General features: G+C 70.5%; 47 protein-coding genes (1 of these 47 only partly in view). 29 read left to right on the top strand and 18 right to left on the bottom strand.

What is annotated here, in order from left to right:
- Positions 1-590: 590 nt before the first annotated feature.
- From ACTMVF_RS02540 to ACTMVF_RS02510, 7 genes are all read left to right on the top strand, one after another.
- Entirely contained in the window at positions 591-3,596 is a 3,006-nt protein-coding gene (locus ACTMVF_RS02540) for a S8 family serine peptidase (protein WP_441269286.1), read from the top strand.
- Positions 3,597-4,006: 410 nt separating this feature from the next.
- Positions 4,007-4,657 (top strand): 2Fe-2S iron-sulfur cluster-binding protein, encoded by a 651-nt coding sequence (locus ACTMVF_RS02535; RefSeq protein ID WP_441269285.1) that lies wholly within the window; start codon positions 4,007-4,009, stop codon positions 4,655-4,657.
- 12 nt (positions 4,658-4,669) lie between these two features.
- Positions 4,670-5,650 (top strand): FAD binding domain-containing protein, encoded by a 981-nt coding sequence (locus ACTMVF_RS02530; protein WP_441269284.1) that lies wholly within the window; start codon positions 4,670-4,672, stop codon positions 5,648-5,650.
- A complete protein-coding gene (locus tag ACTMVF_RS02525; protein WP_441269283.1) occupies positions 5,647-7,845 on the top strand; it encodes a xanthine dehydrogenase family protein molybdopterin-binding subunit in 2,199 nt (732 codons plus the stop codon). Before ACTMVF_RS02530 ends, ACTMVF_RS02525 begins: the two co-directional genes overlap by 4 nt.
- Positions 7,846-7,988: 143 nt before the next feature.
- Positions 7,989-9,143, top strand: coding sequence for an XdhC family protein (locus tag ACTMVF_RS02520; RefSeq protein WP_441269282.1), 1,155 nt, complete (start codon positions 7,989-7,991; stop codon positions 9,141-9,143).
- An 8-nt stretch (positions 9,144-9,151) separates the two neighbouring features.
- Positions 9,152-10,141 (top strand): GTP 3',8-cyclase MoaA, encoded by a 990-nt coding sequence (moaA, locus tag ACTMVF_RS02515; RefSeq protein ID WP_441269281.1) that lies wholly within the window; start codon positions 9,152-9,154, stop codon positions 10,139-10,141.
- A gap of 34 nt (positions 10,142-10,175) precedes the next feature.
- Complete coding sequence (locus ACTMVF_RS02510; protein WP_048587354.1) at positions 10,176-10,640, top strand: molybdenum cofactor biosynthesis protein MoaE; 465 nt, start codon at positions 10,176-10,178, stop codon at positions 10,638-10,640.
- Between the two features lie 31 nt (positions 10,641-10,671).
- Here ACTMVF_RS02510 and ACTMVF_RS02505 read toward each other — a convergent pair whose 3' ends face one another.
- Positions 10,672-11,559 carry a helix-turn-helix domain-containing protein gene (locus ACTMVF_RS02505; protein WP_441269280.1) on the bottom strand — a complete coding sequence of 296 codons (888 nt, stop codon included), beginning with the start codon at positions 11,557-11,559 and terminating at the stop codon, positions 10,672-10,674.
- 138 nt (positions 11,560-11,697) lie between these two features.
- Here ACTMVF_RS02505 and ACTMVF_RS02500 point away from each other — a divergent pair, with 138 nt between their 5' ends.
- Together ACTMVF_RS02500 and ACTMVF_RS02495 are read left to right on the top strand one after the other, a co-directional pair.
- Positions 11,698-12,522 carry an SDR family oxidoreductase gene (locus ACTMVF_RS02500; RefSeq protein WP_441269279.1) on the top strand — a complete coding sequence of 275 codons (825 nt, stop codon included), beginning with the start codon at positions 11,698-11,700 and terminating at the stop codon, positions 12,520-12,522.
- A gap of 359 nt (positions 12,523-12,881) precedes the next feature.
- Positions 12,882-13,505: a TetR family transcriptional regulator gene (locus ACTMVF_RS02495; protein ID WP_441269278.1), complete on the top strand. Its 624-nt coding sequence runs from the start codon at positions 12,882-12,884 to the stop codon at positions 13,503-13,505.
- 249 nt (positions 13,506-13,754) lie between these two features.
- On the opposite strand, the gene ACTMVF_RS02490 is transcribed toward ACTMVF_RS02495, so the two are convergent.
- Entirely contained in the window at positions 13,755-16,697 is a 2,943-nt protein-coding gene (locus ACTMVF_RS02490) for a hypothetical protein (protein WP_441269277.1), read from the bottom strand.
- A 394-nt stretch (positions 16,698-17,091) separates the two neighbouring features.
- On the opposite strand from ACTMVF_RS02490, the gene ACTMVF_RS02485 reads away from it, so the two are divergent.
- Complete coding sequence (locus ACTMVF_RS02485) at positions 17,092-18,300, top strand: serine hydrolase domain-containing protein (RefSeq protein WP_441269276.1); 1,209 nt, start codon at positions 17,092-17,094, stop codon at positions 18,298-18,300.
- Complete coding sequence (locus ACTMVF_RS02480) at positions 18,297-20,003, top strand: alpha/beta hydrolase (RefSeq protein ID WP_441269275.1); 1,707 nt, start codon at positions 18,297-18,299, stop codon at positions 20,001-20,003. Before ACTMVF_RS02485 ends, ACTMVF_RS02480 begins: the two co-directional genes overlap by 4 nt.
- A gap of 116 nt (positions 20,004-20,119) precedes the next feature.
- Here ACTMVF_RS02480 and ACTMVF_RS02475 read toward each other — a convergent pair whose 3' ends face one another.
- The 3 genes from ACTMVF_RS02475 to ACTMVF_RS02465 form a co-directional block, all read right to left on the bottom strand.
- On the bottom strand, positions 20,120-21,181 hold the full coding sequence (locus ACTMVF_RS02475; RefSeq protein WP_441269274.1) for an ABC transporter ATP-binding protein: 1,062 nt from the start codon (positions 21,179-21,181) through the stop codon (positions 20,120-20,122).
- Positions 21,178-22,713, bottom strand: a complete 1,536-nt coding sequence (locus ACTMVF_RS02470) for an ABC transporter permease (protein ID WP_441269535.1) — start codon at positions 22,711-22,713, stop codon at positions 21,178-21,180. The genes ACTMVF_RS02475 and ACTMVF_RS02470 overlap by 4 nt, the downstream gene beginning before the upstream one ends.
- A 147-nt stretch (positions 22,714-22,860) precedes the next feature.
- Positions 22,861-23,907 carry an iron ABC transporter substrate-binding protein gene (locus ACTMVF_RS02465; RefSeq protein ID WP_441269273.1) on the bottom strand — a complete coding sequence of 349 codons (1,047 nt, stop codon included), beginning with the start codon at positions 23,905-23,907 and terminating at the stop codon, positions 22,861-22,863.
- A gap of 256 nt (positions 23,908-24,163) precedes the next feature.
- On the opposite strand from ACTMVF_RS02465, the gene ACTMVF_RS02460 reads away from it, so the two are divergent.
- The 3 genes from ACTMVF_RS02460 (at position 24,164) to secD (ending at position 30,018) form a co-directional block, all read left to right on the top strand.
- Positions 24,164-26,755: an AMP-binding protein gene (locus tag ACTMVF_RS02460; RefSeq protein ID WP_441269272.1), complete on the top strand. Its 2,592-nt coding sequence runs from the start codon at positions 24,164-24,166 to the stop codon at positions 26,753-26,755.
- Positions 26,756-27,199: 444 nt separating this feature from the next.
- Entirely contained in the window at positions 27,200-27,604 is a 405-nt protein-coding gene (locus ACTMVF_RS02455; RefSeq protein ID WP_441269271.1) for a hypothetical protein, read from the top strand.
- A 62-nt stretch (positions 27,605-27,666) separates the two neighbouring features.
- Positions 27,667-30,018, top strand: a complete 2,352-nt coding sequence (gene secD / locus ACTMVF_RS02450; RefSeq protein WP_441269270.1) for a protein translocase subunit SecD — start codon at positions 27,667-27,669, stop codon at positions 30,016-30,018.
- A gap of 381 nt (positions 30,019-30,399) precedes the next feature.
- Here the strand turns inward: secD and ACTMVF_RS02445 are convergent, their stop codons facing one another.
- Together ACTMVF_RS02445 and ACTMVF_RS02440 are read right to left on the bottom strand one after the other, a co-directional pair.
- Complete coding sequence (locus ACTMVF_RS02445) at positions 30,400-31,491, bottom strand: GDSL-type esterase/lipase family protein (protein ID WP_441269269.1); 1,092 nt, start codon at positions 31,489-31,491, stop codon at positions 30,400-30,402.
- 481 nt (positions 31,492-31,972) lie between these two features.
- Complete coding sequence (locus ACTMVF_RS02440; protein WP_441269268.1) at positions 31,973-32,740, bottom strand: hypothetical protein; 768 nt, start codon at positions 32,738-32,740, stop codon at positions 31,973-31,975.
- Between the two features lie 282 nt (positions 32,741-33,022).
- Here ACTMVF_RS02440 and ACTMVF_RS02435 point away from each other — a divergent pair, with 282 nt between their 5' ends.
- Positions 33,023-35,695: an RICIN domain-containing protein gene (locus ACTMVF_RS02435; RefSeq protein WP_441269267.1), complete on the top strand. Its 2,673-nt coding sequence runs from the start codon at positions 33,023-33,025 to the stop codon at positions 35,693-35,695.
- A gap of 293 nt (positions 35,696-35,988) precedes the next feature.
- On the opposite strand, the gene ACTMVF_RS02430 is transcribed toward ACTMVF_RS02435, so the two are convergent.
- The 5 genes from ACTMVF_RS02430 to ACTMVF_RS02410 all read right to left on the bottom strand — a co-directional run bounded on the left by ACTMVF_RS02430 (position 35,989) and on the right by ACTMVF_RS02410 (position 38,554).
- The gene (locus ACTMVF_RS02430) at positions 35,989-36,318 is read right to left on the bottom strand and encodes a transcriptional regulator (RefSeq protein WP_441269266.1); all 330 of its coding nucleotides are present in this window, start codon (positions 36,316-36,318) and stop codon (positions 35,989-35,991) included.
- Positions 36,315-36,806: a hypothetical protein gene (locus ACTMVF_RS02425; RefSeq protein WP_441269265.1), complete on the bottom strand. Its 492-nt coding sequence runs from the start codon at positions 36,804-36,806 to the stop codon at positions 36,315-36,317. Before ACTMVF_RS02425 ends, ACTMVF_RS02430 begins: the two co-directional genes overlap by 4 nt.
- Complete coding sequence (locus tag ACTMVF_RS02420; protein WP_441269534.1) at positions 36,782-37,075, bottom strand: hypothetical protein; 294 nt, start codon at positions 37,073-37,075, stop codon at positions 36,782-36,784. Before ACTMVF_RS02420 ends, ACTMVF_RS02425 begins: the two co-directional genes overlap by 25 nt.
- A 100-nt stretch (positions 37,076-37,175) precedes the next feature.
- Positions 37,176-37,640: an ABA4-like family protein gene (locus tag ACTMVF_RS02415; protein ID WP_441269264.1), complete on the bottom strand. Its 465-nt coding sequence runs from the start codon at positions 37,638-37,640 to the stop codon at positions 37,176-37,178.
- Positions 37,637-38,554: a hypothetical protein gene (locus ACTMVF_RS02410; protein ID WP_441269533.1), complete on the bottom strand. Its 918-nt coding sequence runs from the start codon at positions 38,552-38,554 to the stop codon at positions 37,637-37,639. The genes ACTMVF_RS02415 and ACTMVF_RS02410 overlap by 4 nt, the downstream gene beginning before the upstream one ends.
- Positions 38,555-38,779: 225 nt before the next feature.
- Between ACTMVF_RS02410 and ACTMVF_RS02405 the strand changes: the two genes are divergently transcribed.
- The 3 genes from ACTMVF_RS02405 (at position 38,780) to ACTMVF_RS02395 (ending at position 42,218) form a co-directional block, all read left to right on the top strand.
- Positions 38,780-39,433 carry a MerR family transcriptional regulator gene (locus ACTMVF_RS02405; RefSeq protein WP_441269263.1) on the top strand — a complete coding sequence of 218 codons (654 nt, stop codon included), beginning with the start codon at positions 38,780-38,782 and terminating at the stop codon, positions 39,431-39,433.
- Positions 39,434-39,758: 325 nt separating this feature from the next.
- A complete protein-coding gene (locus ACTMVF_RS02400; protein ID WP_441269262.1) occupies positions 39,759-40,943 on the top strand; it encodes a macrolide family glycosyltransferase in 1,185 nt (394 codons plus the stop codon).
- 480 nt (positions 40,944-41,423) lie between these two features.
- Entirely contained in the window at positions 41,424-42,218 is a 795-nt protein-coding gene (locus tag ACTMVF_RS02395; protein WP_441269261.1) for a calcium-binding protein, read from the top strand.
- 267 nt (positions 42,219-42,485) lie between these two features.
- Here the strand turns inward: ACTMVF_RS02395 and ACTMVF_RS02390 are convergent, their stop codons facing one another.
- Positions 42,486-43,262, bottom strand: a complete 777-nt coding sequence (locus ACTMVF_RS02390; protein ID WP_441269260.1) for an Fpg/Nei family DNA glycosylase — start codon at positions 43,260-43,262, stop codon at positions 42,486-42,488.
- A gap of 267 nt (positions 43,263-43,529) precedes the next feature.
- Positions 43,530-43,976 carry a hypothetical protein gene (locus tag ACTMVF_RS02385; protein WP_441269259.1) on the bottom strand — a complete coding sequence of 149 codons (447 nt, stop codon included), beginning with the start codon at positions 43,974-43,976 and terminating at the stop codon, positions 43,530-43,532.
- Between the two features lie 348 nt (positions 43,977-44,324).
- On the opposite strand from ACTMVF_RS02385, the gene ACTMVF_RS02380 reads away from it, so the two are divergent.
- The 4 genes from ACTMVF_RS02380 to ACTMVF_RS02365 are packed head-to-tail and all read left to right on the top strand — an operon-like array spanning position 44,325 to position 47,267.
- A complete protein-coding gene (locus ACTMVF_RS02380; RefSeq protein WP_441269258.1) occupies positions 44,325-44,651 on the top strand; it encodes a hypothetical protein in 327 nt (108 codons plus the stop codon).
- The gene (locus ACTMVF_RS02375) at positions 44,651-45,934 is read left to right on the top strand and encodes a putative T7SS-secreted protein (protein ID WP_441269257.1); all 1,284 of its coding nucleotides are present in this window, start codon (positions 44,651-44,653) and stop codon (positions 45,932-45,934) included. The genes ACTMVF_RS02380 and ACTMVF_RS02375 overlap by 1 nt, the downstream gene beginning before the upstream one ends.
- Positions 45,931-46,644 carry a hypothetical protein gene (locus tag ACTMVF_RS02370; protein WP_441269256.1) on the top strand — a complete coding sequence of 238 codons (714 nt, stop codon included), beginning with the start codon at positions 45,931-45,933 and terminating at the stop codon, positions 46,642-46,644. The genes ACTMVF_RS02375 and ACTMVF_RS02370 overlap by 4 nt, the downstream gene beginning before the upstream one ends.
- 26 nt (positions 46,645-46,670) lie before the next feature.
- Positions 46,671-47,267, top strand: coding sequence for a hypothetical protein (locus ACTMVF_RS02365; protein WP_441269255.1), 597 nt, complete (start codon positions 46,671-46,673; stop codon positions 47,265-47,267).
- Here the strand turns inward: ACTMVF_RS02365 and ACTMVF_RS02360 are convergent.
- On the bottom strand, positions 47,246-47,536 hold the full coding sequence (locus tag ACTMVF_RS02360) for a hypothetical protein (protein ID WP_441269532.1): 291 nt from the start codon (positions 47,534-47,536) through the stop codon (positions 47,246-47,248). The two genes, ACTMVF_RS02365 and ACTMVF_RS02360, sit on opposite strands and share 22 nt — an antisense overlap.
- Before the next feature lie 365 nt (positions 47,537-47,901).
- Here ACTMVF_RS02360 and ACTMVF_RS02355 point away from each other — a divergent pair, with 365 nt between their 5' ends.
- The 6 genes from ACTMVF_RS02355 (at position 47,902) to ACTMVF_RS02330 (ending at position 52,979) form a co-directional block, all read left to right on the top strand.
- On the top strand, positions 47,902-48,675 hold the full coding sequence (locus ACTMVF_RS02355; RefSeq protein WP_441269254.1) for a polysaccharide deacetylase family protein: 774 nt from the start codon (positions 47,902-47,904) through the stop codon (positions 48,673-48,675).
- A gap of 399 nt (positions 48,676-49,074) precedes the next feature.
- Positions 49,075-49,278, top strand: coding sequence for a cold-shock protein (locus ACTMVF_RS02350; protein WP_441269253.1), 204 nt, complete (start codon positions 49,075-49,077; stop codon positions 49,276-49,278).
- Positions 49,279-49,466: 188 nt separating this feature from the next.
- A complete protein-coding gene (locus ACTMVF_RS02345) occupies positions 49,467-50,993 on the top strand; it encodes a DEAD/DEAH box helicase (RefSeq protein WP_441269252.1) in 1,527 nt (508 codons plus the stop codon).
- Between the two features lie 79 nt (positions 50,994-51,072).
- Positions 51,073-51,420, top strand: a complete 348-nt coding sequence (locus ACTMVF_RS02340; RefSeq protein ID WP_441269251.1) for a CBS domain-containing protein — start codon at positions 51,073-51,075, stop codon at positions 51,418-51,420.
- Between the two features lie 47 nt (positions 51,421-51,467).
- Entirely contained in the window at positions 51,468-51,782 is a 315-nt protein-coding gene (locus ACTMVF_RS02335; protein WP_441269250.1) for an SCO5918 family protein, read from the top strand.
- An 846-nt stretch (positions 51,783-52,628) separates the two neighbouring features.
- Positions 52,629-52,979 carry a helix-turn-helix domain-containing protein gene (locus ACTMVF_RS02330; RefSeq protein ID WP_441269249.1) on the top strand — a complete coding sequence of 117 codons (351 nt, stop codon included), beginning with the start codon at positions 52,629-52,631 and terminating at the stop codon, positions 52,977-52,979.
- Between the two features lie 233 nt (positions 52,980-53,212).
- Here ACTMVF_RS02330 and ACTMVF_RS02325 read toward each other — a convergent pair whose 3' ends face one another.
- The 3 genes from ACTMVF_RS02325 to ACTMVF_RS02315 are packed head-to-tail and all read right to left on the bottom strand — an operon-like array spanning position 53,213 to position 57,188.
- Entirely contained in the window at positions 53,213-55,111 is a 1,899-nt protein-coding gene (locus tag ACTMVF_RS02325) for an acyl-CoA synthetase (RefSeq protein ID WP_441269248.1), read from the bottom strand.
- Entirely contained in the window at positions 55,108-56,067 is a 960-nt protein-coding gene (locus ACTMVF_RS02320) for a fumarylacetoacetate hydrolase family protein (RefSeq protein WP_441269247.1), read from the bottom strand. Before ACTMVF_RS02320 ends, ACTMVF_RS02325 begins: the two co-directional genes overlap by 4 nt.
- Complete coding sequence (locus tag ACTMVF_RS02315) at positions 56,064-57,188, bottom strand: VOC family protein (protein ID WP_441269246.1); 1,125 nt, start codon at positions 57,186-57,188, stop codon at positions 56,064-56,066. The genes ACTMVF_RS02320 and ACTMVF_RS02315 overlap by 4 nt, the downstream gene beginning before the upstream one ends.
- Positions 57,189-57,334: 146 nt before the next feature.
- On the opposite strand from ACTMVF_RS02315, the gene ACTMVF_RS02310 reads away from it, so the two are divergent.
- Positions 57,335-57,671, top strand: partial view of a TetR/AcrR family transcriptional regulator gene (locus ACTMVF_RS02310; RefSeq protein WP_441269245.1) — the 5' portion only. Its footprint extends 314 nt past the window's final position; only the first 337 of its 651 coding nucleotides appear in the window; its start codon is at positions 57,335-57,337; its stop codon lies off the right edge, out of view.

Below are 57,671 nucleotides of genomic sequence, written 5' to 3'. Positions count from 1 at the left end.
GTGTCGGCGGCCTGATTGACGTGACGCGGGCTGGGGGGATGCGGGAAGAGGGGGGCATGACCGGGGCGGACGCCGTCGCGTGCGCGCTGGCACCCGCGTCGCCGCTACGGGTCGACCGCTCTGGCTGCTACTGCCGGACGTACCAACGGCAGTTGTACTCACCCGAGTCGTACCAACACCGCCCGCTCGTTGGATCGTCCCGCGTACCTCACAGTGAATGCCGTGCCGCGCCGAAGACCTGGTGAGCCGACTGCCGACCGAATGCAGCCAGGACGCCACGCTCCTGGGCCGACGGCTCGTCCGCCCAGTCCCGCGGATCCAACTGCTCCAGCCGCCGTCGCAGGAGCAGCGCCGCACATCAGCTATGCCATGCAGTCCGCGAACGGTGCCGGTGAGAAGCAACACCTTTCCCCCAACCCCCCACAGCAGGAAGAAGCATGAAAGTGCCTAGAAAAGGCAGAAGCCATGGCTCCGGCCACAGAGCAGTCGCCTCCCTGTTGGTCCCGGCGCTCGTCGGAGGCCTGACCCTCGCCTACGGCGGGTCCGCGCAGGCCGCTCCCGCCGCCTCGCCACCAGAGCAGCCTGCCGGCGTGGCTCGGCAGACCTACTCCGCCGGCACCTACCTCGTCCAGCTCTCCGGCGACCCCGTCGCCGCGCAGCCCGAGACCGCGCCGGAGCCCGGAAAGAGGCTGAACACGCGGTCCGAGGCCGTACGCGACCACGTCCGCCGCCTGGAGCGGGCGCGCGACCAGGTGCTGGCCGAGGTGCCGGATGTCCGGCCGCTGTACAGCTATCAGTACGTACTCAACGGATTCGCCGCTGAACTGACGGCTGGTCAGGCCACGAAGCTCGCTCGCACCCCCGGCGTCGCCTCGCTGGTGCGCAACGAGGTGATCCGGCCGACCGGCACGGCTGAAGCCGTTGGTGCCGGCAGTGGTGGCGCGACCGCTGCCCGTGCCGCCGTCGCCGGCCCCAGGGGGTCGTCGGGTGCGACCGGCGCGCTTCCCGCCCCCGACACCGCCAAGTTCCTGGGCCTGAAGGAGCGCGGGGGCCTGTACTCCAAGTTCCGCGGTGGGCAGCGGAACGCGGGGGCAGGCGTGATCATCGGAGTCGTCGACTACGGGATCGACAACACCAACCCGTCCCTGCGGGCCCTCCCGGAGCCCCGCCCCGACGCGGAGGCCATCGCCAGGAAATGGAAGGGCGTCTGCGACCCCGGTGAGGACCGTGCGCACCCGTACACCTGCAACAACAAGCTGATCGGCGCCCGGTACTTCAACAAGGCCGTACCCGAGCTCACGGAAGACGACACGCCGTCCCCGGTCGACGACGAGGGGCATGGCACCCACACCTCGACCACCGCGGCCGGCAACTACCGTGTGCCCGCGTCCGTGCCCGGCACCGGCATTTCCCGCACCCGGATATCCGGGATCGCCCCGGCCGCCCGCGTCGCCGCCTACAAGGCCTGCTGGAAGGGATCCGGCTGCTGGACGGCGGACGTCGCCGCGGCCATCGACCAGGCTGTGGCGGACGGCGTGGACATCATCAACATCTCCCTCGGCACGGGTGGCGATCCCGCCGACCTCACCCGTCCCACCTACACGGCCATGTTCAACGCCGCCAAGGCCGGCGTCTTCGTCTCCGGCTCGGCGGGCAACGACGGGCCGTCCAGGGTCGGCAACAACGCTCCGTGGATCAGCGCCGCGGCCGCTTCCACCCACGATCTCGGCTACCGCACGAGGGTCGTCCTGGGCGACGGCACCTCGTACACCGGAACCGGCCTGAACGCATCGCCCGTTGCCTCCGCACGGTTCGTCGACGCGGCCGGGGCGGCCCGCAGCGGCGTGGACGCCGCCCAAGCGGGGCTGTGCCGGCCCGGCACCCTGGACCCGGCGAAGGTCAAGGGCGCCATCGTGCTGTGCGAGACGAACGGCGACGGCACGGGCGCCCGCGCCGCCAAGAGCGCGCAGGTCGAGGCGGCCGGCGGAGTCGGCATGGTGCTGTACAACTCCCGGGCGCTGCTGGACACACGGGGCGACGTCCACTCCGTCCCCACCGTCCACGTCGACAACGTCACCGGCCAGGCGGTGAAGGCGTACATCGACCGGGCCGGCGACCGCGCCACGGCCCGGCTCGACGCGGCGCGCGCCGTACGCCAGGAGGCACCGGCGATCGCGGCCTTCTCCTCGGGCGGCCCGGACGTGGCCAGCGGCGGCGACCTGCTCAAGCCCGACATCGCGGCCCCTGGCGTGGACGTCGTCGCCGGTGCCGTCCCCGGCGGAAACGGCGGCACCTTCACGGGCCCGCAGGGCATCGCGTCCGGCACCTCGATGGCCGCCCCGCACATCACGGGACTGGCCGCGCTCCTGCGCTCCCTGCACCCGGACTGGTCACCCATGGAGGTCAAGTCGGCCCTGATGACCACCGCGGCGACCAAGACCGACGAGGGCAAGGAGATCCGGCGCATCGGCGCCGACGGACCCGCCACCCCGCTCGACTACGGCGCCGGGCAGGTCGCCCCGAACGCCGCCGACGACCCCGGCCTGGTCTACGACTCCACCTCCGCCGACTGGACCGCGTACGTGTGTGCCCTCGGTCAGCGCCCGGTGACCGGCGACGGGGATGACGCCTGCGCCACCGCCCGGAAGATCGATCCGAGCGACCTCAACTACCCGACGATCTCCATCGGTGACCTGGCAGGCAAGCAGACCGTGACCCGCACCGTCACCAACGTCGGCGACACCACCGGCGTCTACACCGCCACGCTGCGGGCACCGCGCGGCTACCGGGCGACGGTCTCACCGAAGCGGCTGATCGTGCCGCCCGGCCGGTCGGCCACGTACCGGGTGACCTTCACCCGCACGGACGCGGGCTACGGCAAGTGGGCCTTCGGATCGGTGAGTTGGGGCGACAGGGACGGACACCGGGTGCGCAGCACCGTCGCCCTGCGTGCCACGCAGATCGGCGTCCCCTCGAAGGCCGACGGCACGGGCGCCACGGGATCCCTCACCCTCCAGGCGAAGTCGGGCTGGGACGGCAACCTCACCACGACCCTGAACGGCCTGTACTCGGGCACGGTCAGGACCGGGACCCTGACGGGCACCACGACCGACAGCTTCGAAGCACCGCCGTCAACGCTCCCGGCTTCCGCGGCCCGGACCGAAGTCACCGTTCCCGAGGGCACCGCGCTGGCCCGGGTCGCGATCCGCTCGTCCGACTTCCTCGCCGGCAGCGACATCGACCTGTGGGTGTTCGACGAGGACGGCAACCGGATCTCCTCCCCCACCGGCAGCAGCGACGAGTACCTCGACCTCACCGAGCCGGGCACGTACGAGGTGTACGTGAACCAGTTCGCCCTGCCGGAGGGCGCCACCAGTCAGACGTACACCCTCCACACCTGGCTGATCGGCCCGGACTCCCGTCCCGACCGGCCGGCCACCGTCACCCCGGCCGAACAGCGGGTGGCCCTGGGCGGCACCGCGGACGTCACCGTCTCCTGGCATGACCTCCCGACCGGCCGTACCTATCTCGGCCTGGTCGGCTACGACGACGGCACCGAAACCGTCGGCACCACCCTCCTGACCGTCACTTCGTAGTTTCCCGTTCCGCCACTCGATTCCGGACCACGGCGGCCGTACGCGAACCGTACGGCCGCCGTGTCGGCATGCCCGGCTGTCGGCGATGACGTCGTCAAGACCACCGCCGTCGGTCGGACCGCTCTGCCTGCTACTGCCAGACGTACCAACGGCAGTCGTAGCTACCGGAGTCGTCCCAAAACTGCTTGCTCGTTGTATCGCGCCGCATGCAGCACAGTGGATGCCATGCCGCACCGAAGGCCTGGTGAGGCGGCTGCCGACCCGTGTTTCGACCCCGGTCGCCGCCATCCTCGCGGGCAGGGCCCGGCTCGTCCACCGCGGCGTGAACCGTCTTTCCGTACTCACACCGATCCGTGCACATGACGGTGGTCGGTACCGCCCTCCGTCTTCCGTCGACCAAGAGAGTGGGCATGTCCATCGAACCCCCCGAGTCAACTGTTGCTCCCTCCGAGGGATTTCCCGAGGAAGCCGCGTCCGCCCCTTCCCGGCGCACGTTCATCGCGACCACCGCCGTCGGCGGTGCGGTCGTGGCAGGCGGTCTCATAGCGGGGCCGACCGTGTTCGGCGTCGAGCCCGCGAACGCGGCCGAGGCGCCACCGGGCAGCCGGGTCTCCCTGACCGTCAACGGCAAGCGGTACACCGTGACGGTCGACAACCGGACCTCGCTGCTGGACCTGCTGCGCGAACACCTCGGCCTGACCGGCTCGAAGAAGGGCTGCAACGCCGGTGCCTGCGGGGCCTGCACCGTCCTGGTCGACGGCCGCCGGGTCAACTCCTGCCTGACACTGGCGGTCCGGCTGGACGGCGCCGAGGTCACCACCATCGAGGGCCTGGCCAAGGGCGAACGGCTGCACCCGCTGCAGCAGGCGTTCATCGACCAGGACGCCTTCCAGTGCGGCTACTGCACCTCCGGCCAGATCATGTCCGGCGTCGGCTGCATCAAGGAGGGGCACACCGGCTCGCCGGAGGAGATCCGGGAGTTCATGAGCGGCAACATCTGCCGCTGCGGCTGCTACGTGAAGATCGTGCGGGCGGTCGAGCAGACCGCGCACGGGAAATGAGGCACGCTCCCCATGCATCCCTTCTCCTACACCAGGGCCGCCAACACCCGTGAGGCTCTCAACGCGGGCCGCGGCGGCGGCCGTTACATCGCCGGCGGCACCACGCTGGTCGACCTGATGCGCGAGACCGTCGAACGCCCCCGCACGCTGGTCGACATCAGCGCCCTGCCGCTGCGCGACATCATGGTCACCCGGCGCGGGGGTCTGCGCATCGGCGCACTGGTCCGTATGTCCGAGGCCGCCGCCCACCGGGGGGTGCGCGCCCTGTACCCGGTGATCTCGCAGGCGCTGGAGCTGAGCGCGTCGGCGCAGCTGCGGAACATGGCGACCATCGGCGGCAACATCATGCAGCGCACCCGCTGCACGTACTTCCGTGATGTGACGGCCGCCTGCAACAAGCGTGCGCCGGGTTCGGGTTGCGCGGCTCTGCACGGCGTCAACCGCACCCACGCGATCCTCGGCACCTCCGACGACTGCGTGGCCACCCACCCCTCCGACGTGGCCGTGGCCTTCGCCGCCCTGGAAGCAACCGTGCACCTGATGGGGCCGGACGGCGAGCGCACCGTGCCCTTCGCCGACTTCCACCTGAAGCCCGGAAGCACCCCGAATCGCGAACAGGCCCTGCGCCAGGGTGAGTTGATCACCGCCGTCGAGCTTCCGGCCCTTCCGCGCCCGCTGAAGTCGGGCTATCTGAAGGTGCGCGACCGGCAGTCCTACGAGTTCGCGCTCACCTCGGCGGCCGTCGCCCTGTACATCCGCGGTGGCGTGATCCGCGAGGCGAAGGTGGCCGCAGGAGGCGTGGGCACCGTGCCCTGGAAGCTCACCGCCGTCGAGCGGCAGTTGATCGGGCGGCGGCCGTCCGACGCGCTGTGGACCAAGGCCGCCGAGCGGGCGGCGGACGGGGCCCGGCCCCTCCAGCACAACCGTTTCAAAGTCGAGTTGCTCAAACGGACCGTCGAGCGCCAGCTGCGCGTCGTAGGAGGTGTCAAGTGAGCCAGCAGCCGCAGGCAGCCGTCGGAGCGCCGCTGTCCCGGGTGGACGGGCGGCTGAAGGTCACCGGCCAGGCCAAGTACGCCGCCGACCACGACATCGACGGCGTCGTCCACGCCGTCGTCGTCGACAGCAGCGTCGGCCGCGGACGTATCACCGGCATCGACACCCGCGCCGCCAATGCCCTGCACGGAGTCCTGGGCGTCATCAGCCACCTCGACAAGCCCAGGCTGGCCTACCGCGACAACCCGGGCCCGTTCCCGGGCCAGCGGCTGCGCGTCTTCCAGGACGACGCGGTCCGGTTCTTCGGCCAGCCGGTCGCCGTCGTGGTGGCCACCACGCTGGAGGCCGCACAGCACGCCGCCGACCTGGTGAAGATCTCCTACGACGCCGAGAAGCCGTCGACCGACCTGACCCGCAGCCCGGCCGTGGACGGGCCGCCCTTCACGCGGCCCTATGCGCGGGGCAATGCCCAGGAAGCGCTGGGTTCCGCGGACGTCCGGTTGGACATGACCTACCGGCTCTCCCGCAACCACCACAATCCGATGGAGACTCAGGCCACCATCGCCCGCTGGGACGGCGACAAGCTCACCGTGTGGGACAAGACCCAGTGGGTGATCGGCACGCGGAATGAGCTCGCGGCCGTGTTCGGCATCCCGCAGGAGAACGTGCGCGTCCTCTCGCCGTTCATCGGCGGTGCCTTCGGCAACGGCCTGCGGACCTGGCCGCACGTCACCATCGCGGCGCTCGTCGCACGCGAGATCGGCCGCCCGGTGAAACTCGCGCTGACCCGCAGGCAGATGTACTTCACGGTGGGCTACCGGCCCGCGTACGAGTACAAGTTGAGCCTGGGCAGCACCCGGCGCGGGCGACTGACCGCGATGACGCACGAGTACAAGTACGAGACCTCCCGCTACGAGCAGTTCTGGGAGGCCAACCAGGCGCTCGGGCAGATGCTCTACGCCGTGCCCAACGTCAGCCAGAACGTCCAGATCGTGCCGCTCGATGTCAGCACCCCGATGTGGATGCGCGGCCCCGGCTACGGCAGCTCCGCCTTCGTCATCGAGACCGCGGTGGACGAACTCGCCCACAAGCTCGGCATCGATCCGATCGAGCTGCGGCTGCGCAACGAACCCGGCGAGGACCCGTCCACGCAGCAGCCCTTCTCCACCCGGCGGCTGCGCGAGTGCTTCCGCGTCGGCGCCCGTGCCTTCGGCTGGCACCGGCGCAACCCCCGGCCGCGTGCCACGCGTGACGGCGACTGGCTCATCGGCACCGGCGTGGCCACCGGCTGCTACGACGTGTTCCGCGGACATGCCGAGGCCCACGCCAGGCTCGGCGCGGACGGCACCGCGGTGGTCCAGTCCGCGACCCACGACACGGGCACGGGCACGTACACCTCCATGACCCAGGTCGCCGCCGACGCCCTCGGCCTGGCCGTACGCAACGTCGAATTCCGGCTCGGCGACTCCGCCATGCCGCCGGCCCCGCCCCAGGGCGCCTCGCAGACCATGCTCAGCGTGGGCTCCGCCGTTCAGGACACCTGCGACAAGCTGCGGCAGCAGGCCATCACCCTCGCGGTGCAGGATGCGCGCTCACCGCTGCACGGCGTCGCCCCCGACGACGTCGTGGTCCGCGGTGGCCGGCTGCACGTGAAGGGCAACACCGCACGCGGGGAGACCTACCGGCAGCTCCTGGCCCGCAACAACCGCACCCACCTGGAGGCACGCGGGTCGTACACCCCGGAGGAGGAGAGCCGGTACTCGATGTACGGCTACGCCGCGATGTTCGCCGAGGTCGCGGTCGACGCCCGGCTCGGTCTGGTCCGGGTGCGGCGGATGCTCGGTGTGTACGACGCGGGGCGCATCATCAGCCCCAAGCTCGCCGAGAGCCAGGCCATCGGCGGCATGGTGGGCGGCATCGGCGCGGCCCTGCTGGAGCACACGGTCACCGACCACCGCGACGGCCGGATCGTCAACGCCAACCTCGCCGACTACCTGGTCCCGGTCAACGCCGACATCCCCGACCTCAAGGCCGTCTACCTCGACGGGGAGGACTACCGGGCCGACCCCATCGGCGTGAAGAGCCTCGGCGAGCTCGTACAGATCGGCGTGGCACCCGCCATCGCCAACGCGGTCTTCCACGCCACCGGACGCCGCGTCCGCGAACTGCCCATCACCGCCGAAGCCCTGCTCTGAAACCCGGGTGGCGGCAGGGGCCCCTCCCGCCACCCGGGCGGGCCCTGAGAGCCGTCCCACTGATCGGCCCGCCGCCGTGCCTCCGATCCCCCCATGCCGGCGCGGCGGCGGGCTTCCCAACCACCCACCGAAGGACACCTCTCATGCTGAACATCGCGGACACGCTGTACCGCTGGTGCCGCGAGGACCGCCCCTTCGCCCTCGCCACCGTCGTCCAGATCAGCGGCAGCGCACCGCTGCCACCCGGCACAGCACTGGCCGTGGACACCGACGGCGAGGCGGTCGGCAGCATCTCCGGAGGATGTGTGGAAGGCGCCGTCTACGAGCTGTGCCGACAGGTGCTGGATACGGGCGAACCCCCGATACGGGCCTCGTTCGGCTACGCCGACGACGACGCCTTCGCCGTGGGCCTGACCTGCGGCGGCGAGATCGAGGTCCTGGTCCAGCGGGTCGACCCCGCCGACCAGTCCCACCTCACCACCGCCCTGGAACACGTGTCGGCCGGTGTGCCCGTCGCCGTGGCACAGGTGATCGACGGGCCGCAGCGCCTTCTCGGCCGCACCCTGTCCGTTCTCGGGGGCGGCAGCGCGTACGACGGGACCCTGGGGAACCGACAGCAGGACCGTACGGTGGCCACCCAGGTCCGCGCGCTGCTGCGGGCAGGCCGGACCGCCCGCGTCGAAGTCGGCGGGGACGCCGACACCTGTCCGGAGAAGCTGACACTCCTGGTCCACACCCACGCAGCGCCGCCCCGCATGCTGATCTTCGGCGCCGTCGACTTCGCCGCCGCCCTCAGCCAGGCCGGACGCTTCCTCGGCTACCGGGTCACCGTCTGCGACGCCCGCCCCGTCTTCGCCACCCCGGCCCGCTTTCCGTACGCCGACGAGGTCGTCGCCGACTGGCCGCACCGCTACCTGGAGCGCGCCGAGGTCGACGCCCGTACCGCGATCTGCGTCCTCACCCACGACGCCAAGTTCGACATCCCCCTGCTCCGCGTGGCCCTCGACCTTCCGGTCGGCTACATCGGCGCGATGGGCTCCCGCCGCACCCACGAACACCGCCTGGAACGTCTGCGTGAGACCGGCGTGCCCGAGGAACACCTCGCCCGCCTGCGCTCACCGATCGGGCTCGACCTCGGCGCCCACACCCCCGAAGAGACGGCGATCTCCATCACCGCCGAGATCATCGCCCACATCAACGCCGGCACCGGCCTGCCCCTGTCCCACATCTCCGGCCCCATCCACCGTTCCGGCCCCATGGCCCAGGTGTCGTCGCCGGCCGAACTCCTGGCCGTATGAGGCCCCACGTGCTCATCGACACCTACGGCCGAGTGGCCACCGACCTGCGGGTCTCGCTGACCGACCGCTGCAATCTGCGGTGCACGTACTGCATGCCCGAGGAGGGCCTGCAGTGGCTGGCCAAGCCCGACCTGCTCACGGACCACGAGATCGTCCGCCTGATCGACATCGCCGTGACCTCCCTCGGCATCGAGGAAGTCCGCTTCACCGGTGGTGAGCCCCTGCTACGCCCCGGCCTGGTCGGCATAGTGGAGCGGGTCGCGGCCCTGGAGCCCCGCCCCCAGATGTCCCTCACGACGAACGGCATCGACCTCAAGCGCACCGCGTCCGCCCTGAAGGCGGCGGGCCTGGACCGGGTCAACGTCTCCCTGGACACCCTGCGCCCCGACGTCTTCAAGACCCTCACCCGCCGCGACCGCCACAAGGACGTCATCGAGGGCCTGTACGCCGCCCGTGACGCCGGCCTGACCCCGGTCAAGGTCAACTCCGTCCTGATGCCGGGCCTGAACGACGACGAGGCCCCCGACCTCCTCGCCTGGGCCGTCGAGCACGACTACGAACTGCGCTTCATCGAGCAGATGCCCCTGGACGCCCAGCACGGCTGGAAGCGCGACGGCATGATCACCGCAGGGGACATCCTGACCTCCCTGCGCACCCGCTTCGAGCTGACCGCAGAGGGTGAGGAGAAGCGCGGCTCGGCCCCGGCGGAACGCTGGATCGTCGACGGCGGTCCGCACGTGGTGGGCGTCATCGCCTCCGTCACCCGCCCGTTCTGCGCGGCCTGCGACCGCACCCGCCTGACGGCCGACGGCCAGGTACGCACCTGCCTCTTCGCCACAGAGGAGACGGACCTGCGAGCGGCCCTGCGCTCGGGCGCCCCCGACGAGGAGATCGCCCGTATCTGGCGCCTGGCGATGTGGGGCAAGAAGGCGGGAGCGGGCCTGGACGACCCGTCCTTCGTGCAGCCGGACAGGCCGATGTCGGCGATCGGAGGCTGACGCTGTGACAGGCAGGTCAGGAAGGTATGGAGGCGTGGCAGCTGACCGAGCCCGCGAGCACCCCGGTGAGCGGGCGCATCCGCAGCCGGTCAGGCTGCTCGCGATACGGCGGACACCGCTCTCCCTGGAGGAGGTCTTCCAGGCCGTCGGCGACGAAGCGGCAGGCGGGATCGCGCTGTTCGTCGGCACGGTGCGCAACCATGACGCGGGCGCGGACGTGAACGGACTGGGGTATTCGTGCCACCCGACAGCCGAGGCCGAGCTGCGGCGGATCGCGCAGAAGGTCGTGGCGAACCACCCGGTGCGCGCCCTCGCCGCGGTGCACCGGGTCGGAGAACTGGCGGTGGGCGACACAGCGGTCGTGGTCGCCGTGGCATGTCCCCACCGGGGAGATGCCTTCGCAGCCTGCAGGCAACTGATCGACGACCTCAAGCACGAAGTGCCCATCTGGAAACACCAGAAGTTCTCGGACGGGACCGATGAATGGGTCGGCGCGTGATGCCGTCACAGGCCCTGGCCGGACCCACGTCTCAGCGCTGCGGCTCCAGCTCCCAACTGGCCAGCATCCGCAGGGCCTCCTCCGACCGGGAGCCCGGCTCGGCGTGGTAGGTGACCAGCCGCATCGGGGCGCCCCCGCGCAACGCCATGGGCTCGTGGACGAGGTCGAACTCTCCCACCAGCGGGTGCCGCATCCGCACGATGTCGCCAACGGTCCCGCAGCTCACCTCATGCCGTGCCCACAACCGCCGGAACTCCTCGCTCTTCTGCGACAACTCCTCGATCAGCGAAGAGAGGTAGGAATCCTCGGGGCTCTTACCGGCGTTCATGCGCAGAGCGCCGACGGCTGTCAGAGCCGTCCGTTCCGGGTCGGCGAACCGGTCGCGTGTCTCAGGCGAGAGGAAGATCAGCCGGGCGGTGTTGCGCTCCTCGGGCGTCAGTTGGGCCCAGTCCCCGAAGACGGTGGCGGCGAGCCGGTTCCACCCCAGGATGTCCAGGCGCCGGCTGACAACGTAGGCGGGCACGCCGAGCCCGTCGAGCAGATGCTGGACGCTGGGCCGCAGCCGCTGCGGCGGAGGCGCGGCCTGCGGGGTGCCCTGCCGTTCGGGCTGGGCCAGCCGGACCAGATGCTCCCGCTCCTCCTCGCTCAGGCGCAGGGCGTGGGCGACGGCGTCGAGTACCTCGGCCGACATCGTCTCGCCGTATCCCTGCTCCAGGCGCGCGTAGTACGCGTACGACACCCCCGCAAGCTGCGCCAGCTCCTCGCGCCGCAGTCCGGGAACCCGCCGCCGCCCGTACGACGGCAGGCCCACGTCCTCGGGCCTGAGCCGGGCCCTGCGAGAACGCAGGAACTCCCTCAGTTCGCTACGCCGGTCAAGTCCGGACGTCGCTTGGTCATCGGGCGCCACATGTGAAGACATCTCTGTCCTCCAGTTGTCCAACGTGCCTCGCCGTTGCAGGGCAGCGTACAGCATCGACCCCATGGCTCATCTTGATACTGAGTCTCACATCGATGTAGAGTCTCTTCATAAGACTTCACCTCGAACGGGAGTGTTCTCGTGAGCAAGATCTGGTTCATCACCGGCGCATCCCGCGGCTTCGGCCGCCAGTTCGCCGAGGCGGCCCTGGAGCGCGGCGACAAGGTCGCGGCGACCGCCCGCGACACCGACTCCCTCGCGGACCTGGTGGCCGCCCACGGCGAGGCGATCCTTCCCCTCACCCTGGATGTCACCGACAAGGCCGCCGCCACCGAGGCTGTCAAGCGGGCGCACGAGCACTTCGGCCGCCTGGACGTCGTCGTCAACAACGCCGGCTACGGCCTGTTCGGTACAGTCGAGGAGCTGACGGAACAGCAGGTCCGCGACCAGATGGAGACCAACTTCTTCGGCGCCCTGTGGGTCACCCAGGCCGCCCTGCCCCTTCTGCGGGCCCAGGGCAGCGGCCACATCGTGCAGATCTCCAGCGTCGGCGGCGTCACCGCCTTCCCCAACCTCGGCGTCTACAACGCCTCCAAGTGGGCCCTGGAGGCACTGAGCGAGGCCCTCTCCCAGGAGGTCGCCGGATTCGGCATCAAGGTCACCCTCGTCGAGCCGGGCGGCTTCGCCACCGACTGGTCCGGCCCCTCCGCCACCTTCGCCGAGCAACTGCCCGCCTACGACGACCTGCGCACGGCCCTCGCCGCCTACTGGAGCACCACCCGGCCCGGCGACCCTGCCGCCACCGGCGCGGCCCTGCTGAAGATCGTGGACGCCGACAACCCGCCCCTGCGGGTCTTCTTCGGCACCTCCCCGCTCCAGCTCGTCCCGCAGGTCTACGCCGACCGGCTGAAGACCTGGGAGGAATGGGCCGACGTCGCCACCGAGGCCCATGGCAGCGCCGCGTAACCGTAGGGCACAGGCGCCGGCCAGAGCCGGCGCTCGTCGCGGCAGCCCCGGGAACGGCCGGTGGGCGCGCGGTCTCCCGTCCAGGGATCGCGCCCGCCGGCCGTTGCATCGGAGCGGCGACGAGGAGGCGACCGTCCCCGCCGCCATGCGGCACGGCCTGGCGGACTCGACGGATCTGCCGTCGCAGCAGGAACTTCTGGATCTTTCCCATGGAGTTGGCTCGGGACAGCGGGTCACCGTCCGGCCGCGACGAGCAACCCGATCGCGGCCCGAACAGCTCCTCACGGGTCGGGAAGGGTACCTGCGCTCCACACACTGATACTCGGTATCAGATTGAGTCTTTGCTGTACCCTGCTGGTATGTCTGAAACCGCTCGTGCTGCCGACCAGTCCGCACGCAAGCCGCCCGGCCTGCGCGAGCGTGTGCGTGCGACGGTTCAGGCGGAAGTGGTCGAGGTGGCGCACCGGCTCTTCACCGAGCAGGGGTTCGACCGGACCACCGTCGACCAGATCGCCGCCGAGGTGGGCCTGTCGCGCGCCAGCCTGTTCAGGTACTTCGGCACCAAGGAAGACATCGTCCTGGGACGCCTTGAGGAGTCCGGCCGCCGGATCGCGGAGGCGCTCGCCGCCCGCCCCGACGACGAGCAGCCGTGGGAGGCACTGCGCCGGGCGTTCGACGTCCTGACGCGGATGAACGAGGCAGCGCCCGAGCAGGCACTCAGCTATCTGCGCATGCTGCAGGAAACCCCGTCGCTGCGCGCCCGGCACCACGAGAAGCAGCTGAGCTGGCAGGAACTGCTGGTGCCGGAGATCGCCCGGCGGCTGGGGGCCGACCCCGACCAGGCCGAGGACATCCGGCCGAGCGCACTGACCGCCGCCGCGCTCGCCTGCCTGGACGCAGCCTCCACGGCGTGGGTGGCCTGTGAGGGCACTGTCCCGCTGGCCGTGCTGCTCGACCGGGCGATGGACGCGCTGACGGAGTGACGTGCGGTCAACAGCGGCGCGAACTCGCACCCTCAGGCGGCACGCCAGCGCACATAAGGCCAGGTCAGAAGCTTTCCGGCTCCGCAAGCACCGTCGCTTCCCAAGCTGAGAGCGCGAGTTCGATTCTCGTCACCCGCTGAAGTGTTTGCCCGTGAGGCCCGAAGACAAGCCCATGAGCAGCCCGGCTGATGAAAAGCGCGGAGCCCCGGAACGCGCCACGCGGCCCGGGGCTCCTGCCGACGTGGCTGGTCAGCGGGTGACCATGACCGCATCCAGATGCACGGTGGCGCGGCCGGCCGTGCTTGCGGACAGCACCTTCAGCTGCGCCTTGTGAGTCGTGATCTTCGTACCGAGTGTGTAGGTGAACACGACCTTGCGATAACTGGTGGTCGAGGCGTAGGTGTTCACGGTGCCCACCGTGGTCCCGTCCACGATCACCGCGAAGCGGCCGCCGTCGGGCGCGGCTGTCGCGATGATGCGCAGCTTGGTGCCGTCCGCCGAGAAGGACACGGTGGCACCCGGCGTGGCGGACACCCGCTCGGTCTTCGACCAGGCCGAGGTCACCGACTTCGACGCCCAGGTGCCCTGGTAGGTCAGTGCCGAGGACCGGTCGTCGACCGGGATGCCGCTGGCCGCGGCGGCGCTCCAGGCCCCGGTCTGGCCCGCGTCGTCGTGCGCGCGCACGTAGAAGCGGTAGGTCAGGCCCGGCTTCGGCGTCACGGGACTGCCGGAGGAGCCGAAGACCGCCGACTTGGCGGTGGTGCCGGTGCGCCAGGTCTGGAGCGGCCCGAGCGTCCACACGCCCGTGCTGCTGCGGGTGGCGACCTTCCAGCCCACGTCGTACGACGTCACGCCCGCCGTCTTCGCCGTCCAGCTGACCGGGATCACGGCGCCGGTCGAGGAGTTACTGGCCAGGGTCGGCGCGGTGACGGAGGCGGCCGGAACGGTCCTGCGCAGCGTGACCTTTCCACTGACGTCCGCGGCCGGAACGCCGGTCACCGTGTCCTTCACCGAGAGGGTCCAGGTGTAGGAGCCCTCGGCTGCCGCCGCGCCCGCGTCCGTCTTGCCGTTCCACACCGGGGCGATACCGCCGCCGGAGGCCGTTCCGGTCAGGGTACGTACCGAAGTGGTGCCGGACTTGAGGGCGAGCGTCCAGGTCACCGGCCGGTTGTACGTCCATTTCGGCGCCCAGGTGTCGCCCTTGCCGTCGCTGTTGGGGCTGAACCCGGTCGGGGCGGAGGCGGCGGTGCGGGACGGGGCACCGGCCCACACGAGGTGCGTGACACCGTCGCCGTCCATCCACGCCGCCCAGGGCGCCTCGCGGTCGACCGCCCACCGTTCGGCGGAGGCGGTGTCGGCCCTCTCCGGCAGGACGAACAGCTGCTGCGCGGCGGCGCCCGTCACGCCCAGGGCCCGGGCGTTCAGAGCGACGCGCGTGGCGTCGTCCTGGGTGAAGGTGTAGAGCATGTTCGTGCCGAGGACCGGGGTACGGACGGAGGCGTCCACCGTCGTACGGGTGGTGGTCCCCGGCTTCAGCAGCAGGCCCTGGGTGGAGGCGGCACCGCAGGTGGTCACCAGGATCCACGGACCGCGCACCTGGAGGTCGCCCGGCAGGCAGTCCACCGTCGTCACGGTGGAGACGGTGGCGGTGGCCAGGTCGGTGCGTCGGATCGACCAACCGGAGGTGCTGGTCTTCACCGACGAGTAGAGGGCGCCGCCATACAGGGCCGATCCCTCGGGCACGCGCTCGACCGCGCCGGTGGCGACGGTGTGGAGCAGCAGGGTGCCGTTGGAGGCGGTGGTGGTGTCCCGCAGCAGGAACCGGTCGCCGTCGAAGTCCACGACCTGGTCGAGCGACGCGTCCGCCCGCCGCAGCGGGACGCCGGTCGGCGTGCCGTTCGCGTACACCTGGTAGGCGTCGCCCTGCTCGACCAGCACCCGGTTCCCGGCCGCGGCCAGCGTCCGGTGGACGGTGCCGGTGGAGTACGCCAGGACACGCGACGGCGTGGACGCCGAGGCGCCGGACGTGCCGACCGTCAGCCGGGAGGAGAGCAGTACGCCGGTACGCCGGGAAGAGTTGTCCGCGGTGTAGAGGGTGCCGCCGGACAGCGCCAGAGCGTCAAGTCGCGCCGGACCGGCAGGGATCGTGCTCGCGTCGCCGGCCGCGGTCGACACGCGGCCGTCGGTGAGGGTCTGGACGGCGGCGTCGACGTCCGGCCGGTACAGCGACGCGCGCATCCGGCCGTCGTCGCCCACCGAGATGTCACCGAACGCGCCGTTCAGGTCGGCGGCGGGGGTGGAGCCGTCGCGGGACATGGCGTACAGCTCGTTGCCGTCCGCACTCCCCTCGTACCAGGCCAGGGTGTCGTCGCTGATCCACCGAGCCCGGTCGGTGGGGAGGGTGACCGTCGCCGGGCCGTCCGAGGGGGCTGCCCGCTGCCACTCGGTGAGCTTCGCGCCGTCGATGACGCCGAAACGGGTCGGGGTGAACTCCAGGCCCTGCGGCAGTTCGCTGGTGTCGGGTTCGGCGATGGTGACGGTCGCACCGGTGGCGAAGTCGACGTAGACGATCCGGTGTTCCCAGGACGGGGCGGTCCGCCGCAGCACCAGTGCGCCGTCCGCGTCCGACGCCAGCACCTCGTGCTGTGCGTCGTTCGACAGCAGGGTGCGGTCGGCGGCCGACGTGCGCAGCACCAGGCGGACGCGGTACCGGGAGTCGTCGTCGTAGTACGCCTGCTGGACGAGGATTCCGTCTCCCGCCTGGCCGCGGTACCGCTCGTCACCCACCGCGCCCGAGCCGTCATGGGCGACGGCCAGCGTCTGCCGGCTGCCCGTGTCGAGGCGGCGCAGGGTGACGTGGTCGGCCAGGCCGCCGTTGGGGTTCGTCGAGGTGGCGACGGCCACGACGGAGTCCTGGACGGACACGGCGTCGACGGTGACGCCTTCGTCGGTGTCGGCCAGCGCACCGAGGTCCTCAGGGGTGCCTCCTGACAGGGAGAGCCAGCCGTGGTCGCGTGTGTCGGTGGCGGGCTTCTGGCTCCAGACGACGGCCTGCCCGGAGCCGGACACCTCGTCGGCCGCCGGTACGAATGTGGTGCGGGCCGGCAGCGAGGTCGTCACCTCGGCTGCGGCCACCGCGACGGAGGGCAGGGCCACAGTGCCCGCGATGGCCAGCGCAGCGGCCATTGTCACGCAAGGGAGGAGATGACGTCTGTGCGCCGACATGGATCGGTTCCTCTCACGTATGAGGGCCGCAGTATCACATGGGTGTCGAACACGCGTACCAGCGGGGCTGAAGAGGGGAAAGCGATCGCAGACTCACGCATACGAGCAGCAGCAGGGCGGCGGCACGAGCGGGCCGTTGTTCGTTGTCCGGGCCGGTGGGTGGAGCGCGCACCACAACCGCACCAGTGTCTGCCCGGTGCGACGAAAGCCGTAGAAGCGGCGCACCAGCTCGCCCGTACCAGCAAAGGATCCCAACGGTCCAGGGGGACTGCTCCCGGCTCTCTGCTTGGGCTGGCCTCAGCTCCGAAGCACATGCCTGCCGGAGTGATCACGGGACCGCCCGTGCCTACCGTGATGTGGCATGCCAACCTTCTCACCGACTTCACGGACCGGCAGGCGCATCGGCCTCGCGGCCCTGGTGGCGGTCACCGTGCTGGCCACCGGCCCGGCGGCGACCGCGCAGCCGCCGGGCTCACGCTCCGGCGGCGACTGCGGCACGCACGACCGGACCCGCCAGGCGCTGCGCATCCTCACCGACCGCGACGGCATCACCGGTGCCGCGGTCCTGGTGACCGACCCCACCGCGGACGAGCCCTGCGGACGTTGGGCCGAGACCGCCGGAACGGCGGATCTGCGCACCGGACGCCCGATGAACACCGTCGACCGGCTGCGCGTCGGCAGCGTGACCAAGACGTTCACCGCGGCACTCGTCCTCCAACTCGTCGCCGAGCACCGCCTCTCGCTGGAAGACCCCGTCGACCACTATCTGCCCGGCCTGATCCACGGGCACGGCCACGACGGCCGCCTGATCACCGTGCGACAACTCCTGCAGCACACCAGCGGATTGCCCGACTATCTCGACGCTCCCGAATGGGAGCATCCCGAGCGGCTGCGGTACCGCCACTTCGAGCCGCGCGACCTCGTCACGCGTGCTCTCGAACTGCCGCGTCCGCAGGGCACCTGGCACTACGCCACCACCAACTACCTCATCCTCGGCCTGATCGTCCACGAGGTCACCGGCCGTACCCCCGAGGCGGAGATCACCCGCCGCATCATCAAGCCCCTCGGGCTGCACGACACCTACTGGCCCGGCGACGACACCCGAATCCGAGGACCGCACTCCCGCAGCTACTTCACCGACGGCGACGGCCGGCGCGTCGACGGCACCGCCTGGAACATGACCCTCGGCGGGGTCGGCGGCGCCCTGGTCTCGTCGCCGGGCGACCTGACGCGGTTCGCTGCCGCCCTGTTCGGCGGCCGGCTGCTGCCCCCGGCCCAACTGGCGGAGATGCGACGGACGGTGGAGGCCGGTGCCGACCGGCTGTGGCCGGGCGCCCGCTACGGACTGGGTCTGATCTCGACACCGCTGTCCTGCGGCGGGACGTGGTGGGGGCACGGCGGCACGGTGCCCGGCGGTCACCGGGCGCTGGTCGCCGTCGGCCCCGGCGGCCGTAGCGTCGCCGTCGCCCTGAACGAGGTGCCCGCCTCGCTCCAGGCCGAGCTGGACTTCCTGGACCTCGTCGACGAGTCCCTCTGTGAGGGCAGGTCTCCCGAAAGGACTTCCGCATGACCGGCTCCCCGTCCTCCCCTGGCACACCGTCCCGTACGACGTCGTCCCCCACCTCCTTATCCCGTACGGCTCCTCTGCCTCCGGCCCCGCCCCTCGCCCACGCTTCCCCCGCAGCCGCGAGCACAGCCGGCTCGCGCGGTTCCACGACCGGCGGCCTGCACCGGCTCGTGTCGCGCACCGCGGCGGGGGCGGCCCTGTGCCTGGTCGGGGCGCTCACCGTCGCCGCGTCGCCCGCAGCGGCCGAACCCGCCGCTGCGACCGCGGACCCCCTCGCCCGCTACCACCGACAGCACCTCGACTGGAAGAGCTGCCTGCTCGGACCCGACGACGAGACCGGCAAGGAACTCCAGCGGGCGGGCGCCCAGTGCGCCGATGTCACCGTCCCGTTGAACTACGACGCCCCGGACGGCCGCACGATCACCGTCGCGATCTCGCGGATCCGGGCCACCGACACGGCCCACCGCGTGGGCGCGCTGCTGCTCAACGGTGGTGGCCCCGGCGGGCAGACGATCGGCGACCCGCCGTGGGTGCGCACGGCGATGAAGAAGGTCGGTGAGCGCTACGACGTGGTGGGCGTCGACCCCCGTTTCGTCGGCCGCAGCACACCGCTGGACTGCCACTGGCCCACCGGCTCCTTCATACGCGGCGCGGGGACCGACCGTGCGGGGTTCGACCGCTCGGTGGCCCTGGCCGAGGAACTCGCCGGTCGTTGCCGGACGTACCAGGGCAACGTCCTGCCGTACGTCACGACCCGGAACACCGCGCGCGACATGGACGTCATCCGCGCCGTGCTCGGCGAGCCCAGGATCTCCTACCTCGGATACTCGTACGGCACCTATCTCGGCCAGGTGTACGCCACGATGTTCCCCGGCCGCACCGACCGAGTCGTGCTGGACGGCGTCGTCGCCCCCGACCGCTACAACCCCCGGCTGCTGCGTGGCACGGAACCGGCCAACCGGCAGGCTCTCAAGGGCTGGGCCTCCTGGGCAGCCGCCCGCGACAGCGCCTACGGTCTGGGCCGCACCCGGGGCGAGGTGCTGGCGGCCGTGGACAGCGTCCAGGCGGCGGCCGGAGGTACGCCCCTGCGGATCGGCGACCACCGGGTGGATGAGCATCTGGTGCCCGTCGTCGTCTTCAACGGCCTCTCACAGGACAACGACGCCGCCTACGCCGATCTCGCGCAGGCCGTACGGGACATGCGTCGCGCCGCCGACGGCCACACGGTCACCCCCTCGCCGTGGCTGGCCGGAACGCTCGGCTTCCTGCTGAACGGATCCGACTCCGCGTACGGCAGTGTCCAGACAGCGATCCTGTGCGGGGACGCGTCCGCGCCGCGCTCTCCCGAGGTGTACTGGCGCGATGTCCAACGTGCCCGTGCGCAGGACCCGTTGTTCGGTCCCGTCACCAACAACATCGGTCCGTGCGCGTTCTGGGACCCGCCGCGCGAACGCCCGACCACGATCCGCGGCGACCTCCCGGCCCTGCTCGTCAACGCGACCGGAGACCCGCGTACCACCTACCGGAGCGCGCAGACGGTGCGCCGCATGTGGCCCTCCTCCCGCCTGGTCACCCTCCGCGGCGCGGACCAGCACGCCGTGTACGGCATCTTCGGCAGCTCCTGTGCCGACGCGACGGTCAACGCCTACCTGGCCACCGGCCGCCTGCCGGCCACGGACGTCACCTGCGACCGGTCTTCCGGCTGAGAGAGGCGGCCCGGGCGTGTGCCCGCGAAGCCTCTCGGGGCGACACCGTTCGGCTCGAAGGTGTCCGAGATCCGCAATTCCCTGATGCCGGGGAGCAAGAACGTCAGAGAAGGCCGCTATGAGTGGAGGCCCGCCTCTCCCACCACACGGATGCCCGTCTCCTCCCCGGGACGGACCGCGACCGGGCCCGCGACGCGGATGGCGACCGGGACGTCGTGGCCCTCGACCGCCACGGTGACCATGGCGTCGTGGCCGTAGTAGCAGACGTCGGTCACCGTGCCCCTGACCGCGCCCTCGCAGTCCACACCGGTCAGCCGGAGCTGTTCCGGACGGAGCAGGACCGTGCCGGCGCGCACGCCGCCCGGCGGCGCGGCGAGGGGCACGGGGCCCAGGACGGTCCGGGCCGTGCCGTCGCTGTCGTTGTCGATGGTGCCGGGGAGCAGGACGGCGTCGCCGACGAAGTCGGCGATCCAGGGGTCGGCGGGGCGGCGGTAGAGGTCCTGTGGGGTGGCGCACTGGGCGACCCGGCCGTCCCGTACGACGGCGACGAGGTCAGCGGTGGACAGGGCCTCCTGCTGGTCGTGGGTGACGAGGACCGCCGTGGCACCCGTTGCCCGCAGCGCGGCCCGTACGTCGGACCGCACTCCGGTCCGCAGTGCGCTGTCGAGGGCGTTGAACGGCTCGTCCAGGAGCACGAGTTGGGGGCGCGGGGCGAGCGCGCGGGCCAGGGCGACGCGCTGTTGCTGGCCGCCGGAGAGTTCGTGCGGCATGCGGTCGCCGTATCCGGCGAGGCCGACCAGTTCCAGCAACTCCTCTGTGCGGCGCCGCCGTTCGGGCCGGTCGAGGCCCTTCAGTCCGAAGGCGACGTTGCGGGCCACGCTCAGATGCGGGAAGAGGGCGCCCTCCTGGGGCACGATGCCGATACGGCGGCGCTCCGGCGGCAGATGGACGCCCGGCCCGGCAAGCACCCGGTCGCCGAGCCGGACCGTGCCCGCGTCGGCGCGCAGGAACCCGGCGACGATCCGCAGCATGGTGGTCTTGCCGCAGCCGGAGGGGCCGAGTACGGCGGCCAACGCTCCCGCCGGGACGGTGAGTTGCAGTTCCCGCAGGACCGGCTCTCCGGCCCCCTCTCCGGCTGCGTAGGACTTGGTGAGCCCTTCCACGTGCAGTTCGTTCATGTCCGGTGCCTGCCTAGGAGGTACGAGGGGACGGCGGCCAGCAGGATCAGCGCGGCGGCGTAGGGGGCGGCCGCCGCGAAGGATCCGGCGCCGGTCTCGGTCCACAGCCGGGTGGCGAGGGTGTCCATGCCGGTGGGGCGCAGCAGCAGGGTCGCGGGGAGTTCCTTCATGCAGACCACGAAGGTGAGCGCGGCCCCGGCGGCCACGCCGGGTGCGGCCAGCGGGACGGTCACCTCGCGCAACACCTGCCAGGGCCGTCGCCCGAGCGAGCGGGCCACGTCCTCCAGGACGGGCGGCGCCTGGAGCACGGCCGCACGGGTGGCGGCCACCGCGACCGGCAGGAAGAGGACGGCGTACGCGCAGACCAGCAGCGGGAGTTGTTGGTAGAGCGGGTAGGCGTAGCGCACGGCGAAGAACACCAGCGCGAGGGCGACCGTGATGCCGGGCAGCGCGTGCCCCGCGTACGCCGCCTGCTCCAGCAGGCGGGCGCCACGGCCCCGGTGCCGGGCGGCGATCACCCCGACCGGCAGGGCGAGGACCGTGGTGAGGCCCGCGCCCGCCGCCGCGACCCCGAAGGTGCCCCAAGCGGTCTCCGCGAGACCACCCAGGTCCCAGGTGGCCGAGCTGCCGACGGCCAGCCAGTAGCCGAGGGTGCCCAGCGGGAAGGCCACGGCGACGGCCGTGACCGCTGCGCACCACAGCAGGGCGAGTGGCCGCCACCGGCCGAGGTCGATCGGAACCGCCGGACGGGCGGTGCCCGTTCCGGTTCTGGCGTGCCCGGCGCGGCCCCGGGTGCGGGCCTCGGCGGCGACCAGGGCGACCGTCATGACCACCAGGACGACGCTGAGCGCGGCGGCCGGGGTGCGGTCGAAGGAGGCTCGGTAGGAGGTGTGGATGGCCCGGGTGAAGGTGTCGTAGCGCATCAGCGAGACCGCGCCGAAGTCGGAGAGCACGTACAGCGCGACGAGCAGTGCCCCGCCCGCGGCCGCCGGTCGCAGCTGCGGGAGCGTGACGCGGACGAACGTCCCCAGCGGGCCGTGGCCGAGGGAGCGCGCGGCCTCCTCCTGCGCCGGGTCGATGCCCCGCAGCGCGGCGGCGACCGGCAGATGGACGTACGGGAAGCTGACCAGCGTCAGGGCGAGGGCGGCCCCGCCGAAGCCGGCCAGGCCCGGCTCGGCCGACAGCCAGGCGAACGCGGCCACGTAACTCGGCACCGCGAGCGGCAGCGTGGCCAGCACCGACCAGGCGCGGGCGCCGGGCAGCGCGGTGCGCACGGTCAGCCAGGCCAGGGAGACGCCCAGTACCAGGCACGCCGCCACGACCACCGCGGTCAGGCCGAGGCTGCGGCCGAGGAGGTCGAGCGTCCGCTCGTCGGCGACGACGTCCCAGGCGAAGGCCGGGCCGCGTTCCAGGGCGCGGACGGCGAGATAGCCGAGGGGCAGCAGGGCGAACAGGGCGGCGACGCAGGCGGGGACCAGCAGGATCAGGGGCGGTCTGCGGTCGGACCTACGGGCCTTGACCGACGTACGCAAGGCCCGCACCGAGGTACGCACTGCCCTGACCGGCGTACGGAACGAGCGAGACGTACGGCCCCCGCCCGCCTCGCGCGCATGCTCGTCCCCGGCCGGTGCCGGGGCTCCGGTCGGGCGCGAGGCGGACGGCGATGTGGGCACGACGGGTCAGACCAGCCCGACGTCCTGGAGCATGGCCAGCGTCTCCTGGAGGGACTCCAGCTCGCCGAGGTCGATGTCGGGCGATTCGAGCGAGTCGAACGCCGGCAGGCCCTCGACGGTGCTGGTGACGCCCGCAGCCAGCGGGTACTCCTTCGTGGTGTCCGCGAAGTAGGTCTGTGCCTCCTTCGACAGCAGATAGTCCACGGCCTTCTGGGCGGTCGCGCTCTGCCCGCTGTCCTTGAGGATGCCGGCGCCGGCGACGTTGATCAGCGCGCCGGGGTCCTTGCCGGGCAGGAAGTGCAGCTTGGAGGCGACCTTGTCCTCGCCCTTCTCGGCGACGCGCTCGTACCAGTAGTAGTGGTTGACCAGGCCGAGCGAGACCTCCCCGGCCTCGACGGCGTCCAGGGTGGCGAGGTTGTGGGCGTAGGTCTTGGCGCCGTTCGCCTTCATGTCCTGAAGCCACTTGCGGGTGACGTCGTCGCCCTTAAGCACGCGCATGCCGGTGACGAACGCCTGGAAGGAGGCGTTGGTGGGCGCGAAGCCGACCTTGCCCTTCCACTCCGGCTCGACGACGTCGAAGACACTGTCCGGGACCTTGTCCTCGGCGACCTTGTCCGGGTTGTAGGCGATCACGCGGACGCGCCCCGAGAGACCGACCCAGTCGCCGCCGGAGCCGCGGTACGCCTCGTCGACCTCGTCGAGGGTGGCCGAAGGCAGCTTCTGCAGCATGCCTTCCTTGGACAGGGCACCCAGCGCGCCCGCGTCCTGCGAGAAGAACAGCCCGGCCTTCGTGCGGTCGCCCTCCTCCAGGATCTGCGCGGCCAGTTCCGCACTGTCGCCGTAGCGCACCTCGACCTTGGTGCCCACGGCCTTCTCCAGCTTGTCCAGCAGCGGCTTGACCAGCTTCTCGTTGCGGCCGGAGTAGATGACGAGGGCGGAGTCACCGCCCTCGCCCCCGCTGTCCTTGTCGTCGGAGCCGCACGCCGCGAGGGCGGGGAGCAACAGGCCGGCCGCAACCAGCGCAGTGATCCGGCGAACCGAGGGGCGTCGCATGGTGTGTGCCTTCCTACAGGGCTCGCCTTCACGCCGCCGGTCATGTCGGTGCAGAGCGAGGAGCGAAGCGATCTGTGACTGTCCTGTGGCTTGATTATGACCATGCTATGAATAAGGTAAAGCTCACCTAACCGTCAAGGGTTCTGTGCTAGCAGCGGACGTTGCCGCGGAAAGGGCGCGCCCCGTGATCCACCTCTCCGGAACCGTCCCGGCACCCGCCGTCCCGAACTCGCCCCCGAAGCCATGGCCGAAAACCGTGCCTTTCACGCGCGGACTCGCGGCGTACGGGGACCGCGTCGCGCTCATCACGCCGGACGGAGATCTGTCGTATCGCGAACTGGCCGAACGGGTGACCGCCACCGCCGCGCGCCTCGGGCCGGTGCGGCGACTGGTGCTGCTGGCCGGCGCCAACCGCGCCGACGCGCTCGTCACGCACCTGGCCGCCCTTTCCGCAGGTCACCCCGTCCTGCTCGTCCCCGGCGACAGCGAGAGCACCATCCGCTCACTGACCGAGGCGTACGCCCCCGACGTCGTGGCCCGCCCGCACACCGACGGAACCTGGACCCTCGACGAACGCCACCCCGGCAGCGCCCACACCCTCCACCCGGACCTCGCCCTGCTGCTGAGCACATCCGGCTCGACCGGCTCGCCCAAGCTGGTGCGGCTCTCCCACGAGAACCTTCAGGCGAACGCCGAGTCCATCGCCCTGTATCTCGGCATCGACGACACCGACCGCGCGGCCACCACGCTGCCCATGCACTACTGCTACGGCCTCTCCGTCATCCACAGCCACCTGCTGCGCGGCGCCGGCCTGATCCTCACCGAGCGGTCCGTGTCCGACGCCGCCTTCTGGGAGGAGTTCTGCGCCGCGCGCGGCACCTCGCTCGCCGGGGTGCCGTACACGTTCGACCTGCTCGACCGGATCGGCTTCGAGCGGATGGAGCTGCCGCACCTGCGCCGCGTCACCCAGGCCGGGGGTCGGCTGGCACCGGAACGGGCGGTGCGCTACGCCGAGTTGGGGCGCCGCTCCGGGTGGCAGTTCTTCGTGATGTACGGCCAGACCGAGGCCACGGCCCGCATGGCCTATCTCCCTCCGCACCTCGCCGCCGAGCGCCCCGAGGCCGTCGGCGTACCCATACCCGGCGGCTCCTTCCGGCTGAAGCCTGTCGACGGCCATGGCCCGGGCGTGGGCGAACTGGTCTACTCGGGCCCGAACGTGATGCTCGGTTACGCCGAGAGCCCGGCCGACCTCACCCTGGGCCGGACGGTGGACGAACTGCACACCGGCGACCTCGCCCGGCGCGCGTCCGACGGACTGTACGAGATCGTGGGCCGCCGCAGCCGCTTCGCGAAGATCCTCGGACTGCGGATCGATCCGCAGCAGGTGGAGAGCTTGCTGGCTGCTCATGGGGTCATCGCGTACTGCGCGGGGGACGGCGAGGCGCTGGCGGTGGCCGCACTCGAAGGCGCCGGTCTCGAAGGCGCCGATGAGGAGGCGCGGATCCGGCGGCTGGTCGCGGAGCAGTGCGGGCTCCCGGCCCGCGCGGTACGGGTCCGGGTGCTCACCGAACTCCCCCGCCTGACCTCGGGAAAGCCCGACTACGAGGCCGTACGACGGCTGACGCGCCCGGAACAGGAGGAGGCGCCCGGCACCGGTGAGGATCTCCTCCTCCTCTACACGGAGATCCTCGGCCACACCGACGTCACCGAGGACAGCAGCTTCGTCAGCCTGGGCGGCGACTCCCTCTGCTACGTCGAGATGTCCCTGCGCCTGGAGGAGGCGCTGGGCCACCTGCCCACCGACTGGCACACGAGGACGATCCGCGAACTGCGCACGCTGGCGGCACCCGTGGCGGAAGGGCCGCACGGACCGGACCGGCCGGACGGGCCGGAGCCGCGGCGGGCCCGTCCGGCACCGGGCGTGCGCAGAGCGCTGCGCTCCTGGACGACCCCACAGTCCTGGCGAACCCGCCGCACTCTGGAGACCGGCATCGCCCTGCGCGCGGTCGGGATCGTCCTCATCGTCGGCTCACACGTGCAGGTCTTCAGCATCAAGGGCTTCGCCCACATCCTCATCGGCGTCGCGGGCTACAACTTCGCCCGCTTCCAGCTGACCGCCGCGGCACGCCGCGAGCGCGTACGGCGCCTGTGGCGCAGCATCGCCCGCATCGCGATACCGAGCATGGTGTGGATCACCGGAGCAGTGGTCCTGACCGACTTCTACGACCCCGCCAACGCCCTGCTGCTCAACAGCCTGCTCTCCCAGGGGAACGACCGCTTCGACTGGGCCTACTGGTTCGTGGAGGCCCTGGTCTACTACCTCGTCGTCCTCGCCGCCCTCATGGTCGTACCGCTGCTGGACCGGCTGGAGCGGCGGTATGTGTTCGGGGTGCCGCTGGCGCTCATGGCCGTCGGCCTGGTCGGCCGCTACGACCTGCCGGGTCTGGCATCCGAACGCCCCCAGCTGAGCCCCTCGGTGGTGTTCTGGCTGTTCGCGCTGGGGTGGGCCGCCGCGCGGGCGGGCACCGTGCGGCAACGGGCCCTGCTCACGGCCGTGCTGCTGCTCACCGTGCCCGGCTTGTTCCAGGACCAGCCCCTGCGCACGGCCCTCGTCATCGCCGGGTTGGGTCTGCTGATCTGGGTGCCGACCCTGCCCAGCATCGGCCCGATCAGCGCGCTCGCGGGCGTCCTGGCGAGCGGTTCCTTGTACATATACCTGACGCACTACCAGGTCTATCCGTACCTCCAGGAGGACTTCCCGCTCACCGCCCTGTTCGCCTCCCTCGCGGTCGGTGTCGGCTACGCGACGGTCGTGACACGGGCCGCGCGGACGGTCCGGTGGCGGTGACTGCGACCCTCCGCCATGCCATGGCTCACCCGCGCCTCAGCGGTGCCGTAGCGGCGGCAACGTCTTCGCGCGCTCGCAGGCGTCCTTGTCCGGCGCTTCGTGCCGCCATCAAACACCAGCAGTTCCCGCAGGTCCGGGCCGGGTGCCGACTCCGCTGAGGATGCCGCGACATCTTGATCCGGAGCAGCAGAACGCGCCTCGTCGCAAGGTCTGTACGGGTGCGAAGGCTCTCCCGAGTGGATGTCGCACGGAGCCCGGCCGAGCTCTCGCACTTCCGTGCCGCCGCACCAGTGCACCCCGCCGGCAGCAACATTCCTGCGGTGAGTCGGGAACCTCCGGAGGCCCGACGGCGTTCGTGTCACTGACGGCCGGACGAGCCGAGCCGTCGGCTCACAGTGCCCAACTGCTGATTCCGTACGACGACTTGACCGGGGGGCAAGAGGCGTGCAGCAGCACCGCGCACACCCCACGCGCCCGGCCGCCGTCGTGCTCTCCGCGCTGCTCGCGGTCCTGACCTTCCTCCTGCCGGTGTCGGCCAAGTCGGCGCCGGCGTCCCGCCCGTCCTCGACGGGCACGGCCGCGACGGCGACCGCGCAGGCGTCCGCGACCGCCGACGCGCAGCGACCCGTCACCGTGGCGCACCCCGTGCTCGGCCACGCCGACGCCGTGCCGTACCCGCACCACGGCTTCCTGGGCCCCGGCGCCGGGGACGCAGCCCCGCACCGCGCTGTCGGCGGCCCAGCCGTGGCCGTGGCGGCCGTGGCAGCGGGAGCGAGCCGGGGGACCGACGCGTATCGCCCGCGCGGGCCGCCGTCCCGATGGAGCACCGAAGTCCGTATCGACGCCTGACCGTTCGCCTCCGCGCCCGGCGCAGACGTCGACTCCGTCTGCCTGCCCATCGTGGAGAACCCATGTCTCGCGCGCCCATGTGGCGGGCGATCGTCGCCCTAGGTGTGATCGCCGCCTCGCTCTTCTTCGCTCTCACTCAGTCCGCCCGCCTCGGCCTAGACCTGCGCGGCGGCACCCAGATCGTCCTGGAGACCAAGGACTCATCCGCCGTCAAGGCCAATGCCGAATCGACCCAGCGGGCCCTGGAGGTGCTCCGCCAGCGGGTCGACGCGCTCGGCGTGTCCGAGCCGAGCCTGTACCGGTCCGGAGAGCGGCGGATCTTCGTCGAGCTGCCCGGCGTACAGGACCCGCGCGAGGCCGCCGAAGTCATCGGCCGCACCGCGCAGTTGACCGTCCACCCGGTGCAGGGCGCGACGGACAATCAGGATGTGACCAAGGGGAAGCCGGCCCAGGACGGCTCGCGTATCCTCGCCGACCCCGACCAGAAGGGGGCGTTCCTCAAGCTCGGGCCCACCGCCCTCACCGGCGAGGGCGTCAAGGACGCCGAGGCGGTGCTCGACCAGCAGAGGATGTCGGGCTGGATGGTCAACCTCACCTTCCGTGGGCAGGCAGGCGAGGACTGGGCACGGGTCACCGGGGCGGCGGCCTGTGCCCCGCAGGGCGCCCCCGAGCGGCGCGTCGCCATCGTCCTGGACGGCAAGGTCCTCTCGGCGCCCGGCGTCAACGCAGATGTGGCGTGCAAGGTCGGCATCTCCGGCGGCTCCACACAGATCACCGGCGGCTTCGGCCGGGAAGAGGCACGCGAGCTGGCCGCGCTCGTCAAGGGCGGTGCGCTGCCGGTGCCCGTAGAGGTCGTGGAGCAGCGCACCGTCGGCCCCACGCTCGGTGCCGACGCCATCGCCGCCAGCACCCAGGCCGCGATCATCGGGCTCGCCCTGACGGGGCTGTTCATCCTCGTCGTCTACCGGCTGCTCGGCGCCCTGGCCACCCTCGCGCTGGCGCTGTACGGGCTGATCTCCTACGCCGCACTGGTCGCCCTGGGCGCGACCCTGACCCTGCCCGGACTCGCCGGTTTCGTCCTGGCGATCGGCATGGCGGTGGACGCGAACGTGCTGGTCTTCGAGCGTGCCCGTGAGGAGTATCTGGGAGCCCGCGCCCTGAAATCAGGTCCGTCGCACCTCGACAAGCCGCTGCGCACCGGCTTCGGCAAGGCATGGAGCGCGGTCATCGACTCGAACGTGACCACGCTGCTCGCGGCCGGGCTGCTCTTCTTCTTCGCCACCGGACCCGTCAAGGGCTTCGGCGTCACGCTCTCCATCGGTGTCCTCGTCTCGATGATCTCGGCCCTGGTGATCACCCGGGTCCTCGCCGACTTCGCGATCCGGCGCCGCTTCGTGCGCGACCGGCCCGACCTGACCGGGATCACCTCCACCGGCCGGGTGCGTGCCTGGCTCGCGCGCCGCAAACCCCGCCTGGTGCACCACCGGCGCCGCTGGCTCGGCGTCAGCGCGCTGCTGATCGTGGTTGCCGTCGCCGGAATCGGCCTGCGCGGCCTGGATTTCGGGGTGGAGTTCACCGGCGGGCGCCTGGTGGAGTACAGCACCAGCAGGCCCGTGGACGTGGACGCGGCGCGCACGGCGGTCGCGGACGCGGGGTTCCCGCAGGCGGTGGTGCAGGAGTCGGGGGACGGGAACATCTCGGTACGCACCGGTGAGCTGAGCAACGACCAGCAGCACACGATCAAAACGGCGCTGGTGAAGGAGGGCGGCGAGGTCACCGTCGAGCGGGACGAGTTGATCGGCCCGAGCCTCGGCGACGAACTGCGTCGGCACGCGCTCATCGCGCTCGGCATCGCCGTCGCGACCCAGCTGATCTACCTCAGCGTGCGGTTCCGGTGGACGTTCGCCGCCGCGGCGGTGGCGGCCATGGCGCACGACGTACTGCTCGTGGTGGGCCTGTTCGCCTGGCTCGGCAAGCCCGTCGACAGCGTCTTCCTGGCGGCCCTGCTCACGGTCATCGGGTACTCCGTCAATGACACCGTCGTCGTCTTCGACCGGGTGCGCGAGGCGCGCCGCCGCGATCCGGCGGCGGACCTGGAAACCACCGCGAACAAGGCCGTCATCCAGACGCTGCCGCGCACGGTGAACACCGGTATGGGCGCGCTGTTCATCCTGGCCGCCCTGGCCGTGCTCGGCGGTGACTCGCTCGCGGACTTCTCCGTGGCGCTGATCGCCGGCGTGGTGATCGGTATGGCGTCGACGGTGTTCACGGCCGTGCCGATCGCCGTGCAGCTCGAGGGCAGCCGCCCGGCGCCACCAGTGCGCCCCAAGCGCAGCGAGGACAGCGAGGACAGCGGGGCGCGCAGTCCGCTGGAGCGACGCGGGCGGGCGCGGGATTCAGGCGCTGTGGTGTGAGGGCGCGCGGAGGCTCGCGGGGAAGCCGCGGATGGCCGAGCGCATCCTCACCGGCCGCGTGGGCACCGGGTGGACACCCTGCCGCGCCTCTGCCCCCCGCCCCGCAGGCTCATCACGGTGGCTGCCCGCGGTGAGCCAATCTGCGGCCCCACGTCTGGCTCGGCGCTTCGATGTAACGGTAGGTCAGCACGCACAGAGGTAGCAGCACGGGCGGTGAAGAACGCCCCGGCCGGCAGGAACGCGAGGATCCAGCCGGAGCGGGGAGAGGGATGGCGGCCTCAGCATCTGATGCTCTACGTCGCCGTTCGTAGCCGAGCCCGAGCAGGCCGCCCGCGACACCGCGGGCGGCTCGCTGCTCGGGCCGCATGTACGGACTAACCGTCAGCTCTCCTCGCTCGTACGGCGCCTTCGCGCGAAGTAGACCGCGGCGGTACCGACCGCCACGACCGCGAGGCCGGCACCCGCGATGACGGGAGCGCTGCTCGACGCGCCGGTCTCGGCGAGGTCTCCGTTCGTGGTCGGGTCGTTCGCCTCCGTGTCCGTGCCGGGTGCGGGCGTGGCCGACTCGCTGGGGGCCGGGGACTCGCCCGCACCGGGCGTGGCCGGCTCACTGGGGGTCGGGGACGCGCCCCCACCGGGCGCGTCGCTCTCGGCGAGCACCGCCGCGAACGCGCCCGCGATCACCTTGTGGCCGTCGGCGTTGGGGTGCGGGTCCTGCTTCGTGCACGCCCAGGTCAGCTGGCAGATCTTGGCCACGTTGGCCGGCACCTCGCCCACGCCGGGCACGTTGACCTGGGTGGTGAAGTCGTCCGAGGAGAAGGCCCCGGCCACGTCCGCCACCTTGAAGCCGGTGGACTTGTACACCTGGGCGATCCCGGTGTTGGCGGCCTGGACCAGGGCGGCCGACTCCTTGGCGGCCTGCTGCCCCGCGGCGCCCTGCAGCCAGGCCCCCAGGAACGGGTTGTGGTACGTCGAGCCCACGAACTGGGCGTTGTCCGTGCCCGCCTTGCGGAGCGTGCCCGCGATCTGGGCGAGGTTCGTCGCCATGGTCTGGCTCTTGCTGTTCAGGCACGCCCCGTCGAGGGTGCCGGCCGGGCGGCTGACGCAGTTGAGCAGGATGTCGTTTGCGCCCACGCTGAGGGTCACGTAGGCGACCTTGCCGGAGTGCTGGGCCATGGCCTGCAAGGCGGCGTCCAGTTGGGACTTGGCGTTCGGGTAGTCGCACTTGCCGCCGTTGATCAGAGACTCGGTGGTCTCAGCGGTGCAGCCGAGGCGTATGTGCTTCAGTCCGGGAGTGCGCTGCTTGAGCTGCGCGTAGAGCTGGTCGGTGTAGGCGACGTCGGTGTCCTTGTCGACGTCCGGCTGGTAGCCGGTGGTCAGGGAGTCGCCGAGCGAGATGTAGTACGTGGTGTCCTTGCCGTCGGTCGCCTCGTCGGCGGTGGCCAGTCCGGGCGTGCTCAGCACGATCGTCATGGCAGAGATGGCCAGCCGGGGGCCGAAACGCTGAAGGGATCTCATCACTTACGTGCGCTTTCCGGTGGGTTGGGGGGGTTTGGATGCCGGAAGGCATGGCATGAAGCGTGGCTGGAAGCAGCGAAACTCAGCCGTTACGGCTTTCCGGCATCCAAAAAAAGCCTTGATGAAGACTTAGGGGGAATTCAGCCTCCGCGAGCTGCGGGACCTGCCCGACTTCGCCTCGGAGGCGCGGGCCTCAATCTAGCCAGGGTGACACCGACTTGGGTACGGGAAGCCGATAAAGGAACGGTCACAACGACATGCCTAATCATCAGAAAGGCTCGGTCGGACTGGAATTGGTGACTGGACCCGTTGGTAGCCATTCGCTGAGTGATCGACTGGTGAGTCCTCCGCACGGCGGCCCGCCCACCTGCATGTGTTCGGCGGGCCGAATGGCGCCGGTCGTGGAATGCAGACGCTGGCGGTCAAACCGGCCGACCTATTCCGCGGAGTTGGAAAGCACACGGCAGAGCCGCTCGACCCCGAACACCTTATGGAACTCGCCGAAGAACGCTACGAGCGATTTGATGACCGGTCGAACGCACTCGGCTGCGAAGACAGCCGACGCCGCCTTCAAGACCGGTCGGCGGCTGTCCGGGAACAACGGGAAGGCATCCCATGCACTTGCCGCTGTGCACGGCGGCCAGTTGGTAGTCCTTGCTGTTGCCGAGCGCGGTGACGGGCTTGAGGGTGAACATCTGGTTCGTGCCGCCGCTGCAGGTCCACTGGATGACGGCGGCACCGTCGGCTGCTGGTACTGCGTGCCGTCGGCGGCGCTGAGGTTGGTGTCGTCCAGGTACTGACCGCTGTGCTGGGCCACCGCGACCGTGGAGGCGGTGTTGTTCGACGGTGGCACCAGCGTGACGGTGTAGCCGTCCGCGACGTCCGTCCTCGGCACGCTCACCGAAGCGGAGTTACCGCTGACGGTCAGGGTCTGGTCGGAGACCGTCACCGGCCCCGTCACCGCGCCGCCGCCGTTGTTCGGTATGCGCTGGACCATCGCGCGCTCGGCTGAGGTCGGAATCGACCGTGCGGGTGTCAATACCTCGCGCAACGTGCACGGTGAACATTCCGAACACGGCCAGTGCACGGGCGAGGTCCACCCCGACCAGCCGCGCCAACGCGCGGCGTCTTCCGGCGCCGTGACGGACTCGGGTGCGGGTGAGTGTCGCCGAGGCGCCTTCTCGGCGCTTTCGATGTCGGCCACCGGGACAACGGTGCCGAGGCCTGGAAGCGGCCAACCATCCGCCCGGCTACGGGAGTTGCCCCGCCGATCGGCCCCCACCCCCGCCGAGCGGCGGGTTCGGGCGGCCGAACACGAACGGCTGAGGTCGCCGGTCCGGTCGCCGCACCCGAGGTGACCTGAAAAAAGTTCCCGGCGCGCGGCAACCCTGTGAGGGACCTGTGACCACTAGCAGTCGGATCCGGTCATTGCGGTGCCCGAATCCGCCTATCTCTCGTGAACGGCATGCAAGGAGAACGCCTCCCCATGAACAACCCCACGAACGGCGGGCGCCGCGGACGTCACCGCCGCCGCTGGACCGCCACCGGTCTGCTGCTCGGCGTGCCCGCCATCGTCGTTCCGTATCTGCTGTTCGCGCAGGAGGACTCGCAGGCCGCGACGGTCGACGGCGATGCCTACTACCGGCTGGTTTCCGTGCGCAGCGGGAAGGTGCTGGACGTCAACGGTTTCTCCACCGCCGACGGCACCCGCATCCAGCAGTGGACCGACCAGAACACCGCCAACCAGCAGTGGAAGTTGAAGTCCACCGGGGATGGCTACTACGAGCTGGTGAACCGCAACAGCGGCAAAGTGCTGGGGATAGCGGGCGATTCGACTGCTCAGGCGGCCGCCGCCGAGCAGCAGACGGACAGCTCCTCCACCTCCCAGGAGTGGCGGATCGACGATGTGAGCGGCTCCGACGCCGTCACCTTCACCTCCCGCAGGAGCGGCCAGGTCCTGGATGTTTCCGGAGGCTCCACTGCCGAGGGCGCGGCAGTCGTCCAGTATCCGAGCCGGGGCAGCACCAACCAGCAGTGGAAGCTGGTGAAGGCGGCCGAGGCCCAGGTGGCCGGGGCCGACGGGGCTGGTGGGGCTGGCGGGGCGCAGACCACGGCTGCGGCCGGGCCGTATGTGTGGAAGAACGCCCAGGTGGTGGGCGGCGGTTATGTCACCGGTCTGGTGTTCAACCAGAAGGAGAAGGGCCTGCTGTACGCGCGTACCGACATGGGCGGCGCCTACCGCTGGGACACCGGGGCCGAGCAGTGGATCCCGCTGACCGACTGGCTCGGTGAGAAGGACTGGAACCTGCTGGGCATCGACTCGGTGGCCACCGATCCCGTCGACCCCAACCGCCTCTACCTCGGGGCGGGCACCTACACCAACGACTGGGCGGGCAACGGCGCGATCCTGCGCTCGACGGACCGGGGCCGCACCTTCAAGCGCACCAATCTGCCCTTCAAGCTGGGCGGCAACGAGGACGGCCGCGGGGCGGGCGAACGGCTCGTGATCGACCCCGCGGACAACGGCACCCTGCTGCTGGGCACCCGCAAGAACGGCCTGTGGCGCAGCACCGACCACGGCGTGACATGGCGGCAGGTCTCCTCGTTCCCCGTCAAGGACGGGGCGGGCAGCGGTGCGGGCATCTCCTTCGTCACGTACGGCCCAGCCGGAAGCAAGACGATCTACGTCGGCGTCAACGACAGATCCACCTCCCTGTACCGCTCCACCGACGGCGGCAGCACCTGGAAGGCCGTCTCCGGGCAGCCCACCGGCCAACTGCCGCAGCACGGCGTGCTCTCCGGTGACGGCTCGCTGTACCTGACGTACACCAACAACCTCGGCCCCAACGGCGTGACGGCAGGCTCGGTGTGGAAGTACACGCCGAACCGCGGGGCGTGGAAGAACATCTCCCCCTCCCAGGGCAACTACGGCTTCTCCGGTCTGGCCGTCGACCCGCGCAAGCCCTCCACGGTGATGGTCACCACCCTCGGCCGCTGGTGGCCCGAGGACGAGATCTACCGGACCACCGACGGCGGCACGACCTGGAAGGCACTGGCCGACAAGTCGGTGCGCAGCGCCTCCGCCGCTCCTTACGTCGGCACCCACACCGGGCACTGGATGACCGCCCTGGCCATCGATCCCTTCAACTCCGGGCACGTGCTGTACGGCACCGGCAACGGCATCTTGCGCAGCAAGGACGCCAACGCCTCCGACAGCGGCGGCACCAGCCACTGGAGCATGGGTGCCCGAGGGTTGGAGGAGACCTCGCTGCTGGACGCGATCGCCCCTCCCGGCGGCGCCACCGTCATCACCTCCATGGGCGACCAGGGCGGCTTCCGGCACGACGACCTGACCAAGGTGCCCTCCGGGCGGCTGAAGAACCCGATGATGACCAACAGCACCGACATCGACTTCGCCCAGTCCAAGCCCTCGATGATGGTCCGCGTCGGCCGCGGCGGCGCGCAGGACGGCGCCTACTCCACCGACGGCGGCAGCAGCTGGACCGGCTTCAAGGCGGAGCCGGTGGCCGAAGCCCAGGACGGCCATGTCGCGCTCGCGGCCGATGGCTCCAGCATCGTCTGGACGCAGGCCGGTCAGGCCCCGTACCGCTCGACCGACAAGGGGGCGAGCTGGTCGAAGGTCAGCGGACTGGGAACCGACGCTGTGGTCGTCGCCGACCGCTCCTCGGCCAAGACCTTCTACTCCCTGTCCGGCGGCACGCTCTACGCCAGCACCGACGGCGGCGCGACCTTCACCGCCCGCGTCGGCAACCTGCCCGCCGACGGCCGGCTCAAGGCCGTCCCCGGCATCACCGGGGACCTGTGGATCGCCGGCAGCAGCAAGGGGCTTCTGCACTCCACCGACGGCGGCCGCACCTTCACCACGCTCAAGACGGTGCAGTCCGCTTCCGCCCTCGGCTTCGGCAAGGCCAAGCCGGGCACCAGCTACCAGGCCCTGTACCTGATCGGCACCGTCAAGGACGTCACCGGCGTCTTCCGCTCCACCGACAAGGGCGCCACCTGGCTCCGCGTCAACGACAAGGCACACCAGTGGGGCGCCATCGGCGGCGTCGGCGTCATCACCGGCGACCCCGACACCTACGGCCGCGTCTACATCGGCACCAATGGACGCGGTCTCCAGTACGGCGACCCCTCCTGACCCCGACGCCCGGGCGGGGGCCGCAGCCACAACGGCTGCGGCCCCGCCCGGGCTGAGCAACCTCGGCGTGGTCACCGAGCCCGTCGGTCAACAGCAGTGCGAACCGACCCTCACGACCACGCGCGGGAAGGGCATCTGCCCAGGTCAGAGGCCCACCAAGGGCAGGCGGTCAACGCGGCTTGCCGCCATCGCTGCAGCCGCCCGCAGCACCCCTGGCACCTCAGTGCTCCGCGATCTCCTCCCGCGACCTGACATCCTGATCCGTCAGATGAGGAGCCCCCGTTGGTGCTCGGTCAACCCTTTGAGGAATCCGGTTCCGACGGCCCCACGATCGCCCGCAGTGCCTCAAGGTGCCCCTGATACGCATCCCGGCCTCGCCGGGTCAGCCGGAGCCACACTCGCTGCCGGGTGTCGCGCACGGCCTTGCGCTGCTCGACGTAGCCGGCGCCCATCAGCACGGTGACGTGCTTGCTCAGCACGGAGGCGGAGAGGTCGAGTTGCTTTTGGACCAGGCCGAACTCCGCCTCGCCCGCAGCGTCCAGGAGGGCGCAGATGCGCAGCCGGTTCGGGGCGTGGATGGTGGTGTCGAAACCCTCCAGCCGGTCGTGGATCTCGGCGCTCACGGGGTCTTCCGGTGCAGACGGACGAAGGCAAGGTGGAAGCCGACGGACACGGCGGCACCGATCAGCGAAGCCGCGATCAGCCACACCGGCCGTCCCGTGACGCGGAACGCGAGCGCTGCCCCCACCAGCAGCGCAGGCAGGCCGACCGTGAGCGGCACGGTCGCCCGCTTCGGCAGCACGTCGAACCGTAGCGCCACCCCGGTCTTGTTGCGCCACGCCCTCGCCGCGACGGCGAAGAGCGCCACGTACACCGCGGTACTCGTCAGCAGGATGGCTATCCAGGCGGGGCGCGGCAGCAGCCAGTCCGAGTCGGCCATGACGCCTCCGTAGGCGATCGGGAGCGCGGCGATGTAGAGCGTGAGCGTGACGAAGAACCAGTTCGGCCACGGTGTGGCCGACAGTGCCGCAGCGGAGGCCCGGATGTGCGCGGTGTCGGCCAGGGCGGCATGGGCCTGCTCCGGCGTCAGTCGTACCCCGTGAGTTTCCATACCGGAAAGAGTAGCGGCCAGTTTCCGCTATGGAAAGAGATGAGTTTCCGATACGGCAAGTGACCCGCTCGGCCGGTGGTCGGCATCGTCGTGGCGTTCTTCGGCACCGACACGTCGGGGTAGAGGTCGGTGAACATCTCCGCGATCTCGTCGTACTCGCGACGGTTGCGGACGCTGTGGGGAGACTCGGCGCGTTGTACGGAGCAGGATGCGATGGCCCCGGAGACGGTGCCGCCCCGACCAGCACCCAACCCCAGGTCACCGACCAGGGGTTGGGTGCCGTCCAGACCGGCAGGTGGCGCGCGCACCGCATCCACACCACGACGCTGCGACGTGTCGCGGTCCGCACCCACGGATCCCGAGCGCCGATTACGTGGCGCCGCCGGCCACGGTGGCCGCGAGGTCTTCGCGGGTCGCATGCCGTGACCTTGCCGCGCGCAGCCCCAGGAACACCAGCAGTCCGAACGGTGACAGCAAGATCGTGAGAACCAGCAGCGGCCCCATCAGCAGGGCGGAGATCCCCAGTCGCCTGGCCTCCCGGTACATCCACTGGCCGATCAGCAGATCCCAGGCGATGACCTGTGCCCAGATGGCCCCCGCGCCGTCCGCGAGGGCCGTCAGATCGCGGAAGGTGTCGAGATCCGGGCTGCGGACCGCGGTCCAGAGCTCGGGGAACACCGGGACCGCCAGTGCGAGATGGACGAGCAGTACGGGCACCACGGTCCACGGTGACCCGGCGATGCGGGCGGTCGGACCCCACCCCGGCGCGAAGATCATGAGGAGCCATACGGGTGCGGCGAGCCAGAAGGAGAGCTCGAAGAGGAATCCGGTCATGCCACGAGGTCCTTCGGAGTGAGGGCGTCTTCCGCACCATTTGCCTTGAGTGGCGAGGGAGTCGGAGCCCTCAGGGATGCGTACGTCCCGAGAGCACCGGCCGCCAGGATCAGTCCGGCCACCCCCCATGTCGCGCCGTCCGGGTGGATCAGCGGCTGGCCCCGCAACGCCTGCCAGAGAACCAGCGCGAAGGCGGCGGCGTACGTTCCCGAGGCGAGCAGCACCAGGCGCAGCCGTATCCGGTCGTCGGTAAGTCGAGCGAAGCGTGGCCCGAGGGCGGTCAGCACCATGACCAGCAGTGGCAGGAGTTGCAGCGCGTGCATGCCGACGAAGTGCGGGATCCGCAGATCGCCTCCGGTCGTCGACCAGCCGGTCAGCGGCATCGACGGACCGCCGTCCGGCACGCCCACGCTGTGCGCACCGACCACCTTGGAGACGCCCCGCCGCTGCCCCGGCGCGGGCTGGGTCATCAAGAAGCCGACGCCGGCCCCGGCCAGCGCCAGGACGATGCCGGAGCGCATCGCCCAGGCGGACGCACGGTCGGCGATTCGGGCGCGGAGCAGCAGCACGGCGACGGCGAGTGTGCCGAGCCACAGGATCACGACCGTGACGGCCATCGCGTTGAAGAGCGCCTCGTCGAAGGGTGTTTCGTGGTTGAAGTGGCTGCGCTTCCCCCGCGCTGCCTGCCCGGTGATGATCACCATCTCGACGAGGCTCGCCAGCGCGACGACCGTCCCCGCCCACCAGCCCACGCGTCGTCCGCTGGGGAGGAGGGACAGCATCCAGGCCAGGGAGAGGCAGTACGCCACGAACGAGACCGCGAACTTGAACGGCTTGAACCAGATCGGCGCACCCGCCAGGACGCGGTCGTCGACGGCGAGTCCCACCGCGGACATGACCGCCACCAGCGCCATCGCCGCCGCGAACAGCACCAGCGGCCGATGCCATGACCGCCATGGCGCCGACGGCGACCACAACGGCGCAGGTCGAGAAGGCGGACGTGAAGAAGACATGGCTACCCCCTAAGGAAAGCGGATAGCAGCACTATCCGCTATCCGATAGCCCAACTATCTATGATGGGAGACGGGTCGGCAAGGGCCGGCCGAGCCTCAGGGCGAAGGTCAAGGAGTGAACCGGCAGTGCGTATTGGGGAGTTGAGCCGCAAGACCGGGGTGCCGGTGCCGACGATCAAGTACTACGTCCGTGAGGGCCTGCTGCCTCCGGGCGAGCTGACCAGCCCGAACCAGGCGACCTACGGCGAGGCGCACGAGCGCCGGCTGCAGCTGATCCGAGCCCTGCTCGATGTGGGCGGCATGAAGGTGGCCGAGATCGCGGACGTACTGGCGGCCCTCGACGATCCGGAGCGTCCGCTGCACAAAGTGCTCGGCGCTGCCGCGGACCGCCTCGGCAGCGGGGACATCGAGCACGACGACGCCGAGTCGACGGCCGCCCGGGCCGTCGTCGCCGATCTCATCTCCCGGCGTGGCTGGCGGACGCACGAGTCGAACCCAGCCGCCACCGACCTGTCCAAGGTCCTTGCCGCCCTGGACCGGTTGGGCCACGGGGCGTTCGCCGAAGTGCTCGACGACTACGCCGACGCGGCCGAGCAGGTCGCCCAGGCCGACCTCCGTTATGTGGACCGGCGAGTGGCGGTCGAGGACATGGTGGAGGCCGTGGTGGTCGGGACCGTACTGGGTGAGGCGGTGTTCAGCGCACTGCGGAGGCTGGCCCATGTGAACGCCTCGGCACAGCTGTACGGCAAGGAAGGGCCGCAGGAGCGGAAGACGAGCTGAGCCAACCGCGGCCGGACAGCTTCCCAGGGCGAGCATGGCGGCTTCGTTTGCCCTGCCTGCACACGACGGAACGTCCCGGAACGCAGTGTGGCGACGGTGGCGAGGAGGACGGCCGTTCGGCTCCAGCCCGTCAGGCCCAGCCGTTCCTCGCTCAGCAGCAGGAAGATCGGCCAGTGCCACAGGCAGAGGCTGCAGGAGATCGGACGGTAGCGGGGTTGCGGCGCTCGCCGGCGGACGTGTGGGCGGTTCGGTCCGAGGACTGCGTTTCCCCGTCGGGCTTCTCGGCGTTTCTCTGCCGTAGACCTCTATCCAAGGAAGTCCGGTTATGCCCCGTCCTGCTCATATCGCCATGGTCGGCACGCCTCTGGTCGGCCATGTGCTGCCCAGCCTGGAGATCATCCGTGAGCTGGTGGCTCGCGGTCATCGCGTGACCTACGCCACCGCCGCCCCCGTCGCCGAGCTGATCACCCCCACCGGCGCCGAGCTGGTCGGCGTCACATCCACTCTTCCGGTCGCCGACGGCGACTGGCCGCAGGATCCCATCGCCTGCGCCTCCCTCTTCCTCGACGAGGCGATGGCCGTACTGCCACAACTGCACGCCGCGTACGACGACGATCCCGCCGACGTGTACCTCTACGACGTCGGCGCGTACGCGGGCCGCGCGCTGGCCGAGGCGCAGGGCCGCGGCCTCGTCCAGCTGTCTGCGGCGCATGTGGCCTGGGAGGGAGCCCAGGAGGAGATGGGCGCGGCATTCGCCCAACTGCCCGGAGGACTCGCATACCGAGCGCGGTTCGCTGCCTGGCTGGCCCGGTGCGGTGCGATGACCACGGACGTGGAGGAGTTCACCGGCCGCCCGCGGCGAGTGCTGGCCATGATCCCGCGCGCCATGCAGCCACACGCGGACCGCGTCGACACCGAGGCGGTGACGTTTGTCGGCCCTTGCTTCGGCGGCGGCCAGGAGCAGGACGGCTGGAAGCGGCCGGCCGGTGCGCAGAAGGTGCTGCTGGTATCGCTGGCCGGCTCGGCGTGCCCCGGGCCGCAGGAGATCTACCACCAGTGTGTGGCGGCGTTCACGGATCTCCCGGGGTGGCATGTGGTGCTGCAGACGGGCAGTGGCAGCGATGTGTCCGAGCGGCTTCCCCGCAACTTCGAAGTGCGGCCGTGGGGGATGCCGTTGACGATCCTCGAGCAGGCGGACGTATGGGTGACGCACACCGGTGTGGGCAACAGCGGTGCGGGCCTGTACGCCGGTGTGCCGATGATCGCGGTACCGACCGGGCCCGACCAGTGCCTCCACGCCGACCGGCTCGTCGAACTGGGCGTCGCCCGCCGGATCGACACCGCGGACATCACGGCGGAGACGCTACGTACCGCCCTGATGGAACTCATCGGCGACCCGCAGGTCGCCACGCGCTCGGCATGGCTGTGGTCCGAGGCGCGCGCCGAGGGCGGCACCCGACGGGCCGCGGATCTGATCGAAGAGCAGCTGGTTGAGGAAAGGGTGGGCTGACTCGGGTTCCGCGGTCAGGACGGGACTGTCGCCAGGGGGGGTCTCCACCCGTACGCCGAAGGCTTCCGTGGTCCACACGACGAAGCGTGCCGCGGCCTCGCGGATGGCGTCGACGGCGGGCGGCAGCAGGGGGGCGGGGGTTGGGATCCGTGGCGCGGTGGACGGCCGATCACGGTGCGGTGGGGTCGCGTGAGCGCATGCGGCGCAGAGGGATGGCGCGGTCTCCGGGCCTCCGGGCCTCCGGGCCTCCGGGCCTCCGCGGCCAAGATCCGGTGTCCTCGGCGCCCTGCTCGAATTAACCTCGCCCGCCCGGAAGTTGGCCGGCAGCCCACGATTCCACCAACCCACGGAGAAGCCACGGAGAAGCCACGGAGAAGTAATGGGCCGGGTCGGCAATGACGCACAACCCCCCACAGACCCCCTCTGTCTGATGCAGGTGAAGTCACCACCCAATTCATCCAACGTGGGGGAAACCACACCATGCGCATACGCGCCACTGTCGCCACCGCCGCTGCCCTCAGCGCCGCCCTGGCCGTCACCGCTCTCGCCGTCCCGGCCGCCGGGGCCGAGCAGGACGACTCGCCCACGACGTTCAGGGACATCGAGGTCAACCAGAGCCCCGATTACACCGTTGTCGTCGCGGCCGCACGGAAGACCGCGTTCCTGGTCTCCGCGATAGTCAGCGACCCGAACGGCGTCCAGAGCGTGTCGTACGAGCTGTGGCACGGAGCGAGCCGGGAGGAAGCCGACGGGCGGATGGCGCAGGTCGGGTTCGACCGCTGCGTGAAGATCAACGAGACCGAGTCCAAGTGCGAGGCCGTCGTGATCGCCGACCCGTACGACAACCTCCGCAGCAACGCCCTCGCCGGTGTCTGGACCGTGGGCGCCGTGGCCGTCGACGGCGCGGGCAACGTCACCCGCGAGTACGACAACGCATGGCTGGCACGCATCAAGCGCCAGACCCACCTGTCCCAGGCCGACGCCACCCCGGAACCGGTGAAGAAGGGCAAGGACGTCACGGTCAAGGCCCGGATGATCGTCGCCAGCTGGGAGAAGCACAAGGACGTGCCCCTCATCGGGCATCAGGTGCTACTCCAGTTCCGCAAGGGCACGAGCGGCGCCTTCACCACGCTGAAGAAGGTCAAGACCGACCGCAACGGCTGGGCCACGACCACCGTGAATGCGACGGTGGACGGCGAGTACCGCTTCGATTTCGCGGGCACGTCCCTCACCCAAGGCAGGTCCGGCCGGGCCGACTTCGTCGATGTCAAATGAGCCCGGACCGGTGAAGTGACCGTGCAGAGACAACGGTGAAAGCAGCCGAGCCCGACTCACCCGCTCCGTGATGAACCCCAGGCCATGGGCCTGGGGTTTGTTTGTTCCGCTGCCAGGTCACGTCCGTGGTCGCGTGGCCACGGTTCCCGCGCATACGTGTCCTGGTACGCCGCCCTCCCTCCGAACACGTTGGGGTGGTGCCGTCGTCGTCGACGCGCGCAGAGCGGTCAGCTCACGGACGGCTGCCCGGAGCCGCGAGGATCCGGGCTACTGGCACTGCGGACACCACACCGTGCCGCGGCCCGCCATACGGGACCGGCGTAGGGGGTGGCCACAGCGGGGGCAGGCCGGGTCGGGGTCGTCTCGGTGGCCGGTGAGCCAGGAGTCGCGGGGTGGGACGCAGCCGGCCGTGACCGCGGAGCGCAGGGTGCGGCGCATGTGCGTGTACAGGCGACGGCAGTCGGTCTCGGTGAGGTCGCTCGCCCGGCTCGTGGGGCGCAGTCCCGCCCGCCACAGGATCTCGTCGGCCAGTAGGTTGCCGAGTCCGGCGAGGACGGACTGGTCGGTGAGGGTCGTTTTGAGGCTGCCGCGGCGTGCGGAGAGCGCGTCCTCGAACTCCTTACGGCTCACCGCCATCGCGTCGGGCCCCTGGCGCTCCAGGAGCCGTGCGACCTCCGACTCGTCGTAGGCCAGCCAGAGGCCCTGTAGCTTGCGCTGGTCGCGGTAGCGGAGCTGACGGTCCCGGGCCAGGGTGAACAGGATGCGGTCGTGCGCCTGGACCGTGGCGTCGGGATGACCGCAGAGCAGTTCGCCGGTCATGCCGAAGTGCAGCATGAGAGTGGGACCGCCGGTGCGGGCGAGCAGCCACTTCCCGTGCCGCTCCGGCTCGGTGAAACGCCTGCCTTCCACCGCGTCACGCAGCCGCCTCGTGCTCACTCCGTGCAGTACACCGGTGTCGCGCACGTCGACGCGCTGGATGATCCTGCCCTTCGCGCAGGACTCGAGCACCTTCCGGAATCCCTCGACGTCCGGCAGCTCAGGCATCGGTACGTCCTCTCTCACGCGCCGATCCACCCGCTCGGCGAGTCAGCCGCGGCCTCCCTCAGAACATGGTCCCTCTGGGCAGGTAACGGTGCAGCACCGCACGCCCCCGAGGACACCGAAGCGTGTCGTGTCGGCGGTCTCGCGTGCCTTCCGGGAAGAGCAGCCAGTCGGGCCGACTCGCGCTGAGTCGCCTCAGGCTGAGGGACCGGGGTCGCGCCACATGCCCCCACCCCCCTGACAGCCGCCGCCGGCGTCACGCTTTACCGCTCACCGCCGCACCGCCGTCTCCAGCGACACCTCCATGAGCTCGCCGCCGCCCGGGACGGTGAGGACACCGAATCCACGCGTCCTGGCGCCTCCTGCCTGCCAGACCTCGCCGGCGTACCAGGCACCGTGCTCCAGTTCCTCGGGCCAGTGACGTCGGCGAAGCGGATTCCGCGCGGACATGAGACCGGTCAGCTCTTCGCCTTCGCGGTACCGCAGTTGGACGGGCACACCCATGACGTCCTTGACACCGTCGGGCCGGTGCGCCGCGGGGATGGGCTGCCACGGATGCTGTTCGAGCACGCGCCGGATGCGCTTCAGGGACCCCATTACGTCGCGGCGCAGGTAGAGAAGAATCAGATAGCCAAATGACACCAGGACAATGCCGCCGGCAGCCCGCTCCTTGGCGTTTTCGCTGGAGAGATTCCCAAAGAGCACGAAGTACGCCACCCAAGAGAGGGCATACAAGAAGTGCCAGATCCAGCCCCCTCGCTTCGCTTTGCGTCGCGCCTTCTCCCATGCCGCCCGGGTTTCAGGGTGATCGAAAGCGCATTTATACAGAGGGGCGTGCGCATCGGCAGGGCCCGGCTCGGCCTGCGATCCGGGCTTGTCGAAGGGAAGGCCCGCACCACTCTCTTTCACAAGTTCTCCTCGTATGTGGATTCGAAAGCTCACGAGACCGCGATCGACGCACCACTCTACTGATATATAAGCTGCCATCCAGCCGGGCAGCACAAGGGAAGCCCGTCTGCGCGCAATGTCCCAAATTCCCTTCTTCCGCCACTATGGGGGTGCTACGTGGGGGACCACTTCAAGGTCGACATCGATCAGTTGGACCGATTCGTCAAATCGCTTCAGCAGGCGACGAAGGACCTCGACGAAGCTCGTAAGGCGCTTTCGCATGTCCGCAGCGCCGAGATTGGTACTGCCCGACTGGACGAGGCCTGTGACACGTTCCAGGAGAGATGGAAGTACGGGTCCGAGCAGTTGAGCGAGCTCATCGGCAGCATCAGCGAGGGCGTGAAGGCCAACAAGCTGAGCTATCAGGAATTCGAGGAGAACCTCGAGAAAACCCTGAAGCAGATGGCGGATTCGGCTACTTCGGGTGGCGGGGGCAAGAACTGATGGCTACGAATCCGTATCCGAATCTCGGCTGGAATCCGGTCCCCGGCATCCCCGCCGAGGTCGCCGCGCTGCAGCAGAAGGTGAAGGCCGCGGCGAACGCGCTGGACAACTCCCACCGCCAGATCGAGAGACTGCTCGGGGAGAGCGCGCACTGGGAGGGCGACGCGGCCGACGCCTTCCGGGACGCACTGGACGGCGAACTGCCGAAGTACATGAAGAACGCGGCGCGTTCGCTCGACAAGGCAGCGGCTTCGCTGGATGGCTGGAACGGCGACCTCTCCTCCCATCGCGACCTCGCGAAGAAGTACGACGAGGAAGCCGGCGAGAAGAAGTCCGCAGCCGAGAAGGCGAAGCAGCACCATGACGAGGCCGCCAAGCACCCCGACCTCCAACTGGCCGGGAAGGAGTTTCCCAGTCAGCAGGAGGCCGACGCCGCGACAGCGCGCCTGCGCGCCGCCGAGCGCTCGCTGAACGAGGCGACCACCCAGCTCAACAACGCCAACCAGGCGTACGAGGACGTCCTCACCAAGGCCCGCACCCTGGAAAGCGAGAACAAGGAAAAAGCCGAAGCCGTCGCCAAGAAGCTCGACGAGGCGGACGACAAGCTGGCGCCCAAGGAACCGGGGTGGTTCGGCAAGACCCTTGAGGCCATCGGGGAGGGCCTCAAGGCGGTGGGACAGTTCCTGCTGGACCACGCCGGAACCATCGGTGCCATCGCCGGCCTCCTCGCGCTCTTCCCCACCCCTCTCGCTCCGGCCTTCGCCGCCATCGCCATCGTGGCCAGTGCCGCCGCGCTGAGCAAGAATCTCGCGAGCGAGGACTTCAGGGACTCGCTCATGGGTGAGCACGGGTGGAAAGCGGGTCTGACCGCATGGGGTTCCGTCGTCGGCGACACCCTGGGCGTCGTACCGGGAGTCGGCATCCTGGCCCGGGCGGGAAGCGAGGTGGGCCTGGCGGCGGCGGTTGCCAGGGAGGGCGGTGAAGCCATGTCGCTGGGTTCGAAGGTCACTTCCTTCGCCAGCGAAGTGAAGGCCGTCAACTGGGACAGGGCCGTGGATGTCGCCACCGCCCCCAGCAAGCTGCGCGACTGGGCCCTCAACGGTGTCAACGCCACCGCGAACGTGGTCTCGTCGGCGGAGACCGCCGGACTGCTGCCGCAAGACGGCATCGGCCATGACTCCACTGAGGCCACCAAGGCAAGCGTGGCCCTGTCCGGCGCGGCGGGCACGCTCGGGACCTTCGGCACGGACATCGTTGAACTCGCGGGGAGTATCCGACTGTGAACGACCAACTCGGCAGCACGGCGGCAACGGACACCACGCCGAAGCCGAATTTCTGGTACGGCCTCCCCCACGGCTATCTGGAATTGGATTTCAACCCGACGGAGGAGGGAGTCGCGGAACTGGCCCGACAGATCAGCGGACTTCCCGAGGAAGCCCGCGACCGGGCCGACCAGGCATTCCGTCTGTACGCCATGACCGCGTTGCTCCTGCAGAAGCAGCCCGTGGCTGTCTGCGCGCTCGGCATGCACCCCGACGGCAACGGAGAGGCTTCGCTGTCGGTCCTCACGATTTCGGCCTTCCCCTCCGGAGGAGCGAACCCCATGCGCGTCCTCGCCGGCATGGTGGGCGGCAATGCGGGAGGGAACGCGAACAACGGCATGCAGCCCATCGAACTGCCCGTGGGCGTCGGGTTCCTGATGGAGCAGGTGCGTAAGACGGTGGCGCCCGGCGTCCCGCCCGAAGGTCAGGAGGGGCCCTTGGAGGGCTCGGTCTGGCAGGGAACGGTGGCGGTACCGGAGCCCCGTACGTCGTCGATCATCACCGTGCAACTGGTGACCTCGGCGGTCGAACTCGCCGACGACTACCGCTCGGTGCTGCTCGGCACCGCCCGGACGCTGACCTTCACGAATCCGACGGCCGAAGCGGACCAAGGGCCCGGGCCAGTGGTTCCCGGTTCCGCGGCGCAAGCCATGCAGTCCGACTTCGGGTGATCTCAGAAGAGGCGGGAAGGATCGCCGTGCAGGAGGAGACTCGCGCACCCTACGCGACCGACGGAACTGATTTCCAGGGCGCTTTGAAGCATCACCGCACCACGGCGCTGAAGCGTTTCGCGAAACGGGCGGCAGTCTTCGGGCTCATGTGGTCGCAGATCTTCGTGACACGCACCGACTATCTGCTCCCCATCGCCATAGTGGGGTTCCTCGGGCTCCTCATCTCGATGATCCGCCTATCGAGCTCCCTTTCCTGGGCCCGGAGATGCTCCCGCCTCTTTCGCACCTACCCGGTTGTCTTCCGCGGCCCGGTCCAGCAGATAAGCGGTGAAAGGAACAACTGCTTCACCGTCAGGTTCGGAAGGGAAAGCTCCAGCTCTCCCACGATGGCGGGCACGAACCTCTCGGGCAAGGGATGGCCGGCGAGCGGCTCCGCAGGCGTCTGGTTCGCCGGCGACGATCTCTTCGGAGGCGCCGCCCTCGTCCCGATCACCGGCGAACTGCTGTTCATGCAACCTCACGACTGGCCACTGACATCCGAACAGCGGGCAAACGCCCCGGCGGACCGCATCGCGATGGCGAGACAGGCCGGCATCAAGGGCTACGTCTCTCTTCGCTCGTAGCCCGTCGCGTCCCGCCCGAACCAGCCGCAGGTGGCTGACTGCACCGGGCCGCGGACCGCGGTGGCGGCGCGGGCCACCGACCACGGGGAGTAGCGCTCGGGCAGCCGTGGGAGACGGGGTGTGGAGCGGCGTACGGTCGCTGCCCCGCAGCCGGATGTAGTGGAGGCGAGGTGCGTGGGCAGGCCTGCGGCAGTCGTGGCCCGTAGGACGTCCAGTCCGCACTGCCGCTGGACGGTCTCCCATGTCCGGTCGCCGATCGTGGCCGCCAGGAGGGAGGTCCGGGCACCGGGGGATCGGGGTCTCAGGCAGAGGTCGACGCTCGTCTGGCTCCGAGTGCCGTGGCGTGTGCCCGGACGACGGCGATCGAGATCGCCGGTTTGGACAGGGCCATGTCACGGGCCGGACGGCCCCAGCGCGAGCGTGGTCCAGCTCGCCGGCCTCACCGACGTGAAGGGCACTCCGTCGGCTGGGACCGGCCCGGTTCCGGCCGGTGATCTGCGAGTTGTCCGCGAACTCCCCCGGGATTGTCCGTGATCGGTAACGGACGCATCCCGCGACCGCCGTCCCTCGTCCTGCCAGGTGGTCGCGAGGCGGCCGGGGATTCGGTGAGGAACTGCGCGAAAGCGGGGCGGACATGGCACGGCACGGCGGCGGGCGGGGCTGGTACGGCAAGGTGATCGGGGCGGCGCTCGGGGTGACGGTGCTCGCCGCCGGTGCCGCGGCGTGGACCGCGCAGGCCGGTGCCGTGGGCGGCTCGTCGCCGAAGGCGACCGCGTCGGCCAGGCCGGGCAGTGGCGTCAAGCCGGTCGCGGTGACCATCGTGCACGCCTCGGACAAGGGGGCGCGCGGCGTCAACATCACCATCGACGACGGCCCCGACCCCGTATGGACCCCTCAAGTCCTCGACGTGCTGCGGGAGTACGAGGTGAAGGCCACGTTCTGCATGGTGGGGACGCAGGCGCAGGCCCACCCGGACCTCGTGAAGAAGGTGGTCGCGGCCGGGCACCGGCTGTGCGACCACTCGGTGTCGCACGACACCACCATGGACAAGCAGTCCCAGGCCTACCAGTCGCAGCAGATACTCGACGCCGAACGCATGATCACCGAGGCGTCCGGGGGCGTGCGGCCGATGTACTACCGGGCCCCTGGCGGCGCCTTCACCCCCTACAGCCGCAAGCTCGCCGCCTCCCGGGGCATGCGCCCGCTGGGCTGGAACGTGGACACCAAGGACTTCGAGCGGCCGGGCACCGACGCCATCGTCGCCACCGTGGAGAGGGAGCTGCCCAACGGGCCGACGCTCCTCTTCCACGACGCGGGAGGCGACCGCTCCCAGACCGTCGAGGCCCTGCGCCGGGTCCTCCCCCGGCTGAAGGAGCAGGGCTATTCCTTCGGCTTCCCGGTGCGCTGAGCCCCGGCGCGCCTTCGCGAGAGATGTGACCTTCATCGCGGGAGGGGAGTTTCCGGGCGTTCGCCGTCTCCTCATCCGCTGACGGCGGTGGCAGCCGCTCATCTCCCGTCGACGGAGGTCACAGGGCTGTGGACGGACGTGCGCGGCAGGAAGGGCGCGCCCGCGGAGGGCAATATCTGTTGCCGTGAAATGAGAAATTGGCGCGGGGCACGGCGAGTATTCCTCGACCGTCGGCCGGATCGGAATTATGGACCGTGCAGGGCCGATCGCACCGTGCTACTGTCGATCTCAGTTGCAGGTGTGGTTGCCAGAAGGTTCATTTCCGACGGGTTAATCAGCACGGCGACACGGAATTCGCACAGGGTGAATTCCTGAAAACGCCTCCGAAGGAGAAATGACATGACTACTGGCACCGTGAAGTGGTTCAACGCGGAAAAGGGCTTCGGCTTCATCGAGCAGGACGGCGGCGGCCCCGACGTCTTCGCCCACTACTCGAACATCGCCACCCAGGGCTTCCGCGAGCTGCTGGAAGGCCAGAAGGTGTCGTTCGACATCGCGCAGGGCCAGAAGGGCCCGACGGCCGAGAACATCGTTCCCGCCTGACGCCGGCGTCGGCATCGACGCCGACGCGCATACTTCGCAGCTGGGGCCCGCACCTTGGGGGTGCGGGCCCCAGCTCGCTGCATTTCAGGGCGCATCACACATCGCATCTGGCTCGTTCTCGCAATTCTCTGCGCCGCTCATCTGCTGCGGGAATTCCTTGATACGCGCCGCATCAAGGAAGGTTCCGCATGAATCGCACGCGCACAGCCCGCACCACCAGCACCACACGCACCACCGACACGACCCGCACCACCCGTGGCCGCTCCGGCGGAGGAGCTGCCGCCAACCGCTCCGGCGCACCGCGCCGTTCCAAGAGCTACGGAACTCGACCGGCCGTACAGGGCGAGTTCGCACCGCCGAAGACGATCACGCCCGCGTTGCCCGCCGTCGAGTCGTTCGCTGAACTCGCCATGCCCGCGCGGCTGTTGGCCACGCTCGGCCACGAAGGCGTGACCGTACCGTTCCCGATCCAGGCGGCGACCCTGCCGAACTCCCTGGCCGGCCGTGACGTACTCGGCCGTGGCCGCACCGGCTCGGGCAAGACCCTCGCCTTCGGCCTCGCCGCACTGGCCCGTACGGCGGGGCGGCGTGCCGAGCCCCGGCAGCCGCTCGTCCTCGTCCTCGTCCCCACCCGCGAGCTCGCCCAGCAGGTGACCGACGCGCTCACTCCGTACGCCCGCTCCGTGAGCCTGCGGCTGGCCACCGTCGTCGGCGGCATGTCCATCGGCAGGCAGGCCGGTGCGCTGCGCGCCGGAGCCGAGGTGGTCGTCGCGACGCCCGGGCGGCTCAAGGACCTCATCGACCGGGGCGACTGCCGGCTGAACGATGTCGGCATCACGGTCCTCGACGAGGCCGACCAGATGGCCGACATGGGCTTCATGCCCCAGGTCACCGCCCTGCTCGACCAGGTGCGGCCCGACGGGCAGCGGATGCTCTTCTCGGCCACCCTGGACCGCAATGTCGACCGGCTGGTGCGCAACTACCTGCACGACCCCGTCGTCCACTCGGTCGACCCCTCCGCCGGCGCGGTCACCACGATGGAGCACCACGTGCTCCATGTGCACGACACGGACAAGCACCGGACGACGACCGAGATCGCGGCACGAGACGGCCGAGTGATCATGTTCCTCGACACCAAGCACGCCGTGGACCGGCTGACCAAGCACCTGCTGAGCAGCGGTGTCCGCGCCGCGGCCCTGCACGGCGGCAAGTCCCAGCCGCAGCGCACGCGGACCCTGGCCCAGTTCAAGAGCGGGCATGTGACGGTGCTGGTGGCGACCAATGTCGCGGCGCGCGGAATCCACGTCGACAATCTCGACCTGGTCGTCAATGTGGATCCGCCCACTGACCACAAGGACTACCTGCACCGCGGCGGTCGTACGGCCCGTGCCGGCGAGTCCGGCAGCGTCGTCACCCTGGTGACCCGCGACCAGCGTCGCGAGGTGAGCCGACTGATGGCTTCGGCGGGCATCACCCCCCGGATCGCCCAGGTGCGGTCGGGCGAGGCGGAGTTGAGCCGCATCACAGGCGCCCAGGCCCCTTCCGGCGTCCCGGTCGTCATCACCGCGCCGGCGGTGGAACGCCCCCGTGGCGCGTCTTCCTCGTCCCCGTCCCGGGGCCGTCGGCGCCGGGGCCAGGCAGGTCAGGGCCGCCCCGTCGGGGAAGCGGCGCGCCGCAGGGCACCGCGGCGGACCGCGTTCGGCTCGGCCGCCTAGAGCCGCCGCGCCCACCACCCCGCCCCTCCCTGCCCGCCCTGCCCATCGCAGGCCCATCGCTTTCCAGTAGGAGGCACCTATGACGCCGGCTCAGATGCAGCACCACCGAGTGGTTCCCTCCGCCCAGGCCGTGGCCGACGACAAGGACGCCTCCGGACCTCGGGTCTGTGACGACATGACGGTCGAGGTGGCTCTGTCCCTCATGGCCGGTGCCCGTGTCGATCACCTCGTCCTCTGCGACGGGGACGAGCAGCGCACGGGCCTGATCACCCTGGCCGGGCTCGCCGTCCTCCGCGGCAGCCCCACCTACACGGACCGGCTCCGGCTACGGGACGTCCTCGACGGTCCGTTCACCCCGCCCGGCGCCCGGTCCGGCACCGTCGGCGAGCGTCTCCGGGCCCCAGGCGCCCTCACCCTGACCCGCTGATCCCCCTCGCCCGATCAGCCCGTCCTCCCTCTCCCCTGTGAGGCATCATGCGCTGTGTCATCGCCCGGTACCCGTTCGAGCTGACCAAGAACGGGGTGCTGGCCTCGATGAAGGGCGTCACTCCCGAGCTCGTCACGGGTGAGTCCGTGACCGTCGGCCGCCGCCGCTACCCGGTCAAGCAAGTGGGCCAGGTCATCACCCGACAGGACCGCCGCGACTTCACCAGCGGCGAGATCGTCCGGGCCATGACCCGCCTCGGCTTCACCTGCCACGAGCAGCCCGGGACCGTGCCGGTGGGTGTCCCCGCTCCGCTCCTGACCGCGTCGGCACTGCTCGGAGGCACCGCCACCGAGCAGAGGTGAAGGACCGGCGGAGAACCGCCACCAAGGACCCGGTGAGGGCCCTGCCGACGCGCGTCGGCAGGGCCCTCACCGTCGTATGCCCGCCCTCGCCACCTCGCCACCTCGCTACCTCGCCGTAGCGCCGCCCGCCGGTGGCCGAGACGACCGCGGTTCTTCAGGACCGCGGCCCCACGCATTCCGCATGCGGATCAGCCGGCAGCCGCCTCCCGCCCGGACTGCCCGAGCAAGCTCTGCGGGACGGGCCGCGTTCTCGCCGCCCACGAGGGCTTCTTCCATCCGCTGTCGCAGATCCCAGGATGCCTGCGCCCCCTGAACGCCAAAATCTACTCTCGCCAGAGTAGACATTGATCCCTGACGCGGTTACGCTTTTTCTCGTTGACACGGTCAAGTGAGACCCGGCAGAGACGAACTGGCGGGTAGCAGTACCTGAAGTTCGCAGGTCAGTGCGGCTCTGGAGTTCCGAAGCCACGGTGTACGCGGAACGGTGACGGAGCTGGGAGCCGCACTGGGCAGCCCGCAGGTCGAGGGGCTGCCGACAGCAGTACCGGAGCAGTACCGCAGTACCCATTCACCGAAGTGGTTGGTTCAGAGGAAGAAACGGAGGAGCAGACGCCATCAGGATCGCCCGGCCCGGCAAGCGCTCGGTCCGGGTACCGCAAGACCCCGGAATGGATGGTGGTCCCCGGTCACGCAGCCGCGATCCCCGCACCCCTCCCCTTGTCGGGCCGGGTAGCGGAAACAGAAGGTCGGCACAGCATGAGGGCCGACAGATGGTGTTGAATTCCCTTCGGGGCCCTGGTGCCGTACGGCATCAGGGCCCCTCGACGCGTTGCACAACGAGGTGACATGGCAGCAGATACTCCACTCAGCGATCGTCTGGACGACGACGACTACCCCGCGTACACCATGGGCCGGGCCGCCGAAATGCTCGGCACCACCCCCGCCTTTCTCCGAGCCATCGGTGAGGCTCGTCTGATCACGCCGCTGCGCTCGGAGGGCGGACATCGCCGGTACTCCCGCTACCAACTGCGGATCGCCGCTCGCGCCCGCGAGCTCGTCGACAGGGGAACCCCGATCGAGGCTGCTTGCCGCATCGTCATCCTCGAGGACCAGCTTGAGGAAGCTCAGCGCATCAACGCCGAGTACCGCCGTGCCGCGAACGCGGCGTCCGACCGTTCCGGTCCCGGTTCGAGCTGATCGTCTGGCCGGTGGGGTGTTCGCTCCGGTGAGGATCCGGACCGTGGATGCGCTTGGACGTCCGCGCCGCGGCGGCGGTGTCGTTCATCACCTCACCATCGGGCCTCTCTTTTTGACTCTCAAGCTGTCATGACATATCGCCCGCGTGCGGCCCGACTCGCGCGCGTGGCCGTGTTCGTCGACCGGCTGCCGACGGCTTTCCGGCGCCCAGCAGCCGGATGATCGGTGGCACGTCAGTCGTCTCCCGAGTGCCGCTCGACGATGCGGCAGGGCACCGCGAAGCTGCCGAGGCGGCGCTCCACTTCGGCCCTCGTGCCGGGCGACGCCGAAGCGCGCAGGGTGACGGTGGCCGTCACCGACCCGGAGTCGGCGTCGGCGCTGGTCTCCTCGACGGCGTCGAGGTCGCCGAGGGCGTCGGCCAGGGCCTGCCGGGTGGCGTCGGCGCGCAGCGGAAGCTTGTACGGCTTGCCGACCGCGGTGACGGGCAGCGCGTCGAGGACGCGGACGGCCTTGGGGGCGGCGGCCGCCTCGCTCACCTGCGCGGCGGCCCAGGCACGCAGGTCATCCTCACCGATCGTGGCGTCGGCGAGGGTGACGTACGCGACCGGCACCTCACCCGCTCGGGCGTCCGGCTGTCCGACGGCCTGAGCGCCGGTGACCGCGGGGTGCGAGAGCAGCGCGTCCTCGATCGTCCGGGGGTCGATGTTGTGGCCGCCGCGGATGATGAGGTCCTTCGCGCGCCCGGTGAGGTACAGGAAGCCGTCCTCGTCGAGGTAGCCGAGGTCGCCGGTGTCCAGCCAGCCGTCGGTCACCTTTCCCTGGCCGCTGATCCGGAAGCCGTCGGCGTCACGGCCCTCGACGTAGCCGGGGAAGACGGTGGGGCCGCTGACGAAGACGGTGCCGACCTCGCCGGGCGGCAGCCCGTTCCCGATCCGGATGTGCTGGTACGGCAGCCGCAGGCCCACCGAGCCGGGCCGGCGCAGCTCCAGGAACCCGCGGACGCTGGCGCAGGTCGCCTCCGTCAGGCCGTAGCCCTCGAGCAGCGGAATCCCGGTCGCCGTCTCGAAGGTGGTGCGCACGCCGTCGGGCAGGGCGGAGGCGCCGACCATCGCGCAGCGCATCGAGCTGATGTCTGCCCCGTCGACCGGGCAGCCGGCCAGGACCGCGTACACGGTGGGTACGGCGCTCATCGTGGCGATCCGGTGGTGCTCGACGATGCGCCAGAACTCGGCGTACAGCGTGAGGTCCCGATACCCCAACGGCCCCGCCCAGACGACCCGTTGGCCGCGCAGCAGCGGTGCCAGCAGCGTGACGACGAGCGCGTTGACGTGGAACAGCGGGAGTGCGGCGAAGACGACCGACTCCTCGTCCAGTACGGAGTTGGCCGCGATCATCCAGGCGTCGATGACCTCGTTGGCGTGCGTGTGGGCGGCGAGTTTCGGCGCTCCGGTCGTGCCGCCGGTGTGGAAGAACGCGGCCAGGTCGGAGCCGGTCGGCGGCTCGCCGAGGAACCGGTCCTGCGGGCAGTCGGCGGCGAGGTCGGTGAGGTGGGCCACGGTGGCGTTCTCCACCGTCGGCAGCACCGCTGTGTCCCGCTCGGCGGCGGTGGGGCGCAGGAGGAGCACATGGTCGACCAGTCCCTCCCGGGCCAGCGCGGCGCAGGTGGCGAACGCCTCGGGGTCCAGCTCGGGCGAGGCGGTGACGACCACCCGGGCGCCCGACCGGCGGATCAGCTCGGCGGCGTGGTCACGGACCAGCGCCGGGTTGACGGGGGTGACGATGCCGGCGAGCTGGGCGGCCAGGAGCGCGGTGATGAGCTCGTCACAGTTCGGGGAGAGCAGCGCGACGGTGTCGTGGCGGCGGACGCCGAGGTGGTGCAGGGCGTTGGCGGTCCGGTGCACGTCGGCGAGAAGGTCCGCGTAGGTGCGGTTCTCGGGCGAGCGCCAGGAGGCGGCGTCGGGGAGGACGCAGAGCGCGGTCCGCTCGGGCCACTGCTCGGCCGCTCGCCGCAGCGCGTCGTACGACGTGGCGGGCAGCCCGCGAGCGGCGAGCGGGGTGGCCTCGATGGCGGCCAGGTCGTCGGGGTGGTCGTAGCGCGGCCAGGTCACGTGGGCGCTGGGGGTCGTGGTCACGCGTGCCTCACCTTGTTCTGCTGGGTGCCGAGGTCGAGGGCTCCGTCGGGGGTGCGGATGGACAGCTCGACGATGTCGCCGTCGCGGAGGTACTTGGCGTTCTTCTCCTGGGAGTTGAAGAACGCCTTCCACTTCACCGCGGGCGGCAGGAGCGAGGCGAGGAGCGCCACCGGCTTGGGCGGCGCTTTGAGGGCGGTCCCGCCGGGTGTGCCGGTGAGGATGAGGTCGCCGGTTGCCAGGGCCTGGAAGCGGGAGAGTTCCTGGAGCGCCTGCAGCGGGGTGTAGATCATGTCGGTCAGGCCGCTGTCCTGGCGGATCTCGCCGTTGACCTTGAGGACGAGCCTCAGGTCGGCGAGGCGGTCGAGTTCGTCGGCGTCGAGCAGGACCAGGGCGGGCCCGACCGGGGTGAAGGTCGGGTAGGACTTGGCCTCGTAGAACTGGGTCTTGGGGAGTTGTACGTCGCGCGCGGAGACGTCGTTGGTGATGACCAGCCCGGCGACATGGTGCTTCCAGTCGGCGGCGGTCACGGTGGTGCCGACGTCGAGAGGGCGTCCGATGACCAGGCCGAGCTCGATCTCGTAGTCGAGGAAGCGGACGTGGGCGGGCTTGACGATCTCGTCGTACGGGCCGCTGATCGAGCCGGACGTCTTGCGGAAGAAGGTCAGCGGGACGGTCTCGGGATCCATGCCCGAATCGCGCACGTGGGAGACGAAGTTGGTCATCTGCGCGACCACCCGGCACGGCGCGGTGACCGGGGAGACGAGCGGCAGCTCGGCGATGGGGCGGGGCTCGGCCGACCGGCTGTCCGAGCGGGCCTCGGCGAGGGCCATGTGGACCGAGGCCACGTCGTCGAGCAGTTCGGCGGTCGTGGTCGCGGCGGTGTCGACCGGGACGGCGTGCCGCTCGTCGACGGCGACCCACCAGGCGTCGGAGGTACGCAGGACGGAGATGCTCATGAGGTAGCCACTTTCAGCAGGCCGCGCAGGCGTTCGAGGTCGAACTCGTTGTCGTCGTCCCGGAGGGCGGTGATGATCGAGCGCAGCTCGGCCAGCGACTCGCGTCCGGGGGCCAGGCCCAGGAAGTCCTTGGTGGCCGGCGGGCCCCACTGCGCCAGCCCGGAGGCCGTCATCGGCGCCCAGCCGGGTTCGAGGGAGGCGTCGAACATGTCGCTGTCGGTGAAGTGCTCGACGAGGAAGCCATCGGGGTCGCGCCAGTAGTCGAAGAGCTGGCTGCCGAGGATGTGCCGGCCGATCCCCCAGGAGCGGCGGTAGCCCTCGCCGAGCAGGTACTCACCGCCGGCTGCCAGCGCGTCGAGGTCGGTCACCTCGTACGCCGAGTGCACATACCGGTTGGCGGGACCCAGCGTCAGGGCCAGGGTGTGGTGGTCGGTCAGGGTTCGGCCCCGGTCACAGCGGATGAAGCTCATCGTCGGGCCGCGCTCGCGCTGACCCTCGTAGTAGAGGAAGTCGCTGACGATCAGGCCGAGATGCTCCAGATACCAGTTCAGCGTGCGCAGGTAGGTGGTCGTCTGGAGGACGACATGGCCGAGGCGCCGCACGCCCGCCGGTTCCCGGGGCGGCCGTTGGGTGGCGTTGCCCCGGTCGAGGTCGCCGCCGAAGTTGAGCGTCTGCGGCTGCTGCCCCGCCCGTGCGGGCAGCTCGTGGGTGCCGGCCACGACACGGACCCGTAGCCCGCCCGGGTCGAGCAGGTCCACGACCGACCCGCCCAGGGGGTCGGGCCCCGGGTGCACGCGGGTGTCGGTGGCGTCGGCCAGCCGCAGCAGATCGCGGGGGTCGGCCGCCTGGAAGGCCGGGCCCAGGAACCGCGACTTGCGGCCCCTGCGGATGATCACGCACGGCGCGCCCGCCTGCGTTCCCCGCAGGTGCAGCTCGTGGCCGTCGCGGTACGACGTGGTGAAGCCGAACGCCTGCGCGAAGGCTTCGGCGCGGTTCAGGTCGGGCTTGACGAACTCCAGCCACGCGATGTCGTGGACCTTGATCACCGGGTTCGCCGCCCGGCCCGGATGCTCTCCGGGGAGTGCGCCCTGCTCGGAGTGCAGGTCGTTGTGGGTCCCCATCGTCACCACCTCCTGAAGATATGTTCAGTTCAGAGACTGATATCAGTCAATAGAACTGAGGAATTATTCAAGAAGCGAGGCGGGGCGGCTAGAGTGCGGGTGACGCGAGGCGCTGCGCGCGCGGGACGGGCCGGATGGAGGATGTGATGAGCGAAAAGGTCGCGCCCAGGCGTGCCGACCGGCGCAGGGCGCGGACGCGCAGCGCGCTGGTACACGCGGCCCAGCGGGTGCTGGCCGAAAGGCGGACCGACATCCCCATCCAGGAGATCACCGAGCTCGCCGATGTCGGGGTCGGCTCCTTCTACAACCACTTCGACAGCAAGGAGGAGCTCTTCCGCGTCGCCGTCGAGGAGGCGCTGGAGTGGTGGGGCGATGCGATGGACCGCCTCACCGCGGACATCGACGACCCCGCGGTCGCATACGCGCAGAGCTTCCGCATGACCGGCCGCCTGCACCGCCGCCACCCCGAGCTGAGCCGGATCC

This window comes from Streptomyces sp. SD31, from assembly GCF_052068475.1.
GTDB lineage: Bacteria > Actinomycetota > Actinomycetes > Streptomycetales > Streptomycetaceae > Streptomyces.
This window is presented reverse-complemented; position numbering and strand designations above follow the sequence as displayed.

Bases quoted from the DNA above. Each gene is read 5' to 3' on its own strand.
- ACTMVF_RS02535 (WP_441269285.1), top strand. From the start codon at position 4,007: ATGTCCATCGAACCCCCCGAGTCAACTGTTGCTCCCTCCGAGGGATTT.
- ACTMVF_RS02530 (WP_441269284.1), top strand. From the start codon at position 4,670: ATGCATCCCTTCTCCTACACCAGGGCCGCCAACACCCGTGAGGCTCTC.
- ACTMVF_RS02520 (WP_441269282.1), top strand. From the start codon at position 7,989: ATGCTGAACATCGCGGACACGCTGTACCGCTGGTGCCGCGAGGACCGC.
- ACTMVF_RS02505 (WP_441269280.1), bottom strand. From the start codon at position 11,559: ATGTCTTCACATGTGGCGCCCGATGACCAAGCGACGTCCGGACTTGAC.
- ACTMVF_RS02495 (WP_441269278.1), top strand. From the start codon at position 12,882: ATGTCTGAAACCGCTCGTGCTGCCGACCAGTCCGCACGCAAGCCGCCC.
- ACTMVF_RS02485 (WP_441269276.1), top strand. From the start codon at position 17,092: ATGCCAACCTTCTCACCGACTTCACGGACCGGCAGGCGCATCGGCCTC.
- ACTMVF_RS02480 (WP_441269275.1), top strand. From the start codon at position 18,297: ATGACCGGCTCCCCGTCCTCCCCTGGCACACCGTCCCGTACGACGTCG.
- ACTMVF_RS02475 (WP_441269274.1), bottom strand. From the start codon at position 21,181: ATGAACGAACTGCACGTGGAAGGGCTCACCAAGTCCTACGCAGCCGGA.
- ACTMVF_RS02465 (WP_441269273.1), bottom strand. From the start codon at position 23,907: ATGCGACGCCCCTCGGTTCGCCGGATCACTGCGCTGGTTGCGGCCGGC.
- secD (WP_441269270.1), top strand. From the start codon at position 27,667: ATGTCTCGCGCGCCCATGTGGCGGGCGATCGTCGCCCTAGGTGTGATC.
- ACTMVF_RS02445 (WP_441269269.1), bottom strand. From the start codon at position 31,491: ATGACGATCGTGCTGAGCACGCCCGGACTGGCCACCGCCGACGAGGCG.
- ACTMVF_RS02435 (WP_441269267.1), top strand. From the start codon at position 33,023: ATGAACAACCCCACGAACGGCGGGCGCCGCGGACGTCACCGCCGCCGC.
- ACTMVF_RS02425 (WP_441269265.1), bottom strand. From the start codon at position 36,806: ATGGAAACTCACGGGGTACGACTGACGCCGGAGCAGGCCCATGCCGCC.
- ACTMVF_RS02415 (WP_441269264.1), bottom strand. From the start codon at position 37,640: ATGACCGGATTCCTCTTCGAGCTCTCCTTCTGGCTCGCCGCACCCGTA.
- ACTMVF_RS02410 (WP_441269533.1), bottom strand. From the start codon at position 38,554: ATGGCGCTGGTGGCGGTCATGTCCGCGGTGGGACTCGCCGTCGACGAC.
- ACTMVF_RS02400 (WP_441269262.1), top strand. From the start codon at position 39,759: ATGCCCCGTCCTGCTCATATCGCCATGGTCGGCACGCCTCTGGTCGGC.
- ACTMVF_RS02395 (WP_441269261.1), top strand. From the start codon at position 41,424: ATGCGCATACGCGCCACTGTCGCCACCGCCGCTGCCCTCAGCGCCGCC.
- ACTMVF_RS02390 (WP_441269260.1), bottom strand. From the start codon at position 43,262: ATGCCTGAGCTGCCGGACGTCGAGGGATTCCGGAAGGTGCTCGAGTCC.
- ACTMVF_RS02375 (WP_441269257.1), top strand. From the start codon at position 44,651: ATGGCTACGAATCCGTATCCGAATCTCGGCTGGAATCCGGTCCCCGGC.
- ACTMVF_RS02355 (WP_441269254.1), top strand. From the start codon at position 47,902: ATGGCACGGCACGGCGGCGGGCGGGGCTGGTACGGCAAGGTGATCGGG.
- ACTMVF_RS02350 (WP_441269253.1), top strand. From the start codon at position 49,075: ATGACTACTGGCACCGTGAAGTGGTTCAACGCGGAAAAGGGCTTCGGC.
- ACTMVF_RS02345 (WP_441269252.1), top strand. From the start codon at position 49,467: ATGAATCGCACGCGCACAGCCCGCACCACCAGCACCACACGCACCACC.
- ACTMVF_RS02340 (WP_441269251.1), top strand. From the start codon at position 51,073: ATGACGCCGGCTCAGATGCAGCACCACCGAGTGGTTCCCTCCGCCCAG.
- ACTMVF_RS02335 (WP_441269250.1), top strand. From the start codon at position 51,468: ATGCGCTGTGTCATCGCCCGGTACCCGTTCGAGCTGACCAAGAACGGG.
- ACTMVF_RS02330 (WP_441269249.1), top strand. From the start codon at position 52,629: ATGGCAGCAGATACTCCACTCAGCGATCGTCTGGACGACGACGACTAC.
- ACTMVF_RS02320 (WP_441269247.1), bottom strand. From the start codon at position 56,067: ATGAGCATCTCCGTCCTGCGTACCTCCGACGCCTGGTGGGTCGCCGTC.
- ACTMVF_RS02315 (WP_441269246.1), bottom strand. From the start codon at position 57,188: ATGGGGACCCACAACGACCTGCACTCCGAGCAGGGCGCACTCCCCGGA.